The organism is Methyloversatilis discipulorum (assembly GCF_000527135.1).
Classification (GTDB): Bacteria; Pseudomonadota; Gammaproteobacteria; order Burkholderiales; family Rhodocyclaceae; genus Methyloversatilis; species Methyloversatilis discipulorum.
In genome coordinates this window covers 858,902-913,941 of the sequence record NZ_AZUP01000001.1, presented here as the reverse complement: position 1 = coordinate 913,941, position 55,040 = coordinate 858,902, and the positions used below count along the sequence as shown (strand labels likewise).

Annotated in this window: 58 protein-coding genes (1 of these 58 cut by a window edge); 37 read left to right on the top strand and 21 right to left on the bottom strand. The window is 65.3% G+C overall.

The genetic code is table 11. The features are described 5' to 3' along the window. A protein-coding gene (locus METFAM1_RS0104100; RefSeq protein WP_024300447.1) for a DUF1501 domain-containing protein crosses the window boundary here: on the top strand, positions 1 to 597 show its 3' portion. 441 nt of this gene lie to the left of the window's left edge; 597 of the gene's 1,038 nt are visible here — the last part of the coding sequence; its start codon lies beyond the left edge, outside the window; it ends in the stop codon at positions 595 to 597. 8 nt (positions 598 to 605) lie between these two features. Here the strand turns inward: METFAM1_RS0104100 and METFAM1_RS0104095 are convergent, their stop codons facing one another. Then, complete coding sequence (locus METFAM1_RS0104095) at positions 606 to 2,174, bottom strand: response regulator (protein WP_019918300.1); 1,569 nt, start codon at positions 2,172 to 2,174, stop codon at positions 606 to 608. Between the two features lie 135 nt (positions 2,175 to 2,309). Here METFAM1_RS0104095 and tsaB point away from each other — a divergent pair, with 135 nt between their 5' ends. The 4 genes from tsaB to METFAM1_RS0104075 are packed head-to-tail and all read left to right on the top strand — an operon-like array spanning position 2,310 to position 4,882. After that, positions 2,310 to 3,005 (top strand): tRNA (adenosine(37)-N6)-threonylcarbamoyltransferase complex dimerization subunit type 1 TsaB, encoded by a 696-nt coding sequence (gene tsaB / locus METFAM1_RS0104090; protein ID WP_019918299.1) that lies wholly within the window; start codon positions 2,310 to 2,312, stop codon positions 3,003 to 3,005. Positions 3,006 to 3,052: 47 nt separating this feature from the next. Beyond that, a complete protein-coding gene (gene rimI, locus METFAM1_RS0104085) occupies positions 3,053 to 3,493 on the top strand; it encodes a ribosomal protein S18-alanine N-acetyltransferase (RefSeq protein ID WP_019918298.1) in 441 nt (146 codons plus the stop codon). Between the two features lie 10 nt (positions 3,494 to 3,503). Continuing rightward, positions 3,504 to 4,274: a uracil-DNA glycosylase gene (locus METFAM1_RS0104080; RefSeq protein ID WP_019918297.1), complete on the top strand. Its 771-nt coding sequence runs from the start codon at positions 3,504 to 3,506 to the stop codon at positions 4,272 to 4,274. Positions 4,275 to 4,330: 56 nt separating this feature from the next. Further along, on the top strand, positions 4,331 to 4,882 hold the full coding sequence (locus tag METFAM1_RS0104075) for an RT0821/Lpp0805 family surface protein (RefSeq protein WP_019918296.1): 552 nt from the start codon (positions 4,331 to 4,333) through the stop codon (positions 4,880 to 4,882). 61 nt (positions 4,883 to 4,943) lie between these two features. Here METFAM1_RS0104075 and lplT read toward each other — a convergent pair whose 3' ends face one another. Continuing rightward, on the bottom strand, positions 4,944 to 6,209 hold the full coding sequence (gene lplT / locus METFAM1_RS0104070; protein ID WP_019918295.1) for a lysophospholipid transporter LplT: 1,266 nt from the start codon (positions 6,207 to 6,209) through the stop codon (positions 4,944 to 4,946). Between the two features lie 246 nt (positions 6,210 to 6,455). Between lplT and METFAM1_RS0104065 the strand changes: the two genes are divergently transcribed. Genes METFAM1_RS0104065 through radA form a run of 3 tightly spaced genes read left to right on the top strand, consistent with a single transcriptional unit; the run spans position 6,456 to position 9,929 of the window. Beyond that, positions 6,456 to 7,355 carry a LysR family transcriptional regulator gene (locus METFAM1_RS0104065; protein WP_024300445.1) on the top strand — a complete coding sequence of 300 codons (900 nt, stop codon included), beginning with the start codon at positions 6,456 to 6,458 and terminating at the stop codon, positions 7,353 to 7,355. A 46-nt stretch (positions 7,356 to 7,401) separates the two neighbouring features. After that, entirely contained in the window at positions 7,402 to 8,562 is a 1,161-nt protein-coding gene (alr, locus tag METFAM1_RS0104060; RefSeq protein WP_019918293.1) for an alanine racemase, read from the top strand. A gap of 5 nt (positions 8,563 to 8,567) precedes the next feature. Beyond that, positions 8,568 to 9,929, top strand: a complete 1,362-nt coding sequence (radA, locus tag METFAM1_RS0104055) for a DNA repair protein RadA (RefSeq protein ID WP_019918292.1) — start codon at positions 8,568 to 8,570, stop codon at positions 9,927 to 9,929. A gap of 260 nt (positions 9,930 to 10,189) precedes the next feature. On the opposite strand, the gene METFAM1_RS0104050 is transcribed toward radA, so the two are convergent. The 3 genes from METFAM1_RS0104050 to METFAM1_RS0104040 all read right to left on the bottom strand — a co-directional run bounded on the left by METFAM1_RS0104050 (position 10,190) and on the right by METFAM1_RS0104040 (position 13,753). Then, positions 10,190 to 11,083, bottom strand: coding sequence for a nitrate- and nitrite sensing domain-containing protein (locus METFAM1_RS0104050; protein WP_019918291.1), 894 nt, complete (start codon positions 11,081 to 11,083; stop codon positions 10,190 to 10,192). After that, positions 11,077 to 12,276 carry a methyl-accepting chemotaxis protein gene (locus METFAM1_RS0104045; RefSeq protein ID WP_019918289.1) on the bottom strand — a complete coding sequence of 400 codons (1,200 nt, stop codon included), beginning with the start codon at positions 12,274 to 12,276 and terminating at the stop codon, positions 11,077 to 11,079. Before METFAM1_RS0104045 ends, METFAM1_RS0104050 begins: the two co-directional genes overlap by 7 nt. Positions 12,277 to 12,445: 169 nt before the next feature. Continuing rightward, positions 12,446 to 13,753 (bottom strand): DUF3422 family protein, encoded by a 1,308-nt coding sequence (locus METFAM1_RS0104040; protein WP_019918288.1) that lies wholly within the window; start codon positions 13,751 to 13,753, stop codon positions 12,446 to 12,448. 180 nt (positions 13,754 to 13,933) lie between these two features. Here METFAM1_RS0104040 and METFAM1_RS0104035 point away from each other — a divergent pair, with 180 nt between their 5' ends. The 13 genes from METFAM1_RS0104035 to METFAM1_RS0103980 all read left to right on the top strand — a co-directional run bounded on the left by METFAM1_RS0104035 (position 13,934) and on the right by METFAM1_RS0103980 (position 27,277). Beyond that, the gene (locus METFAM1_RS0104035) at positions 13,934 to 14,584 is read left to right on the top strand and encodes a GspH/FimT family pseudopilin (RefSeq protein ID WP_019918287.1); all 651 of its coding nucleotides are present in this window, start codon (positions 13,934 to 13,936) and stop codon (positions 14,582 to 14,584) included. After that, positions 14,581 to 15,036: a type IV pilus modification protein PilV gene (pilV, locus tag METFAM1_RS0104030; protein WP_029644294.1), complete on the top strand. Its 456-nt coding sequence runs from the start codon at positions 14,581 to 14,583 to the stop codon at positions 15,034 to 15,036. The genes METFAM1_RS0104035 and pilV (METFAM1_RS0104030) overlap by 4 nt, the downstream gene beginning before the upstream one ends. Continuing rightward, a complete protein-coding gene (locus tag METFAM1_RS0104025) occupies positions 15,033 to 16,109 on the top strand; it encodes a prepilin-type N-terminal cleavage/methylation domain-containing protein (RefSeq protein ID WP_019918285.1) in 1,077 nt (358 codons plus the stop codon). Before pilV (METFAM1_RS0104030) ends, METFAM1_RS0104025 begins: the two co-directional genes overlap by 4 nt. Continuing rightward, entirely contained in the window at positions 16,106 to 16,723 is a 618-nt protein-coding gene (locus tag METFAM1_RS0104020; RefSeq protein ID WP_024300442.1) for a pilus assembly PilX family protein, read from the top strand. Before METFAM1_RS0104025 ends, METFAM1_RS0104020 begins: the two co-directional genes overlap by 4 nt. 20 nt (positions 16,724 to 16,743) lie before the next feature. Further along, entirely contained in the window at positions 16,744 to 19,131 is a 2,388-nt protein-coding gene (locus METFAM1_RS21310; protein ID WP_269745869.1) for a pilus assembly protein, read from the top strand. Next, positions 19,014 to 20,375: a pilus assembly protein gene (locus METFAM1_RS21305; RefSeq protein WP_269745880.1), complete on the top strand. Its 1,362-nt coding sequence runs from the start codon at positions 19,014 to 19,016 to the stop codon at positions 20,373 to 20,375. The genes METFAM1_RS21310 and METFAM1_RS21305 overlap by 118 nt, the downstream gene beginning before the upstream one ends. 16 nt (positions 20,376 to 20,391) lie before the next feature. Next, entirely contained in the window at positions 20,392 to 20,850 is a 459-nt protein-coding gene (locus METFAM1_RS0104010; protein WP_019918282.1) for a type IV pilin protein, read from the top strand. 108 nt (positions 20,851 to 20,958) lie between these two features. Further along, positions 20,959 to 21,579, top strand: coding sequence for a GspH/FimT family pseudopilin (locus tag METFAM1_RS0104005; RefSeq protein ID WP_019918281.1), 621 nt, complete (start codon positions 20,959 to 20,961; stop codon positions 21,577 to 21,579). Continuing rightward, on the top strand, positions 21,579 to 22,025 hold the full coding sequence (pilV, locus tag METFAM1_RS0104000; protein WP_024300441.1) for a type IV pilus modification protein PilV: 447 nt from the start codon (positions 21,579 to 21,581) through the stop codon (positions 22,023 to 22,025). Before METFAM1_RS0104005 ends, pilV (METFAM1_RS0104000) begins: the two co-directional genes overlap by 1 nt. Further along, a complete protein-coding gene (locus METFAM1_RS0103995; RefSeq protein WP_019918278.1) occupies positions 22,022 to 23,014 on the top strand; it encodes a prepilin-type N-terminal cleavage/methylation domain-containing protein in 993 nt (330 codons plus the stop codon). The genes pilV (METFAM1_RS0104000) and METFAM1_RS0103995 overlap by 4 nt, the downstream gene beginning before the upstream one ends. Beyond that, positions 23,011 to 23,550 carry a pilus assembly PilX family protein gene (locus METFAM1_RS0103990; RefSeq protein WP_019918277.1) on the top strand — a complete coding sequence of 180 codons (540 nt, stop codon included), beginning with the start codon at positions 23,011 to 23,013 and terminating at the stop codon, positions 23,548 to 23,550. Before METFAM1_RS0103995 ends, METFAM1_RS0103990 begins: the two co-directional genes overlap by 4 nt. 2 nt (positions 23,551 to 23,552) lie before the next feature. Then, entirely contained in the window at positions 23,553 to 26,939 is a 3,387-nt protein-coding gene (locus METFAM1_RS0103985) for a pilus assembly protein (protein ID WP_036271643.1), read from the top strand. Between the two features lie 32 nt (positions 26,940 to 26,971). After that, a complete protein-coding gene (locus METFAM1_RS0103980) occupies positions 26,972 to 27,277 on the top strand; it encodes a hypothetical protein (protein WP_019918275.1) in 306 nt (101 codons plus the stop codon). A 216-nt stretch (positions 27,278 to 27,493) separates the two neighbouring features. Here METFAM1_RS0103980 and METFAM1_RS0103975 read toward each other — a convergent pair whose 3' ends face one another. Together METFAM1_RS0103975 and METFAM1_RS0103970 are read right to left on the bottom strand one after the other, a co-directional pair. Further along, positions 27,494 to 27,865: a YidH family protein gene (locus METFAM1_RS0103975; RefSeq protein WP_019918274.1), complete on the bottom strand. Its 372-nt coding sequence runs from the start codon at positions 27,863 to 27,865 to the stop codon at positions 27,494 to 27,496. 2 nt (positions 27,866 to 27,867) lie between these two features. Beyond that, positions 27,868 to 28,626, bottom strand: a complete 759-nt coding sequence (locus METFAM1_RS0103970; protein WP_019918273.1) for a 2OG-Fe dioxygenase family protein — start codon at positions 28,624 to 28,626, stop codon at positions 27,868 to 27,870. A 109-nt stretch (positions 28,627 to 28,735) separates the two neighbouring features. Between METFAM1_RS0103970 and hyi the strand changes: the two genes are divergently transcribed. Beyond that, positions 28,736 to 29,506, top strand: coding sequence for a hydroxypyruvate isomerase (hyi, locus tag METFAM1_RS0103965; RefSeq protein WP_019918272.1), 771 nt, complete (start codon positions 28,736 to 28,738; stop codon positions 29,504 to 29,506). Positions 29,507 to 29,509: 3 nt separating this feature from the next. Here hyi and METFAM1_RS0103960 read toward each other — a convergent pair whose 3' ends face one another. From METFAM1_RS0103960 to METFAM1_RS0103940, 5 genes are read right to left on the bottom strand one after another with little or no spacing between them, the layout of a single operon-like run. Next, positions 29,510 to 30,295 (bottom strand): molybdate ABC transporter substrate-binding protein, encoded by a 786-nt coding sequence (locus tag METFAM1_RS0103960; protein ID WP_232419646.1) that lies wholly within the window; start codon positions 30,293 to 30,295, stop codon positions 29,510 to 29,512. 2 nt (positions 30,296 to 30,297) lie between these two features. Beyond that, positions 30,298 to 31,128: an ABC transporter substrate-binding protein gene (locus METFAM1_RS0103955; RefSeq protein ID WP_019918270.1), complete on the bottom strand. Its 831-nt coding sequence runs from the start codon at positions 31,126 to 31,128 to the stop codon at positions 30,298 to 30,300. Continuing rightward, positions 31,119 to 31,826 (bottom strand): ATP-binding cassette domain-containing protein, encoded by a 708-nt coding sequence (locus METFAM1_RS0103950; RefSeq protein WP_019918269.1) that lies wholly within the window; start codon positions 31,824 to 31,826, stop codon positions 31,119 to 31,121. The genes METFAM1_RS0103955 and METFAM1_RS0103950 overlap by 10 nt, the downstream gene beginning before the upstream one ends. Then, positions 31,819 to 32,523 carry an ABC transporter permease gene (locus METFAM1_RS0103945; protein WP_019918268.1) on the bottom strand — a complete coding sequence of 235 codons (705 nt, stop codon included), beginning with the start codon at positions 32,521 to 32,523 and terminating at the stop codon, positions 31,819 to 31,821. Before METFAM1_RS0103945 ends, METFAM1_RS0103950 begins: the two co-directional genes overlap by 8 nt. Then, positions 32,520 to 33,056, bottom strand: a complete 537-nt coding sequence (locus tag METFAM1_RS0103940; RefSeq protein WP_019918266.1) for a hypothetical protein — start codon at positions 33,054 to 33,056, stop codon at positions 32,520 to 32,522. Before METFAM1_RS0103940 ends, METFAM1_RS0103945 begins: the two co-directional genes overlap by 4 nt. A 163-nt stretch (positions 33,057 to 33,219) precedes the next feature. Here METFAM1_RS0103940 and METFAM1_RS0103935 point away from each other — a divergent pair, with 163 nt between their 5' ends. The 3 genes from METFAM1_RS0103935 (at position 33,220) to METFAM1_RS0103925 (ending at position 37,213) form a co-directional block, all read left to right on the top strand. Continuing rightward, complete coding sequence (locus METFAM1_RS0103935) at positions 33,220 to 34,317, top strand: substrate-binding domain-containing protein (RefSeq protein WP_019918264.1); 1,098 nt, start codon at positions 33,220 to 33,222, stop codon at positions 34,315 to 34,317. 59 nt (positions 34,318 to 34,376) lie between these two features. Then, the gene (locus METFAM1_RS0103930; protein ID WP_019918263.1) at positions 34,377 to 35,549 is read left to right on the top strand and encodes a DUF2863 family protein; all 1,173 of its coding nucleotides are present in this window, start codon (positions 34,377 to 34,379) and stop codon (positions 35,547 to 35,549) included. A 62-nt stretch (positions 35,550 to 35,611) separates the two neighbouring features. Continuing rightward, complete coding sequence (locus METFAM1_RS0103925) at positions 35,612 to 37,213, top strand: peptide chain release factor 3 (protein WP_019918262.1); 1,602 nt, start codon at positions 35,612 to 35,614, stop codon at positions 37,211 to 37,213. A gap of 251 nt (positions 37,214 to 37,464) precedes the next feature. On the opposite strand, the gene METFAM1_RS0103920 is transcribed toward METFAM1_RS0103925, so the two are convergent. Genes METFAM1_RS0103920 through METFAM1_RS0103895 form a run of 6 tightly spaced genes read right to left on the bottom strand, consistent with a single transcriptional unit; the run spans position 37,465 to position 43,352 of the window. After that, positions 37,465 to 37,797, bottom strand: coding sequence for a Na+/H+ antiporter subunit G (locus METFAM1_RS0103920; RefSeq protein WP_019918261.1), 333 nt, complete (start codon positions 37,795 to 37,797; stop codon positions 37,465 to 37,467). Positions 37,798 to 37,806: 9 nt separating this feature from the next. Then, positions 37,807 to 38,076 (bottom strand): K+/H+ antiporter subunit F, encoded by a 270-nt coding sequence (locus METFAM1_RS0103915; RefSeq protein ID WP_024300439.1) that lies wholly within the window; start codon positions 38,074 to 38,076, stop codon positions 37,807 to 37,809. Next, positions 38,073 to 38,582, bottom strand: coding sequence for a Na+/H+ antiporter subunit E (locus METFAM1_RS0103910; RefSeq protein WP_019918259.1), 510 nt, complete (start codon positions 38,580 to 38,582; stop codon positions 38,073 to 38,075). Before METFAM1_RS0103910 ends, METFAM1_RS0103915 begins: the two co-directional genes overlap by 4 nt. Then, positions 38,582 to 40,189: a monovalent cation/H+ antiporter subunit D gene (locus tag METFAM1_RS0103905; protein ID WP_019918258.1), complete on the bottom strand. Its 1,608-nt coding sequence runs from the start codon at positions 40,187 to 40,189 to the stop codon at positions 38,582 to 38,584. The genes METFAM1_RS0103910 and METFAM1_RS0103905 overlap by 1 nt, the downstream gene beginning before the upstream one ends. After that, positions 40,186 to 40,539: a Na+/H+ antiporter subunit C gene (locus tag METFAM1_RS0103900; protein WP_019918257.1), complete on the bottom strand. Its 354-nt coding sequence runs from the start codon at positions 40,537 to 40,539 to the stop codon at positions 40,186 to 40,188. The genes METFAM1_RS0103905 and METFAM1_RS0103900 overlap by 4 nt, the downstream gene beginning before the upstream one ends. After that, positions 40,536 to 43,352, bottom strand: coding sequence for a monovalent cation/H+ antiporter subunit A (locus METFAM1_RS0103895; protein WP_024300437.1), 2,817 nt, complete (start codon positions 43,350 to 43,352; stop codon positions 40,536 to 40,538). The genes METFAM1_RS0103900 and METFAM1_RS0103895 overlap by 4 nt, the downstream gene beginning before the upstream one ends. Before the next feature lie 173 nt (positions 43,353 to 43,525). Here METFAM1_RS0103895 and METFAM1_RS0103890 point away from each other — a divergent pair, with 173 nt between their 5' ends. From METFAM1_RS0103890 to METFAM1_RS0103875, 4 genes are all read left to right on the top strand, one after another. Next, positions 43,526 to 44,749 (top strand): tyrosine-type recombinase/integrase, encoded by a 1,224-nt coding sequence (locus METFAM1_RS0103890; protein ID WP_019918255.1) that lies wholly within the window; start codon positions 43,526 to 43,528, stop codon positions 44,747 to 44,749. A gap of 135 nt (positions 44,750 to 44,884) precedes the next feature. Beyond that, entirely contained in the window at positions 44,885 to 45,175 is a 291-nt protein-coding gene (bufA2, locus tag METFAM1_RS0103885) for a BufA2 family periplasmic bufferin-type metallophore (RefSeq protein WP_019918254.1), read from the top strand. 55 nt (positions 45,176 to 45,230) lie between these two features. Next, a complete protein-coding gene (bufB, locus tag METFAM1_RS0103880) occupies positions 45,231 to 46,079 on the top strand; it encodes an MNIO family bufferin maturase (RefSeq protein WP_019918253.1) in 849 nt (282 codons plus the stop codon). Continuing rightward, a complete protein-coding gene (locus METFAM1_RS0103875) occupies positions 46,076 to 46,837 on the top strand; it encodes an HvfC/BufC N-terminal domain-containing protein (protein ID WP_019918252.1) in 762 nt (253 codons plus the stop codon). The genes bufB and METFAM1_RS0103875 overlap by 4 nt, the downstream gene beginning before the upstream one ends. Position 46,838: 1 nt before the next feature. Here METFAM1_RS0103875 and METFAM1_RS0103870 read toward each other — a convergent pair whose 3' ends face one another. Continuing rightward, positions 46,839 to 47,804 (bottom strand): NAD(P)H-dependent flavin oxidoreductase, encoded by a 966-nt coding sequence (locus METFAM1_RS0103870; protein ID WP_019918251.1) that lies wholly within the window; start codon positions 47,802 to 47,804, stop codon positions 46,839 to 46,841. 388 nt (positions 47,805 to 48,192) lie between these two features. Here METFAM1_RS0103870 and METFAM1_RS20760 point away from each other — a divergent pair, with 388 nt between their 5' ends. From METFAM1_RS20760 to METFAM1_RS0103845, 8 genes are all read left to right on the top strand, one after another. Continuing rightward, entirely contained in the window at positions 48,193 to 49,284 is a 1,092-nt protein-coding gene (locus tag METFAM1_RS20760) for a PEP-CTERM sorting domain-containing protein (RefSeq protein WP_157256662.1), read from the top strand. 157 nt (positions 49,285 to 49,441) lie between these two features. Continuing rightward, positions 49,442 to 51,223 (top strand): AAA family ATPase, encoded by a 1,782-nt coding sequence (locus tag METFAM1_RS20505; protein WP_081627190.1) that lies wholly within the window; start codon positions 49,442 to 49,444, stop codon positions 51,221 to 51,223. A 162-nt stretch (positions 51,224 to 51,385) separates the two neighbouring features. Beyond that, positions 51,386 to 51,814, top strand: coding sequence for a VOC family protein (locus tag METFAM1_RS0103860; RefSeq protein WP_019918249.1), 429 nt, complete (start codon positions 51,386 to 51,388; stop codon positions 51,812 to 51,814). Between the two features lie 161 nt (positions 51,815 to 51,975). Beyond that, on the top strand, positions 51,976 to 52,272 hold the full coding sequence (locus METFAM1_RS20755; protein WP_157256661.1) for a DUF7684 family protein: 297 nt from the start codon (positions 51,976 to 51,978) through the stop codon (positions 52,270 to 52,272). Positions 52,273 to 52,321: 49 nt separating this feature from the next. After that, positions 52,322 to 52,570, top strand: a complete 249-nt coding sequence (locus METFAM1_RS20500; protein WP_081627189.1) for a hypothetical protein — start codon at positions 52,322 to 52,324, stop codon at positions 52,568 to 52,570. A gap of 143 nt (positions 52,571 to 52,713) precedes the next feature. Next, the gene (locus METFAM1_RS0103855; protein WP_019918248.1) at positions 52,714 to 53,163 is read left to right on the top strand and encodes a YciI family protein; all 450 of its coding nucleotides are present in this window, start codon (positions 52,714 to 52,716) and stop codon (positions 53,161 to 53,163) included. A gap of 45 nt (positions 53,164 to 53,208) precedes the next feature. Continuing rightward, the gene (locus METFAM1_RS0103850) at positions 53,209 to 53,694 is read left to right on the top strand and encodes a VOC family protein (RefSeq protein ID WP_019918247.1); all 486 of its coding nucleotides are present in this window, start codon (positions 53,209 to 53,211) and stop codon (positions 53,692 to 53,694) included. 81 nt (positions 53,695 to 53,775) lie between these two features. After that, on the top strand, positions 53,776 to 53,988 hold the full coding sequence (locus METFAM1_RS0103845; protein ID WP_019918245.1) for a hypothetical protein: 213 nt from the start codon (positions 53,776 to 53,778) through the stop codon (positions 53,986 to 53,988). 354 nt (positions 53,989 to 54,342) lie between these two features. On the opposite strand, the gene METFAM1_RS0103840 is transcribed toward METFAM1_RS0103845, so the two are convergent. After that, positions 54,343 to 54,672 carry a type II toxin-antitoxin system RelE/ParE family toxin gene (locus METFAM1_RS0103840; protein WP_019918244.1) on the bottom strand — a complete coding sequence of 110 codons (330 nt, stop codon included), beginning with the start codon at positions 54,670 to 54,672 and terminating at the stop codon, positions 54,343 to 54,345. Continuing rightward, positions 54,669 to 54,920: a type II toxin-antitoxin system ParD family antitoxin gene (locus tag METFAM1_RS0103835; RefSeq protein ID WP_019918243.1), complete on the bottom strand. Its 252-nt coding sequence runs from the start codon at positions 54,918 to 54,920 to the stop codon at positions 54,669 to 54,671. The genes METFAM1_RS0103840 and METFAM1_RS0103835 overlap by 4 nt, the downstream gene beginning before the upstream one ends. Positions 54,921 to 55,040 lie beyond the last annotated feature (120 nt).

Sequence of the window (55,040 nt, the reverse complement as noted above, 5' to 3'; positions counted from 1 at the left end):
CAGGCCTTGACGGTGTCATCCGACCTGCCGGGGCCTGTCCACGGCTTGCCGCGCTGTCGCCGACTGGCCGACGAGTATCCGGAGAGTGTTGCCGGGCGCTTCGGCTTTCCGCAGGACGTGCTCGGATGCGCGCTGGCGCAGGCCTGCACCGAACTGCTGTCCGGCTCTGATGCCGCTGTGGTGCGGGTGGCGCTCGATGGCTTCGATACGCACGAGAACCAGCCTTCGGCCCATGCCCCTTTGCTGGCGTCGCTCGCCGCGTCGATGGTCGCCCTGCGCAGCGCGCTGACTGCCATGGGGCGCTGGCGCGATTCGCTGGTCCTCACGCGCAGCGAGTTCGGGCGACTGGCGCACGAAAATCTGAGCGCGGGCACCGACCACGGCAATGCCGGCATCCAGCTCCTCACCGGCGGTCGCGTCGTCGGCGGGCTGCATGGCCGCGCATTGAGCTTCGATGCGCTCGATGCGCGCGGCGCCTTCGTGCCGGCGGTCGACTTCAGGTCGGTCTATGCATCGATCTCGCGCGACTGGCTCGGTGTAAGCCCGGTTGCCGCCTTGGCGGCAACACCGTCGCTGCACGGATTGCTGCACGCCTGAGGCGCTGATCAGACGGCGCGAGCGGTGGGCTTGTGCCGGTCGTAGCCGTGCTTCTGCGCGACGCGGTTGTACTGAATGTGCGCGTCGATCACGCGGCGCTCGCGCGGGGCGAGCGTGAACACGTCGATCAGGATATTGCGCGCGTCCTCGGCCAAAGCGTCGTCCCAGTGCGGGTCGAGCTGCCTGATCAGTTCGGCTAGTCGAGCCAGTTCGGCGTCGACGTGGTCGAGGTCTGGGCCGGCTGCGCTTTCCTCGGCCAGATTTGCCGCAGCCGCCTGCGCGCGCTCGCGGGCCGAGCGCGCGTTCTGGCGTTTCAGGCGGTTCGACACCGCACCGCCAGCGGCTTCGATCTTGTCGACCAGGCCGGCTGCAGCTTCCTCGTTGTTGGTGGCGAAACAGGCTTCGGCCAGTTCGCTGGTCGCCAGCGTGTCCGGTTTGCTGAGGCGCGCGTGCGTCTGCAGCGCACGGTTGATCGCCTCGCGCGCGCCGCCCTCGTCGCCTCGCTGCGACAGCATGCGCGCCTCGACCACGTCCGACAGCACAGCCGCCGTATCGCTGCCGCCGAGCAGACCGCGCATCGTTTCGAAGCGGGCATTCAGTTCTTCCGCCGCGTCGGGCAGTTCGATCAGGCTCTTGATCAAGGTCAGATGGTCTTCGGCACTGGCCAGTGAGGTCCCTTCGGTACGGTCGACGACGCGGCGCATCACGCTGGCCGCACGTGCGACGTCCCCCGATTCGAGACAGATTTCGCCGATGCTGCGCAGCCGGCGCAGGTTGTCCGGAGCGATCGAGTCAGCGCGCTCATAATAGGTACGCGCTTCCTCGAGTTCGCCGTTGCGTTCGTGCAGTTCGCCGAGGAAGTCATACACGCCCATGAACTCGGGAAATTCCTCGTTGATTTCGGCGGCGTGGCGTGCGGCTTCCGCAACGTCGCCACGTTCGCGCAATACCATCGCGTAGCCGATGCGCGCCCAGGGCACGGTGTTGCGGGCCATGACCGCCTTATAGATCTCGGTGGCCTCGTCGAGGCGCCCGAGCGCGATCAGCGCCTCGGCCCGGATGCGCAGCGCGTCCATCGAATAGCGCGGCTGACTGGCGAGCACCTTGTCGCACTCGTCTATGAGCGCTTCCAGATTGCGTGCCGCCATCTGTTCATAGATTGCCTTCAGCGCATGCTTCTTCTCGACCGCCTTGACCAGACGCTCAGCCAGCTGTCCGGACGTAAAGGGCTTGAGCAGGTAGTCGTCGGGCGCGAACTCGGCGGCGGCGACGACGCGTTTGCGGACGCGCTCTCCGGTCACGATCATGAAGACCGAAGACAGCGGCAGGATGTTGTTCAGGCGCAGCTCCTCGAGCACCCGCAGCCCGTCCTGCTTCTCCCCGAAGTTGTAGTCGCACAGCACGACGTCGGGTGTATTGGCCGAGCATTGCCGCAGAAGATCGGCCGAGCTGCCGGCCATGCCTACGTGTTTGACGCCGGCCTGCGACAGCTGCGTGCGCACCCAGGTACGCACGACCTGATTCGCGTCGGCGATGACCACGCGCATCTTGTCGAGGACTTCGGTCGGCAGGAACATGAGGTGTGACGGACTCCGGACTCTAGGGCACAGTCCGGTGTAACGGCGGTGCCCATATCGAACTTGAAGTATCCGCCCGCGCGGCGGGCAACAGAAGCCCCTACAATTCGCCTTTGCCCCCATTTGCTGCACTGCATGAAGCTGCTTGCTCTCGAAACGTCCGCTGAAAAGGCCTCCGTCGCACTGCGCGTGGGCGATCGCCTGCTGTCGAGGGAGGGAGGAACACCGGGCACGCATGCGCAGTTCATCCTCGGCTGGGTCGGCGAGTTACTTGAGGAAGCTGGACTGACGCTGAACCAGCTCGATGCGATCGCGTTCAGCGCCGGCCCCGGCAGCTTCACCGGCCTGCGGCTGGCCGTGTCGGTGGCGCAGGGACTGGCGCTTGGTGCCGGGCTGCCGCTGGTGCCGGTGCCGACGCTCGATGCGCTCGCGCTGGGACGTGGCGACGGGCTGCATCTGTGTTGCGTCGATGCGCGAATGAGCGAGGTCTATAGCGTTGCCTGCGAGGTGCGGGGCGGGCAGGTCGAAGCGCGCACCGACATCCGGGTCGGACCGCCCGACAGCTTGCCTCCACCGCCGGACGGCCCGGCGCACTGGCACGGCTGCGGCAGCGGCTTCGGGCTGGCGCCGGTTGCGCAACTGGCGTGGACGGCGGAGCTTGCGTCGATCGATGCCGCTGCAGCGGTGCACGCGCGCGACATCGCCCGTCTCGGGGCGCTCCGGCTGGCGGCCGGACTGTCCATCGACGCGGCGCTGGCGGCGCCGCTCTATGTGCGCGACAAGGTGGCGCAGACCACGGCCGAACGACTGGCCGCGGGAGGCCGCGCTTGATGGCGGCGGCGGGCGTTAGCTTCGGTACGGTCACGTCGTTTGCGCCGATGCGCGACGAGGATCTCGACGAGGTGGCGCGCATCGAGCGCACGCTGTTCGATTTCCCGTGGACGCGCGTGAATTTCGCCGACTCGCTGAGTGCCGGTTACTGCTGCCGCGTGATGTGGCAGGGGCGTTCGATGGCCGGCTACGCGGTCATGATGTGCGTGCTCGACGAGGCACACCTGCTGAACATCAGCGTGGCGCGCGAGTATCAGTGCCGCGGGCTCGGGCGGCGACTGCTCGCTCACCTCGGTCGCGAGGCGATGAGCCACGGCGCGGCGCGCATGTTTCTCGAAGTCAGGCCGTCCAACGCAGCGGCCCGTGCCTTGTACGATCAGACCGGCTTCCAGCCGATAGGGCGACGGCCACGCTATTACCCGGCGCTGGACGGTCGGGAGGATGCCATCGTGATGAGTGCAGAACTGGACGATACATGGATGCAATGAGGTCATCGCGATGAACCGCCGCGATTCGATGCTGCGCGAAATGGGCATCGCACCGCTGTGGCGCGACCGTACTTCGCCACCGCCGCAGGCCGGGCCGGACATCCGTGCCAGCGAGCAGGCGCCGGTCGAGCCGCCTGCCGCCGCGCCGGTGCGGGCCGACAGTGCACCGCTGCGGCCTGTCGCGCCGGTAGTGACGACGGTTGCTGCGCCGCCCGCCACAGTGTCGGTCGAAGGACTGGGTTGGGACGAACTGGAAGAGCGCATCCGCGCGTGTCAGGCCTGCCGGCTGAGTGAGCGCCGCACGCAGGCGGTGCCCGGCGTCGGCGACCGCGAAGCGGACTGGCTGTTCGTCGGCGAAGGGCCGGGCGCGGAAGAGGACGCGCGCGGCGAGCCGTTCGTCGGCCAGGCCGGCAAGCTGCTCGATGCGATGCTGGCCTCGCTCGGGCTGGCGCGAGGCCAGAACGTCTACATCGCCAACGCGGTGAAATGCCGTCCGCCGGGCAATCGCACGCCCGAGGCGGACGAGATCGCGACCTGTCACCCCTATCTGGATCGCCAGATCGAACTGATCCGGCCGCGCATCATCGTCGCGCTGGGCCGGCCTGCAGCGCAGACGCTGCTCGGCGGTGAAATCAAGATCGCGGCGGCGCGCGGCCGCCTGTTCGAGCGCAAGGGCGTGCCGGTGGTGGTGACCTACCATCCCGCCTATCTGCTGCGTAACCCGCAGGACAAGGCCAAGGCGTGGGAAGACCTGTGTTTTGCGCGTGCCAGCGTCGTCTGACAGCATCGGGATCCGGCCGGCGCTAGCATCGCGCCACTTTCATCCGGAGTCGGTACGTGCACACCCTCAGAACCGTCGCAATCGCCCTCAGCCTGACCGCGTTCGCGGCTCCCGTTCTCTCCGGTCCGCAGGCCCACGCGCCGGCGCACGGCTGGCGCAAGCAGAACGACCCGCACTACGTCGGCTACACCGGCTACAAGTGGAATGACGACTACGGCATCCGCTCCGGGCGCTGCAACCGGGAGGCGGTCGGCGCGGCGCTCGGTGGCACGATGGGCGGACTGGTCGGTTCTGCGGTTCCGGACCGTGACAGCCGTCTCGTTGCCATCGTGCTGGGCACCACGATAGGCGCGCTGATCGGCGCCCGTATCGGACGTGACCTTGATGAGGCGGACCGCGCCTGCATCGGTCACGCATTGGAACTGGCCGACAACGGCAAGCCGGTGAGCTGGCGGTCAGAGGGGGTCAGCTACACGCTGACGCCGGGCAAGGCGAGCGGGGAAGGGTGCCGCAGCTACATGCTGCGCGGCGAGGCAAACGGTCGCGGCGATAGCTCGAACGGAACCGCCTGTCGTCGTGACGACGGCGCCTGGGTACCGCGCGGCTAGGGTCTGTTGGACTGCAAACGCGGTTCGCGATTCAATGGCAGAGACCCTAGACTGCAGGCGGTCAGTGGATCGCGCCGTCGTCGAGCTGCGCCACATCGTCGTGCCGGCGCTGATTCGCGTGGTGCCATTTGCGCACCGCGTACATCGTCGCCGCGACGAAAGCGCCGAACAGGATCATGACAATGTAGACCGACAGGCCGGCCGCCAGCAGGGCGGCGTAGAGGCCGGTCATGATCAGGATGGACAGATTTTCGTTGAAGTTCTGTACGGCGATTGAATTGCCGGCCCCCATCAGCATGTGACCGCGGTGCTGCAGCAGCGCATTCATCGGCACTACGAAGAAACCCGCACAGGCGCCGATCAGCACCAGCAGCGGTACCGCCAGCCACAGGTTGCTCACCAGCACCATCAGCGGCACCAGCACGCCCATCGCGATACCGAGCGGAATCACCCGCACCGAGGCGCGCAAGGAAATACGGCGCGCCGCCATGACCGCACCGATGGCAATCCCCACCGCCACCACGCCCTGCAGCTTGGAGGCCTGGGACAGACCCATGCCGAGTGCGCGGTCGGCCCAGTCGATCACGATGAACTGCAGCGTGGCGCCCGCGCCCCAGAACAGCGTGGTGACCGCCAGCGAAATCTGCCCCAGCTTGTCCCGCCACAGACCGTTGAAACAGCGGCCGAAGTCGGCCAGAAGAACGAGGGGACTGGCGTGCAGCGGCTTCATCGGCACGCCGGTATCCGGAATGTAGAGGTTGAAGAATGCTGCAAGTGCGTACAGTCCACCGACGATGATCAGACTGACCTCGACCGTGGTGTCCAGACCGGTGTCGATCAGCGGCAGATCGATGGCAAGCAGGCGCGCGCTCAGCGACGGGTCGATCAGCAGGCCGCCCAACAGCACGCCGAGGATGATGGCGCCGACCGTCAGACCTTCGATCCACCCGTTGGCGACGACCAGCAGTCGGTGCGGCAGGTACTCGGTCAGAATGCCGTACTTCGCCGGCGAATAGGCGGCCGCGCCCAGCCCGACGACGGCGTAGGCGAACAGCGGGTGCACCCAACCGAACATCAGCGCACAGCCGCCCACCTTGATCATGTTGCTGATGAACATGACCCGCCGCTTGGGCATTGAGTCGGCGAAGGCGCCGACGAAAGCGGCCAGCGCCACATAGGAAATCGTGAAGAAGAGCTTGAGCAGCGGAATCTGCCAGCCTGGGGCCTGCATGTCCTTCAGCAGATAGATGGCAACGACCAGAAGGGCATTGTCGGCGAGCGCGGAAAAGAACTGCGCCGCCATGATGATGTAGAAGCCGAAAGGCATCGAACGTCTGCAGCCGGATCAGGCCGCCGGCCGGGCGAAAAAAGTGCGCCTTTATACCATGAACCCCTTGACGCCCTTGCCGCCCCCGCGCCTCGTGTCACAAAGCGTATCCTGTCGCGCCGCAACACGATTTCGGCATCCGCAGCGCTGCTGTCGCATCGCGTCCACTGACGCATTTTGGTTTACCCGCCAACCCCGACTTGGTCTATAACCACGAGGGCAGGCGACACTTATACAGAGGGAAAAATGCCCGATAGAAGGCTGGAAGTCTTTCACGCAGCAGCAAGCCAGATGTCGTTCACGCGCGCGGCGGAACTGCTGCAGATGACCCAGCCTGCGGTCACTTTCCAGATCAAGCAGCTGGAGGAGCATTTCGGCACCCGGCTGTTCGAGCGCGCCCACGGCCGCGTCTCGCTGACGCCGGAGGGCGTCAAGGTGAAGGACTACGCCGACCGTATCCTCGACCTGTTCGCCAGTCTCGAGAACGAGCTGCAGGCGATGGCCACCGATCTGCGTGGCCATCTGTTGATCGGCGCCACGCCGACCGTCGCCGAATACCATCTGCCGCCGGTGCTGGCGGAATTCCGCATCGCCCATCCGAACGTGGTGCCGCGCCTGACCGTCGACAACCCGGACGTGATCGAGGACATGGTGGATCAGCGCGTGCTCGACATCGGCATCGTCGAAGGCCTCGGGCGCGGCGGCTCGCAGGTGATGGTCGAGCCTTGTGCCGAGGACGAGCTGGTGGTGGTCTGTTCGCCCGATTTTCCGCTCGCCAAGCTGAAGGAAGTGACGCCCGAGCACCTGCTGCTGCACCCCTGTGCCGGGCGCGACGCCGGCAGCGTGCGCGCGCTGCTGGAGAACTACCTGTCGCGCGGCGGCGTCGATCCGGCCAAGCTGCCGCTGGCTTTCGAGCTCGACCGCCTGTCCTCGGTCAAGGGCGTACTGGAGAGGGGGCTGGCCTACGCCATCCTGTCGCAGGCTGCCATCCGCCACGAAACCAGCCTCGGACTGCTGGTGGCGGTGCCGCTGCGCCCGCGGCTGGTACGGCACATGACGCTGCTGTACCCGTCGGAACGCTTCCGTACATATATGGCGAAACAGTTCGGCGAGTTCGCCGCGACCCGGCTGTCGCAGCGCCGATAGTACAATCCGGGGCTTCGCAGCTCGCAGTTCCCGCCGAACGCCCCTCATGTCGCGCCCGCACTTCACCGAACCTTTTCCGCTTTTCCGTCCCATCCACGCCTGCATCGATTTCGATGCGCTGCGCCACAACTACCTCCGTACACGCGAACTCGCCGGCGGCGCCAAGATGTGGGCGGTGATCAAGGCCAACGCCTACGGTCACGGCATCATGCGTATTGCGCGCGGCCTGGCAACGCTGGCGGACGGCTTCGCGCTGCTCGACCTCGAGGACGCCGTCCGCCTGCGCGAGGCGGGCATCACCCAGCCCATCCTGCTGCTCGAAGGCTTTTTCGGCGCCAAGGACCTGCCGGAGATCGCCGCGCGCAGGCTGTCCACCGTGGTGCACACGCTGGAGCAACTCGACTGGCTCGAATCGGCGCAACTGCCGGCCGGCGCGCGCATTCCGCTCTTCCTCAAGGTGAACACGGGCATGAACCGGCTCGGCATCACGCCGGCCCAGGTGCCGGCCGCACTTGCGCGCCTGCGCGCCTGGCCGCACGCGGGACAGATCGGCCTGATGACTCATTTTGCCGACGCCGACGGCGAGCGCGGTGTCGATGCCCAGTTCGCGCGTTTCGCGCCGCTGGCCGCCCAGTTCGACGGCCCTGTGTCGATGGCGAATTCCGCCGCCTTGCTGCGCTTCCCGCAGACGCACGCCGACTGGGTGCGCCCCGGCATCCTGCTCTACGGCGCCAGCCCGGCCACGGCCCACGCCACGGCTGCCGACATCGGCCTGAAGCCGGTCATGCGTTTCGAGGCGCGGGTCATCGCGGTGCAGCAGCTGCAACCGGGCGACCGCGTCGGTTACGGCGGCATGTTCACCGCCGAGCGTTCGATGCGCGTCGGCACCGTCGCCTGCGGCTACGCTGACGGCTACCCGCGTCACGCGCCGAGCGGCACGCCGGTGGCGGTCGACGGTGTGCGCAGCCGGCTGGTCGGCCGCGTATCGATGGACATGATCGCCGTCGACCTGACCGACATCCCGCAAGCCGGCCTCGGCAGCGTGGTCGAACTGTGGGGCGAGCATGTATCGCTGGACGAAGTGGCGCTGCGTGCCGGTACGGTCAATTACGAGCTGGTCTGCGCTTTGGCACTGCGCGTGCCGGCGGTCGAGATCGGTACGGCCGAACTGACCGAGCCGCAGCCGACCGTCGCGCTCGCCCGCTGACCCCGATGGCAAAGCCGAAAACCAGTTACGTCTGTAGTGAATGCGGTGCGGTCAGCCCGAAGTGGGCCGGCCAGTGCGCCGACTGCAAGGCCTGGAATTCACTGGTCGAAACGGTGCCGGAGCAGGGCACCGGTGCGCACCGCTTCGCCTCGCTCGCCGGCACCGCAAAGGTACAGGCGCTGGCCGACATCCGGCCACGCGAAGAGCCGCGGCTGCCTACCGGGCTCGACGAATTCGACCGCGTGCTCGGCGGCGGTCTGGTGCCGGGCGGCGTGGTGCTGATCGGCGGCGACCCGGGCATCGGCAAATCGACGCTGTTGCTGCAGGCGTTGGCCCAGCTCGCGCCGCGCGTGCCGGCGCTTTACGTGACCGGCGAGGAATCGGGCGAACAGGTGGCGCTGCGCGCGCAGCGGCTGGCGCTCGACCCGGCCGGCATGCAGCTGCTGGCCGAAATCAATCTTGAGAAGATCGGCGCCGCGCTGAACGACACGCGCCCACGGGTGGTGGTGATCGACTCGATCCAGACCGTCTATTCCGAACAGCTCACGTCGGCGCCGGGCTCGGTCGCCCAGGTGCGCGAATGCGCAGCCCAGCTCACGCGGGCGGCCAAGCAGGCCGGGCACAGCCTCATCCTGGTTGGTCACGTGACCAAGGAAGGCACGCTGGCCGGTCCGCGCGTGCTCGAACACATCGTCGATACGGTGCTCTATTTCGAAGGCGAAACCGGATCGAGCTTTCGTCTGGTGCGGGCTTTCAAGAACCGCTACGGCGCGGTCAATGAACTCGGCGTGTTCGCGATGACCGAACGCGGGCTGCGCGGCGTGTCGAATCCGTCGGCGCTGTTCCTGTCGCAGCACGCGCAGCCGGTCCCCGGCTCCTGCGTACTGGTGACGCAGGAAGGTACGCGACCGCTGCTGGTCGAGATACAGGCGCTGGTCGACAGTGCGCACGGCAATCCGCGCCGGCTCACCGTCGGTCTCGACAGCGCGCGCCTCGCCATGCTGCTGGCGGTGCTGCACCGGCACGCAGGCGTGACCTGCGCTGACCAGGACGTGTTCGTCAACGCGGTGGGCGGCGTCAAGATCGGCGAACCGGCAGGCGACCTGGCGGTGCTGCTGGCCATCGTGTCGTCGCTGAAGAACCGCCCGCTGCCCGCCAAGCTGATCGCCTTCGGCGAGGTCGGTCTGGCCGGCGAGATACGGCCCGCGCCGCGCGGTCAGGAACGTCTGCGCGAGGCAGCCAAGCTCGGCTTCACCCATGCGCTCATTCCGCGCGCCAATGCACCGAAGCAGGCGATCGAGGGGCTGACGGTAATTCCCGTGGAACGTCTGGAGGAAGCATTTGCGCGGCTGCGCGAGCTGGATTGACGAGAGTGCGGAAAGCGGTCTCCTGACCGCGACAGAAGCCTGAAGCCGAGCCGGCGGCCGGCGTCAGCCGCGTCGCGGCCAAGGGCGCTCCCACGAGAGGCACTCGCCGGTTGCTGTCCGAGCCGGGGTTCTGTGGAGGGGTCTTCTGACCCCGACAGCGGCGGTGGCCTGGCCAGGGCTTCGTTCCGAAAGGCGGGCCTGATCAGCGATGGAGGGAGGCGCTCCCGGCACCTCCGCCGTCTCTTCTGGCGCAGAAACGCTCAGTGAGCCGCCATGGTGGCGTGCAGCAGCGGAGTCGGCGTTTCCAGTTCTCGCCGCAGTTCGACGCCGCATTCATCGATCCAGGCGTACACGCTGTCGATGGCGCGCGTCGCTTCGGCGAACCAGGCCTGAGCGGTGATGCCGCCTGTCTCGCCCAGCAGATTGCGACGCAGCGTCGTCATCATGCTGCTTACATTGCGGCCGGCCTCGATCGCGGCGTGACTGCCATCGGCAGCGGCCAGCGCCTGCCGGACCAGTGCATCGATGCGTGCAGCAAGAAACATCAGACGTACGCGTGCGACAGGGGCGCATTGCCCACGTGACGCGACGCCGGTGCCGATGGCGCGGCTCTGCCCCAGGTATTCGGCCAATGCCGGAAGACTGGCGACGTGATTGCGCACGCGGCCCGCGTCGACGCGACCGGCGGCGCCCAGTTCGACCCGGCTCTCGCCCAGCGCGTCCAGCCACTCCAGCGCACGCGAAACCAGTTGGCCGTGGCGGCTCAGGCTCTGTTCGGGCAGCAGCCCGCCATTGCCTAAGAGTTCAATAAGCTCGCGCCACTGGAAGCGGAACACCATCAGTTCGTTGTGGGTGAGGCAGGCGCGCGGCATCGCCTCTTCGGCGCTTACAGTGCCGTCGAGTGCCGCGATGCAGCGATCGATCTCCTGCTGCCGTTGCCGCATCGGCGAGGCGAAGCTGGCGTCACCGGCCAGCCATGCGACGCTCATGCCGCGATGCTGTTGCAGCGTGCGCACGAGCTGCAAAAGCATCGCGCAGTCGTCGAGCGCGCGCAGCGCCGTATGCGCCGTCAGCGAGGCCGTTCTGCGGCGGTGCCAGAACAGCAGCGCCAAAGCCGCGCCCAGCGCGGTGGAGAGAAAGAGCGCGTTCAGCATGTCGGCTCGAAGCGGTAGGTTTTGAGCGTATCGCCGAGCTGTCCGGCCATCTGTTCGAGATAGCCAGACAGTTCCTGGTTGTCATGCACCAGATGCTCGTTACGTTCGGCGAGGTCCGCGACCTGCTCCACGTCGCGCGCCAGCGCTTCGGCGGCGCGGCTCTGCTCGGTACTGGCCTGGGCGATTTCGGTCACCGCGTGCAGTGTGGTTTCGATCTGTGCAGCGATATGTTGCAGGCCGGCGAGCACCGAGGCCGTGTCGGCTGCACCGCGCGCGACTTCGTCACCCGCCGCATGCAGTGCCTGACTGACCGCCGACACTTCGCCCTGCAGCCGTTCGATCAGCGCCTGAACCTCGTCGGTGGCCTGCCGGGTCAGGCCGGCCAGCTTGCCCACTTCGTCGGCCACCACCGCGAAACCGCGCCCGGTCTCACCGGCGCGCGCTGCCTCGATCGCTGCATTGAGTGCCAGCAGATTGGTCTTTTCGGCGATCGACGCGATCGTGCCGACGATGCCGCCGATATCGATCGAGCAGGCGTCGAGCCGGGTCATGCGCTCACCGGCCGCCTGCATGTCGGCCGCGATGTCGTTCATGCGCAGCTCCAGCTTTCTGCCGGTGCGCATGCCGTCGCCGGCCGCCTCATGCGCGGCGCGCGCCATTGCGGCGGCGTCGCCCGCCTGTTCGGAACTGAGGGCGAGGCTGGTCGACAGCTGCTCCAGCGTGGCAGCTGACCCGACGGTCACCTCCCTTTGCGAGCGCACGCCGCTGTCGCCGGCCTGCGCGTTGGCGCTGCTCTCGCGCGCCGAGTGCTCCAGCTCGCGCACCGCACGAGACAGTCGAGTCATCAGCCGGACGAAGGCGCGCGCCATGCTGTTCATGCTCTCCAGCAGCGCCGGTGCGTCGATGCCGCCGGGCTGCAGCCGGGCGGTCAGATCACCGCTTTCGAGCGCCATGGCGAAGCGGGTCAGCGTCTGTTGCGCGCGCGCCTCACGTCGTCGCTGCAGTGTCAGGCAGAAGGTGCTTGCCGCGAGAGGCAGCAGCGAAGAACTCGCCGCCCAGCCGGGCAGGCTGGCGAGCCAACCGGCGGCAAAGGCGAGCACGACAGCCAGCGCGCCATGCAGCGAGGTCGATAGAGGGAGGCGCAGACTTGCGGTCGCCGGCGTGATCGGGTCGGGGAGCGAGAGCGTATTCATGCCCACTCTGATGCAAGAGACAGGCCAACCGCCTGCTTCCGCGTTCCTGAGCGGGAAAGGCCATGCCGACCGCTGCAACACGCACATCATCGGTGCGCGAGCGCACCGATGCCGAGCGCATCGGGCTTGCGTCCGGATCAGTCACGGTCCGTCGCCGGCGGGCGGTCGCTCAGTGCGCGCCTTCTTCCGCCGCAAGCTTGCGGCGCATGCGTCGCAGGCCGAGCGCGACAAGACCGGCGATAAGCGGAATCGAGATCGCGGTGATGGCCTCCGGACTCAGCGGCAACACGTGTTTGATGCCCTTCGCCAGGTACTGCACCAGTTGCGAGGCGTAATAGGTGATGGCGACGATGGACAGCCCCTCGACCGTTTCCTGCAGACGCAACTGCAGTCGCGCGCGCCGGTTCATCTGCGCCAGCAGTTCCTGGTTCTGTCGCTGCAGTTCGATGTCGACCCGGGTGCGCAGCAGTTGCGAATTGCGCGCGACGCGGCCGGACAGATCGTCCTGGCGGCGGGCGATCGCCTCACAGGTGGAGATCGCCGGCGCGAGCCGGCGGTCCATGAATTCGCCTATGGTCGGGAAGCCCTCGATGCGCTGTTCGCGCAGTTCGGCGATGCGGCTGCGCACCAGTCGGTAATAGGCCTGGGCGGCGCCGAAGCGGAAGGTAGTGCGGGCGACCGAGTGCTCGACCTCGGCGGCGAGGCGCGTCAGGTGCGACAGCACGCTGCGCTCGTCCTCGGCGCTGGACGCGCTGCCCATGCCGTCCATCAGATTGGCCAGTTCGCCCTCGGCGCGACCGAGCAGGCGACCGACGTCCTTGGCCACCGGAAAGGCGAGCAGGGCGATGATGCGGTAGGTCTCGATCTCCAGCAGTCGCTGCACGGTACGCCCGGCCTGGCGCGGCGTCAGCCGCTCGTCGAGCACGGTGTAGCGCGACCAGCCGTCGGTCAGCATGAAGTCGGTGAACACCCAGGCGGCGCCATCCGACACCTGGGCGCCGACCGCCTGCCGGCCGCTGGCGATCAGCCTGTCCATCACGCTGCGTGGCGGCAACTCGGTGGTGGAGCGCAATTCGATATGGGTGGCCACCATCAGCGATCCGGGCAGGCCGTCGAACCAGTGGGCGGGTACGGACGCCAGCGCGCCGCGGGCGCAGTCCTCGCCTGCCGTCGGCGTGCGGAAGAAGGCGTAGCTGGAGAATTCGTTGTGGCGCTCCCACTTCAGCTTGAAGTCACCGAGGTCGAGCTGCAGATGACCACCCTCGGCCTGCGGCAGCGGGCGCGCGTAGGCGTCGGCCAACGCCTGCAGGTGACGAAGTTCGTCGTCCTCGCGCACGCCGTCGTGCATCAGCGCCACGTAGGACACCAGCTGCGGATGCGCGACCGGCACCGGCGGTCGGGCGTGCAGTTCGTTGTTCAGCTTGTAGCGCAGCGGATGTTCGGTCAGCTTGCCTGCGGCGAGTTCGGGCGTCGTCATGAGGAGGGAGCGTGTGATGTCCGGTGCGCATTGTGCAGCAGAGCAGGGCGCCGCGGGCGCGTGACGCATTTCACGCAAGCGGTCGGCGCGGCGCCGTTCGGGCGACGACTTCTGCCGTTCGTCATCGCCGGGTCGAGATTGCGGCGACGCTGATTTAACCTCAAGTCACAAATTCTCCGCATGGACTTGCAGCTCATGATTCCTGCCAGGTCAGCCCAGCATGGCTTCACCTTGATCGAACTGATGATCGTGGTGGCGCTGCTTGCGATCATCTCGGCCTTTGCGTTGCCGGCCTTCCAGAGCTTCGTCGCGTCGAGCCGACTGACGTCGGAGGCGAACGAGCTGCTCGCCGGACTGAATCTCGCGCGCTCGGAGGCGGTGCGCACGCAATGCTCAGCGCGGCTTTGTCGTGCCACGTTTGCCAGCGATGGCACGGCGAGTTGCGTGAATACGAATGACAGACAGCCGTGGGAGGGGTGGGTGGTACTTGTCGGCATAACCACCTCGACAGGAGCTTGTGATTCGGAGATGCGCTTGCGCGCGCAGATGGCACCATCCAACCTGAACATCCTTTCGAGCGCTGATTTGGCAGCCTCCGGCAATAGCATCGTGTTTCGTCCCGACGGCTTGGCCAGACCTCTTTCCGCGCCTACTGCCCTCCAAAACGCCCAGATAGACATCTGCGACAGCAGTGGAACGCTTACGTCGAATAACGTGCGCCGGGTGACACTGCGATCGGGTACTCGTACGGCAGTCGAACGTGCAAGTGATACGACCTGCGGGACGGCTGCCGCTGCTGAAGAAGCAGAAGCGACGGAGGAGGGCGCATGATCTGTTCAATCAAAGCGTCTCGGCAGAGCGGCGTATCGTTGATCGAAGTGCTGGTTGCGCTGTTCGTGCTTGCCTTCGGAATGCTTGGCATCGCCGGCATGCAGACCATGGCGATGAAGGCCAACCAAAGCGCCTTCGAGCGCAACGCGGCCGTGATATCTGCGGGTTCAATCGTCGAACGCATACGCAGTAATCAGGCGTGGGCGCGGGACGGTAGCTACAACCGTGCGCTTCCGACGGGCGCGTGCACGGTACCCGAGGGAAATGACCGGGTGTCTCTGGATATCCGGAGTTGGCTCGGCGAGCTGTCTGCAAACCTGGGCGAAGGCGCGTGCGGCGGCATCAACTGTGCGGGCAGCCCGGTGTTCTGCCGCATTTCCGTGCGCTGGGATGACAGCCGTGTCCGTGGCGGTGCCGCAGCGCAGGTATTCGAAGTGGATGTACGTATATGAGTCGGCACGCAAACAGAGAGGTGGGTGTCTCGCTCGTCGAGGTGATGATCGCGCTGGCGCTGGGCCTTATCTTATCGGTCGGTGCGCTCTCTCTCATGCTTGGCAACCGGCAGGCCTACAGCACTACAGAATCACTCGCCCGCGTGCAGGAAGCGACGCGTATCACCTTCGACTTGATGTCGCGCGACCTTCGTGCAGCTGGCATTAACGCGTGTAGCGGTGGCGTCCGCGTGATGAATCTGCTACGAAATCCGGACAACTTGTGGTGGTTGAACTGGAATGACGGTCTGCGCGGCTACGACGGTAATGAGGCATCGTCAGCGGTGACTACGGGTCTTGCCGAAGGGCAGCGAGTCGATGGTACGGACATGATCGAGGTGATGCATGGAGCGACGACCGCATTGCCGGTGAAGGTTCATAACATCGGTGGCGCTCCGACAACGCTTGCCGGCGTGAATGTTCCGGCTCGCTCCATTGCGCTGGAAAGGCCGAACGGACGGCCGCACGGTTTCGTCGCGGGTGATCTGCTCGTGATATGTGATTACGAGGACACCACGATCTTCCAGGCCAGTAGCGTCGACGCCAGCGCAAATTCCGTCGCACATGCCGCCGAGACAGGGGTGCCGGGTAACTGCTCGGATGCCATGGGAGTGCGCCCCAGCTGCACGCCTGCGGTTACACGGATATTCCAGCCGGGGGCGCAGTTGATGCGCTTTGAACCTGTGGCTTGGTATGTCGGCAACAATGGCCGCACGGGGACCACAAACAGCCCGACGTCGCTTTACCGTATCAGCATCCGCTCTGACGGAGCCGGAAACGCGGTAGTGCAGACGGAGGAGGTGGTCGAAGGCGTACGTGACATGCAAATGCGCTACATGTATGACAGTGACAGCCTTTATCGGTTTGCATCGGGCACCGGTACCGAGAGGGTTGAAGACTGGCGTTTGGTCACCGGCATCGAGATACAACTGACGATCGAGTCGCCCGAGGCGGGTACGACGACTGACGCTGCGCGCCCGAGACTCACCCGCACGCTCACACACGTGGTTAATCTGAGGAATCGCGTGCCATGAAATGTCCAGTCCCATTCAGTTCGCGGCAGAGAGGTGCAACACTCCTGATCGCGCTGGTCATGCTGATCGTGATGACATTGCTCGGGCTGGCCAGCATACGCAGCTCGAGCATGCAGGAGCGCATGGGTGCCAACCTGTATGACCGCAGCCTTGCGTTCCAGGCTGTTGAGTCCGCGTTGCGCGAGGCAGAGGCGAGGATTTCTGCCGGCACCGTAGTGACCAACAGCAATGGTTTCTACTGTCCCCCCAACGGCATACCGCCGAGCTGCGCGGCCCCTGGGCCATCTGCAACCGAGTCCGCGCCCGAGACGGAGGGCGAGACGCCGACCACCCCGACGGTCAGCTATATCGAGCGCTGGAAGGATTCAAGTACGCAGTGGGCAGCCGCCACGACCTGGTGGGGCAGCGTCGATGACGACATGAAGGCACGGCTGGGCGGAGCCAACCGACGCCCCGAGTACATCATCGAATACATGGGTCAATCGGAGGACGGCACGGGCTGCGGTCGGTCAGGAAGCACCAGCTGCCGCGGTCCGCGCTATCGCGTCACTGCCCGCATGCCGCCCGTAGAAGGCCTGCCCAACGTGGTTCTTCAAACAAGTTACCGGCCCTGAACCCTACCGGAGTACGCATCATGACCGCCGTTTTTTTCCGTTCCTGCGGGCGCCCCGGGATGCTGAGCGCAGCCTTGGTGGCCGCCTTTGCCGCGTCGTCGCCCGCGAAGGCGCAAACCGACATCTCGAACCAGCCGTTGGTACTGAACGTTACGGCCGCACCGAACGTCATGATGATTCTCGACAACTCAGGGTCGATGCTTTACGAGACGCTGCCGGACTACTTCCGCGACATCTGGGATTTCGAGCTGGCGATACGCAACAGCGGCAGCACCAGCGTGTACATGCCGGATTACGACGACCTGAATATTTTCAATCTGGCGCTCCGGTCCTCGTCGCTGAACCGCATCTACTACAACCCCAATGTCACCTACCGTACCTGGACGAACGCGGACGGAACCGCCTATGCCCAATCCTCGCCGACGGCCGCTCCGATACGCCCCGGCTCCACGACGACGATTGATCTGACGACGGAGAAGACCCACACCTTCCGCTGGCGGACGAACACGACGGTCACGACTTTCTCCGCAAGTTCAACGGCGGTGCCGCGCACTTTCTCGTGCCCGGACGGGCCTGATGGCAACACGCAACCGGACGACACCTGCGCCCAGACCTACGCGCCGATGACCTTCTTTGTCCATAAGGGCACGGGATCGATTTACGAGCGGGCCAATTACTATCGTTATCGCATCGTCGGCGCTGCCGCCACTCGCAAGGACATGGCGGATGGCACCGAAACAGCCGTGACGAGCTTCAACTGGGCGGGTGGCGTCACGCGCACGCTGGACCAGGAAAAGCAGAACTTTGCCAACTGGTATACGTACAACCGCAGCCGTATCAATGCAGCAAAGAGTGGCGTGAGCTACGCCTTTTCGACGCTGGGGCAGAATTACCGGGTGGGCTTCCGCACCATCAACGGCACGACGGGATGGCTGGATATTCCGACCGACGGCACCTTCTCGGACACGAATCGCAGCAACTTCTTCACCAGCCTGTTCGATGCGGTCGCCGACGGCAACACACCGCTGCGCGTATCGCTGTGGAACGCGGGAGCTTACTTTTCGACCTCGGCGCCCTGGGGGCCGAACGTGGGTGGGGCGCCGCTGAGCTGCCGCCAGAGTTTTTCCATCCTGACCACCGATGGCTATTACAACGACAACAGTACGATCTACGCCACCGCTGGCAATGCCGACGGCACCAAGGGGCGGCCCTATGCCGATACGCAGTCGGTCACGCTCGCAGACATCGCGATGTACTACTACGACACGGATCTGCAGCCCGACATTGAGAACAATGTTCCGACCACCCCGGAGGACGGCAACAGCAAGCAGCACATGAACACCTTCGGTGTGTCCTTCGGTCTCACCGGTTCGCTGAACACGGCAACCGATCTGCCACGCCTGACCTCCGGCGAAATTTCCTGGCCGAGCATTTCGACGGATGCGGGGAAGCTCGACGACCTTTGGCACGCGACGATCAACGGACGAGGCAAGTTCGTCAACGCGGGCGATCCACAGGAATTTGCGGACGGCCTCAAGGGCGCGCTGGATACCATCGTCGCGCGGACGGCGTCGTCCTCTAATCTGGGTGTATCGGCTACGCAGTTGCGTCAGGGTAGCCGGGTCTTTCAAGCTCGATTCACCAGCGAAATCTGGACCGGTGACGTGTGGTCCTTCCTGATTGACAGCAACGGCGATATTTCGACTAACCCGGAGTGGCGAGCCGGCGATCAGGTGCCTGCCCCTGCCAGTCGCAACATATATACGCGCAATGGAAGCACTGCCGTGCCCTTCGTGTGGAGCGAACTGAGTACGGATCAAAAGGCGGCGCTTGGCAACAGCAGCGCCGTGCTCGACTACCTGCGTGGGGTGCGTAGCGGAGAATCGAGCGAGGGTGGCACCTTCCGTAACCGGTCCTCGCTGATCGGCGACATCGTTCACTCATCGCCTATATACGTGGGGGAACCGGAGGATTTCGCCTACGAGCGCTTTGCGTGGACGGGGGCGTCGAGCTATCAGACTTACCGTACCCTCAGCGCAACTCGCACGCCCATGCTTTACGTCGCTGCCAACGACGGCATGCTGCACGGCTTCGTTGCCAGCACCGGTGTCGAGCGCTTCGCCTACGTGCCCTCCTCGTCACTGGCCCAGATGTATCAACTCACCAGCCCCAACTACACTCACCAGTTCATCAACGATGGAGCACTGACCGTAGCGGAGGTGTACGACGCGGGAAGCGTGGGGGCTTGGCGCACCGATCCACCGGCCGAGGAGGGCGCCAACTCTATGCGCTGGATGTCAGCGACCCCACCGTCCCGACAACGAACGCTGCAAGCCGTAGGGTCATGTGGGAGTTTTCGGATGCCGACTTCGGCAAGTTCACGGGCAAGCCGGTTGTTGCCCGCATGAACAACGACGAGTGGGCGGTACTGGTGGGCAATGGCTACAACAGCAACGAGTACAAGGGCTTCCTGTTTGTTGTGAATGCGATCACCGGTGCACTCATCAGGAAGATCGATACCGGAGCGTGCCCGGAGACCGACGATCCTTGCGTCAGCAATGGCCTGGGCGAAGTCACTCCATGGGACGAAGACAACGATGGAGATGTCGATTACATCTACGGCGGCGACCTGCGGGGGAATCTGTGGCGTTTCGATGTCTCGTCCAGCACAACGGCAGACTGGAAAGTGTCCTTCGGAACGCCCACGTCGCCGCTGCCCTTGTTCAGGGCGCGGGATGCGTCGGGCACGCCGCAACCGATCACCTCGAAGGTCGAGCTCCTGCTCGATCCGTCCACCAGTACCCGCTGGGTGTCCTTCGGCACCGGCAAGTTCCTCGGTAACGATGACCGCACGAGCAACGCTGTGCAGACCTGGTACGGCCTTTACGACAGCTACTCGAACGTCGCCACGACACCGGTGAGCGGCCGTTCGGATCTGGCCCAGCGGGTCGTTCTCGTCGAAACCCGGCAGACGTCAGAGTCTGAAACAGAGAATGCCAACGGCGAAACCGAGACGACGACAACGAGCTTTGACGTGCGAGTGATCTCCGCGCCCGGAGATACCGTAGGGGGCGCCGAGGTCACGGACGCCGACGGCAATTACACTCGCAAAGGCTGGTATCTCGATCTGGTTCCGCCGAGCGGCACCGCGGCAGGCGAGCGCATCATTTTCGGCGTGCAGACTTTCGGTGGGGCACTTTTTGCAACCAGTGCAATTCCTGCCGACGATCCCTGCAGTCCGGGCGGATCCGGCTGGTTCATGGCGATCAACCCCTACACCGGCGGGCGGTTCGACTCCGAACTGATTGCAGGTCGTGATCAGGTGACCGTGACTGTCGGTGAATCGACCGTCAATTACTACGTCAGCGCTCTTCGCATCGACGGCATGCCATCTAGCCCAATTTTCGTGCGCGACGGCAGTTCGGGATCTGGGGGTAGCAGTGGAGGCAATCAAAGCGGGGGCTCCGGCGTCGGCACCTCAGACGCGCTGATCAACACATCGGATCTCGGAGCTGGCGGTAGCGGTACGGGTGGTACAGGGGGTCAAGAGACAGGAGTAGAACGCAAGTGCTCCGGCGGGATTGTGTGTCCCCGTCTCTACCTGCCCGACCGCTTCGGCCGGATTTCCTGGCGCGAACTGATCGCCGACTGACACGGAATACACACAGATGAACACTGCCAACAACACTCGCCTGCAGCGCGGATTCACGCTGATCGAACTGATGATCGTGGTGGCGATCATCGGCATCCTCGCGGCGATCGCCTATCCGAACTACACGCAGTACGTGATCGACAGCCGGCGCGCGACGGCCGCCGCCTGCCTGTCCGAACAGGCGCAGGCGCTCGAACGCTTTTTCACCACCACGCTGTCCTACGTCGGCGGCGGTACCAACCTGAACACGCGGCAGTGCGTCACCGATCTGGCCGGCTTCTACACCTTCGCGTCCGACATCGACGACGACACGCCGCGCGCATTCGCTATCACTGCGACGCCCCTCAACGCCCAGTTGAACAACGACAGCAAGTGCGGGTGCGTGCTGACGCTGAACCAGACGGGCACCAAGGGCGCGTCCGGTTCGGCTGCGCGCTGTTCGACCGCGGCCGGTGTGACCGCCTGCTGGAAGTGAGTGGCAGACACCGAAATTGACACGGAACGGCGTGCCGCCGGCGAGGGGACGCTCAAGCTGCAAGGTGGGCAGGCCGTATACGACTGATCGTCCCTCACCTCGTCGCACATGTCCGGCCCCAATCCACAGGCGGGTTTCACGCTGCTGGAACTGATGATCACGGTCGCCATCCTGGCCGTGATCGCTGCGTTCGCGGTGCCGTCCTTCCAGTCTCTGATCATGCTCAACCGTCTGGCCAGCGAAGCGAACGAACTGGTCGCCGCACTCGGGCAGACGCGCACCGAAGCGATACGCGTGAACCGGCGCGTCATCCTCTGCCGCGCCGCGATCGACGGCGGCACGGTCGCCGCGGCCACCGGCTGCGTGGCCGGCGGCGGGCGCTGGGCCGGCTGGATGGTATTCGTCGATGCCGACGGCAGCGGCACCTACAACCCGAACGCGGCGAGCAATCCGGACGAGGTGCTCATCCGCACGCACGTCTTTCACGGCAACCTTCTTCAGACCGTGTCCGGCAATGCGCTTGCCGGCGCCGGTAACCGCATCGTGTTCCGACCCGACGGCCTCGCGCGCGCGCCCGGCCAGACCCTGCTGCAGACGGCCACGCTGCGGCTGTGCGAGGCATCGGCGACGATGCAGCAGAACGCGCGCGACGTCAGGCTGGGCGGTGGCAGCCGCGTCAGCGTGGCGCGCGCCACCTCGGCCGCCTGTGCCGCGCCGGAGGACGTCTGATGCGCGCGCCTGCGGGGCAGTCCGGCATGTCGCTGATCGAGGTGCTGGTCGCCATTTTCGTGCTGGCCATCGGCATGCTCGGCATGGCCGCGCTGCAGATGGCCTCGCTGCGTTCCAATCAGAGTTCCTACGAACGCAGCGCGGCCGTCATGGCAGCCTACACGATGATCGACCGCCTACGCGCCGACGTCACGGCGGCGCGCGCCGGCAGCTACAACCTCGCGCTCGACGACGACTGCGCATCACCGGGCGGCTCCACGTTCCCGGAGACCCAGCTTGCCGCCTGGCTGGCCGATCTGCAGACCAGCATGGGGCCGTCCGCCTGTGGCGGCGTGACCTGCAGCGCAGGGGCCGCCGCCAGCTGTGTCATCAGCGTGCGCTGGGACGACAGCCGGGCGCAGGGCGGCCTGAGCAACCAGACCTTCAGCATCGAGGCACGGCTGTGAGTACGCGAGGGCAGGGCGGCAGCACGCTGATCGAGCTGATGATCGCACTCACGCTCGGGCTGTTCATCATCGGCGCCGCCATCGCGCTGATGCTGAGCAACCGCCAGACCTACGACACGACCGAGGGCCTGTCGCGCATCCAGGAATCGACGCGTACCGCCTTCGAGCTGCTGGCCCGCGACATCCGCGAGGCCGGTCTCAATTCCTGCGGCGGCGCGCTGCAGTTCGTCAATGTGCTGACCAATCCGTCGTCGCTATGGTGGACGCAGTGGAACGGCGGCGTGCGCGGCTACGGCGGCAGCGACGCCTTCGCCGGCGCGACCTTCGGTTCGGGCGTCGGTCAGCGCGTGGCCGGCACCGCGGCGCTGCACATCATGCGCAGTGGCAGCCAGCCGCAGACGGTGGCCGCTCACGATACCGCCAGCCAGGTGCTGACGCTGAGTCCACGCAACAGCGCGCTGGCGGCCGGCGATCTGGCCATCGTCTGCAATTTCAGTCAGGCCAGCCTGTTCCAGGTTTCGGCGGCCGACGACAGCACGGTGTCGCATGGCACCGGCGGCACGCCCGGCAACTGCTCGCGCGGCCTCGGCTTCGCCAACCCGCCCGACTGCAGCCAGACCGGCCAGACCTACCGCTTCGAGGCGAACGCCGTGGTGATGCGGCTGGAGTCGCTGGCCTGGTATGTCGGCAACACCGGCCGCACCTCGACGACGACGCGCTCGCTCTACCGCGTGGCGCCGCAGAACGACGCCGGTACGTTGTCGCTGGTGACCGAGGAGGTGCTCGACGGCGTGATCGACCTGCAGCTCGACTACCTGATCGAAGGCGGCAGCGCCTACGTTGCCGCATCGGCGGTGACCGACTGGAACGCGGTGACCGGTGTGCGCATGCGTCTGACGATAGAGGAACCGGATCGCCCGGCGGTGGTGACCGACCGCGTGCGGCGCACCATGACGCACGTCGTCACGCTCAGGAACCGGATGTCATGACCGCGCATCCGGCTCATGCACAGCGCGGCGTCACCCTGGTGGTGGCTCTGATGCTGCTGATCGCCATCACGCTGCTCGGCCTGGCCAGCATGCGGGGCACCGGCATGCAGGAACGCATGAGCGCCAACCTGTACGACCGCGCGATCGCCTTCCAGGCGGCCGAATCGGCCCTGCGCGAGGCCGAGGCGCTGCTCGCCACCGGCACCGCCGGACCGTTCGATGGCACGGTCAGCGGCCTCTATCCGAAGCCGGCGCCGGGCGAGGACGATTTCGCCAATCGCTGGGAGTCGACTGCCACCGTCTGGGCCAGCGCCTCGGTGTGGTGGGACGGCGCCGACGCCGACACGCGCGCCAAGGCCGCTGGCGCGCCGCAGTACATCATCGAGGATCTCGGCATCTGGCCGTCCACGCCCGACTGCGATACGGTCACCACCATCGCCGCCGACTGCCTGAAACCGCGCTACCGCATCACCGCGCGCAGCGCACCGGTAACGGGCCGACCGTCGGTGCTGCTGCAGACCACTTACCGGCCATGACCATGCATCCGCTTCCCGCCCTCCATCGATTCCTCGCAGCGCTGCTGCTGGCCTTCCTGGCCGAGCAGCCGCTGCGCGCCGCGGTCGACATTGCCGACGCGCCCATCATGGTGGGCAGTTCGGTGGCGCCCAACCTGATGTTCCTGCTCGACGATTCCGGCTCGATGCAGTGGGAGGTGATGCCGGACGAAAACCTCTATTCCGCCTACTACCTGTTCCCGCCTCCATCGCGGCTCTATGGCGGCAACAACTATACGTCGCAGGTGCCGACCTTCCAGGACAACAACATTCACAACTTCTTCGCGCGCTCGCCGGACAACAACGCGGTGTTCTACAACCCGCAGACGAGCTACAAGCCCTGGATACGCCATACCGGCGTGAGCTTCGGCGACGTATCGCCGACGGCGGCACCCTACAACCCGTCCGACACCTCGCGCGGCACGCTCGATCTGACGGCCTCGCAGACGCAGTCAGCCTTCTGGTTCAACAACACCACGAGCACCAACCAGAACTCCGCGAGCTATGCCTGCGGTCCCCCGTGCGACCAGACCTTCCGGCCGATCACCTTCTACATCTATCGCGGCAGCGGTTCGCGCGTCAGTGCAGCCAACTACACGAAGTACCAGATCCGCGGCACGCGGGCCTACAAGCGTGATCCGGTCACCGCAGCGGAGGTCGAGATCACCAGCTTCAGCTGGCCCAATGGCGTCACCCGCACGGTCGCGCAGGAAACGCAGAACTTCGCCAACTGGTTCAGCTACTACCGCAGCCGCATCCTCGCCGCGCGCGCCGGCGCGTCAATCGCCTTCGGCCAGCTCGGCACCAACTACCGGGTCGGTTTCCGCACCATCAACGGCCAGGGCCAGCTGCTGATTCCGATCAACGGAACCTTCACCGGCACGAATCGCGAAACCTGGTTCCAGCGCCTGTTCGAAACCGATATCGGCACCAGCGGCACGCCACTGCGCACGGCGCTGAACTGGGCCGGCAACTACTTCGAGAACACGACCGGAAACAACGATCCGTGGAAGGACGCCGCCTACCCGCAGCCGCTGGCCTGCCGCCAGTCCTTCACCATCCTGACCACCGACGGCTACTGGAGCGACAACTTTTCGCTGCCGGCCGGCAGCCAGAACGCCGACGGCAGCGAGCCGCTGCCCTACCGCGACTCGCACAGCAACACGCTGGCCGACGTCGCCATGTACTACTACAAGCGCGATCTGCGCACCGGCATCGCCAACAACGTGCCGACCAGCACCCGCGATCCGGCGGACTGGCAGCACATGGTGACCTTCGGCCTGTCGCTGGGCACCAGCGGCACGCTGGACCCGGCCACCGATCTGCCGGCGCTGACCGCCGGCACCAAGAGCTGGCCGAATCCGGCACTCAGTTCGCCGGCGAAGCTGGACGATCTCTGGCACGCCGGCCTGAACGGCCGCGGCGGCTTCGTGAATGCGTCCAACCCGACGCAGTTCATCGACGGCCTGTCGGCCATGCTGACCGACATCGGCGAGCGGGTGGCGTCCAGCGGCACGGTAGCGGCGACCAGCACATCGGTCACGTCGAACACGCTGCTGTTCCAGGCGCGTTTCGTCGGCGGCGACTGGACCGGCGACCTGTGGGCCACCCGCATCCTGAGCGACGGCACGCTGGCGACCACGCCAAGCTGGAAGGCGTCCGAACACCTGCCGACGCCGGCCAACCGTTCCATCTACACCTGGTCGGGCAGCGCCGGCATTCCCTTCCAGTGGGCGAACCTGACCGCCCCACAGCGAACCACGCTGGGCTCGTCGGCCGTGCTCGACTATCTTCGCGGCGTGACCTCCGGCGAGGCACGCAATGGCGGCACCTACCGCAACCGGAAGTCGGTGCTGGGCGACATCGTCAATTCGGCGCCGCTCTATGTCGGCGCGGTGACCGACCTGCGGCTCGACCGCTTCAGCTGGATTGGCGCCAGCACCTATCAGGACCACCGCGCAGCGGTCGCCTCGCGCCGTGAAATGGTCTATGTCGCGGCCAACGACGGCATGCTGCACGCCTTCGATGCACGCACCGGTGACGAGCGTTTCGCTTACGTGCCCAGCGGCGCGCTGGCGACGATGAAAACGCTGTCCAGCGCCGATTACGCGCACAAGTACATCAACGACGGCTCGGCCGTCGTGGCGGAGGTGTATTTCGGCGGCGCCTGGCGCACCGTGCTGGTCGGCACCCAGGGCCGCGGCGGCAAGAGCGTGTACGCGCTCGACATCACCAATCCGGACAGCTTCGCCGCGAACAAGGTGCTGTGGGAATACACGCACACCAGCCTCGGCCAGACCACCGGTACACCGGTCATCACCCGGCTCAACGACGGCAACTGGGCGGTCATCGTCGGCAATGGCTACAACAGCGCCAACGAGCGCGCCGAGCTTTTCGTGCTCAACATTTCCAATGGCGCGCTGCTCGCCCGCATCGACACGCTGCGCGGCTCCGGCACCGCGCCGAACGGTCTGGCGGCAGTGGAGGGCGTCGATGTCGATCGTGACGGCGATACCGATCTGGTCTACGGCGGCGACCTGCTCGGCAATCTGTGGAAATTCGACCTGAGCAACGCTGCGCCGGCGCAGTGGCGCGTTGCCTATGGCACCGCGACCGCACCGGAGCCGCTGTTCACCGCACGCAGCGCGAGCAACGCGGTGCAGCCGATCACCGGCGGCGTGAGCGTCGGGTTCAATCCGGCCGACCGTAAGCTGTGGGTGTTCTTCGGCACCGGCCGCTACCTGTCGACCGGCGATCTGTCGACCACGGCCACCCAGACCTGGTACGGAGTGAACGACACCGGCAGCACCATCGGCGGCCGCGGCAATCTGGCGCAGCGGATCATTCTGGAAGAGGGCGCGACGGGGCAGGGCGACCGCTATCGCGTCATTTCCAAGCCCGGCGATACGACGGGCGGCAGCACGATGACCAACAAGCGCGGTTGGTACATCGATCTGACCTCGCCGACCGCCGGTGCCGAAGGAGAACGCATGGTTTTCGCACCGGTGCTGGGTGCAAGCACGCTGTTCGCCAGCACCCTCATCCCGAGTGACGATCCCTGCGAGCCGGGCGGCCGCGGCTGGGTACTGGGTGTGAATCCATTCACCGGCGGTCGTCAGGATTTCGACGTGTTCGACTTCAACCGCGACGGCGGCGTCGATGCCGGCGACCAGGTCAATCAGGCCAATGGCGACGGCACTAACCGCAAGGTGGTCGGCAGTGGTTACAGCACGGACAGCCTGCCGGGCAGTCCGCTGCAACTGGGCAAGCAGCAGATCGTCGGCGGTTCGGACGGCAATGCACAGTCACGCCGGGTGTCGGACGGCCAGCGTTCCGGGCGCGTATCGTGGAAAGAGATATTGAGGGACTGATCGTGAAAGCTCTGATCGCAGCACTGTTGTGCTTGGCCACCACCGGAGGCGCGTATGCCGCCGAACCCTTGTCGCCGGTCGCCAATCCTTCGCTGTACGAATCGCGCGGCACGGTTGGCGGTGTCGATAGCGCATCGGGTACGCTGATGATAGGCGGCAAGCGATACAAGGCGAACGCCAACACCGTCATCTTCATCGACGACGGTCGCGGCAACGTGCGCAAGGCGCTGAAGCTCGCTGACATTCCGCCCAATGTGCCGGTCAGCTTTTCGGCTGGCGAAGACGGACAGGTCACGCAGATCTACGTAGGCGGCGGAATCCAGCCGTTCCGGCCGTAGTCGCGCGGCCGGAAAGACCGGGCCGGAACAGCGATCGGTCGGGGTCGGACGGCGGTTGTGGATGTTTCAGATGAATCGGACGCACTGACACGCCCAATATCAGTGGTTCTGAAAATTACTGTTTTCAGAACTTTAATCAAGGGATGAGATTACGATCTCAACACCTTGAACCGAAATGATTCGCCGCCCGCTCCTCTGACGTCCAAAAGCGAAAATTCAGGACGAAGTGAACAGGTGCGCGATCAGTGCAACGCCGATCGCCGCGACCGCGAGCGAAGTCCACGACGCGAGTCCGCTCATGTAGCCGTCAGGAATTTCCACCGGCTTCAGCGTCGCCAGCACGCGCCGGTACTGCACGACCGCCAGCGTTACTGAAATCGAGCCCAGTGCGATCAGCGCGACGCCTATCCAGAACGACAAGCCGTGCGGCGCACCGTTGAGCGTCTTCTGATTGCCCAGCATCGCGACGAACAGTGCGAAGCGTTCGATGGCGAAACCGAAGGCCATCAGTGCCAGCGCCGTACGCGACCACGCGAGCAAGGTGCGCTCGGCGGCGAAGAAGACGCGCGGATCGTTCAGGTCCGACATGCTCAGCCTTGCGCCGCCGGACGCCGGCGGTAGGTCACGACCAGCACGTCGCGCCAGGCCGGCTTCGACGGATCGAGCGGATGGATGGGCGTCACACCGTGCAGCGCCCGCTGGTCATTGACCAGCGCCGCGTCGCACGGCGCCGTGAGCGTGAAACTGTCCAGACGCCTGCCTTCGGGCGAGAAGATTTCCGTGGTGCCGCTCTCAACGTTCTCCCGCCGGACCATCATGACCAGCACGAAATCGACGCCATCGCGATGCACGCCTTCCGGCGTCGGCTTGCCCTCGCCTTCGGCGCGCGCCTCGATGCGGAACTGATGTACCTCGATATGCGCGTCGTGACCGGGGTGCAGGCGCTGGAACACCGACAGCCCGAACTGCGCCACCGTCTGCATGGTCGAGCCGCCGAGTACCTGCGGCCGCACCGGTTCGAAGTGGCGCTCGACGCCGCCATTCAGCGTGTTGTAGTCCAGGCTCTGGTAATGCGGCTGATGCGGTTCGAACTGGATGCGCAATCCGTCGGCCGGCGCGCTGAGCACCGCATAGCGGCGGCGACGGTAGCGGCCACCGTCCGCCATATAGGTATCGGTTTCCAGATCGCCCCAGCTGGCGGCGAATACGTCCCAGTCAGCACGCCAGCCGGAACGCAGGCTGGACAGCGCATCGCGTACCTGTGCCGACGGCAGGAAGCAGAAATCGTGGGCCGCGACGTTCTCGGCGAGCGCGCGGGCAAAAGTGCCGGTATTCAGGGAGGGGGACATCTGTGACAGAACGACGAAAACCGCGAAAGCAGGGACGATACTCCCCTGCCCCCGGCAACGCACGCGCCGACCCGATTTAGAATCGTTGCCCCGCCGGAGATCCCGTCACATGCCCCGCTTCTGCGCCAACCTGTCACTGCTGTTCACCGAACACCCCTTCGCCGAGCGCTGGGCCGCCGCCGCGCGCGCCGGTTTTCGCGGCGTCGAATGCCATTTTCCGTACGCCGAACCGCCCGCCGTGCTGGCCGAGGAATTGCGGAGTAATGGCCTGGAGCAGGTGCTGTTCAATCTGCCGCCGGGCGACTGGGCCGCGGGCGAACGCGGCATCGCCTGCCTGCCCGAACGCGTCGCCGAATTCGAGGACGGTGTCGGCCGCGCCATCGACTACGCCCGCGCGCTTGGCTGTCGGCGCATCAACTGCCTGGCCGGCATCGCTCCGGCCGGCGCCAAACGCAGCGAGCTGATGGCAGTAATGGAGCGCAATCTGCGCTTCGCGGCGCGCGCGCTGGCGCGGGAAAACATCGAGCTGCTGGTCGAGCCGATCAACGACCGCGACATGCCGGGCTTCCTGCTGAACCGCTCGGCCGAAACGTTGGCGCTGATCGAGCGCGTCGGCGAGCCCAACGTGAAGCTGCAGTACGACGTCTATCACATGCAGATCATGGAAGGCGATCTCGCCCGCACGCTGCAGCGCGAACTGGCGCGCATCGGCCACGTGCAGATCGCCGACAACCCGGGCCGTCACGAACCGGGCAGCGGCGAGATCAACTACCCCTTCCTGTTCGACTGGCTGGACCGCATCGGCTACACCGGCTGGGTCAGCGCGGAATACGTCCCGGCCGGCGATACGGTCGCCGGCCTGGGCTGGATGCCACGCTGAAGGTCAGGGCAGCGAGAAGCCGTCGGCCGCCAGCACCTTGCGCGCAGGGTCCGACTGCAGGAAGCGGGCGAAACGCTCGCCCTCGCTGCCCGGCGCCGACAGCACGACCAGTCCGTAGTCCGCGCCGACCGCCAGGTCCGGCGGCAGTGCCACTTCCTGCAGCGCCGGCACTTCGCGCCGTGCCAGCCGCGTGTTGGTGCAGTAGGTGACGAAGAGGTCGGCCTGGCCGTCGTCCACCACCCAGGCGTAGACGTTGCGCCCCGCTGGCGGCTTCGCCGAATCTGCGGCACCAGTGAGCTGCCTGCCGCGCGCCGCCAGCGCCCGGCCGATGCCCGGTCGGAGTGCGTCGGCGCGCTGGAACATCTGCACCGCGTAGTCGCCTGCCGGGTCGGCCTTGGGCGTCGATACACCGAGCTTCAGATCGCGAGCCAACATGGCGTCGAGCGCGCTCTCCGGGGTGACCGTCAGGCCCGGTCGCACCAGCAGGCACAGCTCGTTACGCGCGAAGCGTTCGACCTTGGCTGCCTTGCCGGCATCGACGAAAGTCTGCGGGTGCGTCATGTTGGCCGACGCGAACACGTCGGCCTTGGCACCGGCCGCGATCTTCTCGCGCAGTACGCCGCTCGGCCCGAATTCGAAGCGGGGCGCTGCCCCGCCCTGCTCCACATACATCTTGCCCAGCTGGGTGAACACCGACTTCAGGCTGCCGGCCGCATGCACCGACGCACCGTCGGCCTGCGCCACGCCGGCCAGCAGCGAAGTGCAGGCCGCCACGATGAGCGCGCGCATGATCACTTGGCCGCGTTCGGGAAGAACAGCTGCTGGCCGTCGATCTTGTAGTCGGCGATCGCCTTCTGGCCTTCGGCCGACACCACCCAGTCGATGAAGGCCTGACCGTCGGCCTTCTTCACGTGCGGGTGCTTGTCCGGATTGACCAGGATGACGCCGTACTGGTTGAACAGACGCTTGTCGCCCTCGACCGAAATGGTCAGGTCGGCGCGGTTCTTGAACGACAGCCAGGTGCCGCGGTCGGCCAGGATGTAGGCGTTCATCGACGCCGCGGTATTCAGCGCCGGGCCCATGCCGGAGCCGGTGTCTCGGTACCAGGCGCCCTTGGTTGCGTCGAGGTCCACGCCGGCTGCCTTCCACAGGCGCAGTTCGGCAGCGTGCGTGCCGCTCTTGTCGCCGCGCGACACGAAGGGGGCCTGCGCTGCCTGGATGGCCTTCAGCGCCTCGGTGATGTCCTTGCCACCAGCCACCTTGGCCGGATCCGACTTCGGGCCGACCAGGATGAAGTCGTTGTACATGACCTCCTGACGCTTCACACCATAGCCCTCGGCGATGAATTTCTCCTCCGCCACCTTGTCATGGACGAATACCACGTCGGCATCACCGCGGCGTGCCATGTCCAGCGCCTGACCGGTGCCCAGCGCGACAACGCGCACCTCGATGCCGGTCTTGGCCTGGAAGATGGGCAGCAGGTGCTTGAACAGACCCGACTGCTCGGTCGAGGTGGTCGACGACACCGTGATGAAGCGGTCGGCCGCGTGGGTGAACGGGGCCGCCAGCGTGAGGGCGGCAACCGCGGCGGTGGCGATGAATGAACGGCGGATCAGGTCCATGAAAGCTCTCCTCTGAGGTAATGCCCGGCTTCAGCCGAGCGTGGTGCGGCAAAGAAGTCGGCCACCGGCGTGTGTTCAGTGATGCGGCCGGTGTCGACGAAAACGATGTCGTCGGCCAGGCGACGAGCCTGGCCAAGGTGATGGGTGACCATGACGATGGAGCAGCCGTCGTCGGCGATGACGCGGATGATGCGTTCCACCTCGGCCGCGGCACCGGGGTCGAGACTGGCGGTCGGCTCGTCGAGGAAGAGCACGCGCGGGCGCAGCGCCCAGGCGCGGGCCAGCGCCACCCGCTGCTGCTCACCGCCGGACAGCACCCGCGCCGGGCGGTTGGCCAGCGCGGCGAGGCCGACGCGCTCCAGCACGTCGAGCGCGCGCGTGCGACGCTCGGCGGCCGGCACACCGGCCAGGTAGAGCGCGTAGCTCACGTTGTCGAGCACGCTGCGGCGGAGCATGACCGGGCGCTGGAACACCATCGCCTGCACCGGCGTGCCGCTGCCGCCGTTCCACAGGATGCGGCCGGCGGTCGGTTCGATCAGTCCGTGCATCAGGCGCATCAGCACGCTCTTGCCCGCACCGTTGGGGCCGAGTATCAGCGTGCGCCGCCCCGCTTCGATGCGCAGCGACACGTCGCGGATCAGCGAGCGGTCGTCGGCGTCGTAGCGCAGCGATTCAAGCGCGAGTAGTGCGTCAGCCATGGCGTCGCACCGCCCATTCGCGCACCACGTGCGCCAGCGCGTTCAGTATCAGCACGATGGAAATCAGGATGAAGCCCAGCGCCAGCGCCAGCGGCAGGTCGCCCTTGCTGGTTTCGAGGGCGATGCTGGTGGTCATGACACGGGTGACGCCGTCGATGTTGCCGCCGACGATCATGACCGCGCCGACCTCCGCCACCGCCCGCCCCAGACCGGCCAGCACCGCGGTGGACAGCGAGAAGCGGGTATCGACCAGCAGGGTCAGCGCGGCGCGCGGCGTTGACGCGCCGAGCGAGCGCAGCTGTTCCTCGTAGTCGCGCCAGGCGTCGGCGACGATCTGCCGCGACAGCGCCGCGATGATGGGCGTGATCAGTACGACCTGCGCAATCACCATCGCGGTCGGCGTGAACAGCAGGCCGAAGGAACCGAGCGGGCCGGCGCGCGACAGCAGCAGATAGACCAGCAGGCCGATCACCACCGGCGGCAGACCCATCATGCCGTTCAGGATGACGGTCAGCGGCTTGCGGCCCGGAAATCGGCCGACCGCCACGGCAGCGCCGATCGGCAGGCCCAGACAGGCGGCGAGGAAAACGGCGGTCAGGCTCACCTGCAGGCTGAGCGCGACGATGTGCAGCAGATTGGCGTCGGCGGCGACGATCAGACTGCCGGCGGTGGCGAAGCTTTCGCTCATCGTGCTCATGGCGCCGGCTCCGCGATGATCAGCAGGTCCAGCCCCGGTGTGGCCACGGCGCTCATTTCCAGCGTGTAGCGCTGGCCCGCATCGAGCCGGTAGATCAGTTCCTTCTGCACGCCCTCGCCGCGCAGACAGCGCAGCGGGCGCATGTAAACAGGCAGCGGCAGTCCGTCCGCCGACAGCACCTCGATCCAGGCGCGCTCGCTGCTCATGACGCGGTAGGTGCCGGCCGACGGTACCGTGAAGGCCACCATGCCGGCGTGGCCGGCGGTACGCCGGCCCGGTGCCCGCAGCGCCACCTCGCCTTCCGGCTGCAGGCGGACGCTCACCCGCCGCGCGTACGCGATCACCGGCACCGACCCGGCATTGCGCGCCGCCTCGACCGACGGGCCTGCCACGGTCCACGCCGATCTCAGCTCGGCCACGACGCGCGGTGCCTCGGTGCAGGCCTCGTCTTGCGCTGCGGCGGCGAACGCCGTCAGCGAACACAGGGCTGCGACGTACAGGCGGCAGAACCGGCGCAGTCCGGAAGTGGACATCCTATTCATCACGCGGCGTCCCTGCCCCGCACGACGGACTGCGCCGCGCTCGACGGATACGCTGCACCGCAACGAAAGGGCGCCGCCACAAGGAATGGCATCAATCGGCATCGGAAAACACATAAGATGCGGGAAGCTATCGCACTGATGTGTTGTGTCCTATATGTCCGAGTTTGCACAAAGCAGTCCGCGCCTGCGCGTCGAGTGGGATTTCGGTCCTGACGCGCCGGTCGGCATCGACCGGCTGCTGGCACTGCTGGCCGCCATCGAAACCAGCGGTTCGATCGCCGGTGCGGCGCGCGCAACCGGTCTGTCGTATCGCAACGCCTGGGGGCTGATCAACGCCTGGCAGGCCTGGTTCGGCCAGCCCTTGATCGCCACCGCGCGCGCGCATGGTTCGACGCTGGAGGCCTTCGCCCGCCAGTTGCTGGAGGTCGACCGCGGCGCCCGGCAGTCGCTGGCGCGCGCGCTCGACGGCGCCAGCCAGCCGATGCGCGCGCTGTCGCTGCAGCCGGCCGAGCACGGTGGTGCCGCACTGCGTTTTGCCGCCAGCCACGAACCGCTGCTGAACGACCTGATCCGTCAGTTGCGCAGCGAGCGGTCCGACGCCGCCGCGGTCACGCTGAGCACGCACGGCAGCCTCGAATCGCTGCTCGCGCTGGCTGCCCGCCGCTGCGAAATCGCCGGCTTCCACTGCCCGGTCGGCGAACTGGGGCGCGACATCTGGGCGCTTTACCGCGCGCAGCACGGCCTGCCACGGCTGCGCCTGATCGGCTTCGCGCGTCGGCGGCAGGGCCTCATCCTGGCGCGCGGCAATCCGAAGAAAGTGAGCGGCCTGGCCGACCTGTCGCGCACCGACCTGCGCTTCGTGCACCGCCAGCCAGGCGCCGGCACGCGGCTCGCGTTCGACCTGCTGGCGCGCCGCGCCGGGCTGGATACGCGCGCGCTGAACGAGGGCGACGAAGAGCACACGCACGCCGCGGTGGCGGCGCTGATCGCCAGCGACGAAGCCGACGCCGGCCTCGGGCTGGAAGCCTTCGCCCATCGCCTCGGTCTGGACTTCATCCCGCTGTTCGAAGAGATGTACTTCCTGGCGATGCGCGACGCGCCGACCTCGCGCGACACGGTGCACTCGCTGTCCACGCTGCTGCAACAGCCGGACTGGCGTGCGCGCGGCGACGGGCTGAGTGGCTACTCGCTGGCCGAAGCCGGGGTCGAGTACGACCTCGCGGGCGCCGAGCGCCTGCTGTTTGGCGGCTGATATCCGCGGCGCCCACGCCGGCCCTTGGTAGAATCGCGCCTCAGTTACCGGACCCTTACATGAAACGCACCCGATTCGCCCGCCGCGGCGGCCTTACCCAGGACGCCGCCCTGCTCACCCGGCTGGCCACCGGCCTGGCGCTGTCGGCCAGCCGCATCGAAGACCGCTACTGGGAAGTGCGGCTGACCGAACAGGTGAGCCGGCTGCTGGCCGACCGCAACGAAGACGCGCTGAACGCGGCACTCGACCACCTGTGGCGCGAGGACGCGCCGGCCTACGACGAACTGGCCGATTTCATCGAAGCGGGCAGCGAGTGCGGTCTGCCGGGCGACGCCAACAAGGACTGGGACGCCGTCGTGTTCGCCGCCCCCCTGCTCGCCTGGTCGCGTTTCTCCATTCCGGCCGGGCCGATTGCCGCTACGCTGCTGGCCAGCCTCAAGGTGCAGCTGTGTGCGCACGCCTTCGGCGCCCACACCAAGGTGGCGCTGGCCGACTATCTGTTCAGCCCCGACCAGTTGCCGCGCGGCTACGTCGAGACGCGCGATCTGGCGGACGACCTGGGTGAAGCGGTGCTCGCCGGGAATGATCTGAAGCTGGAAGCGGATGCGATGGCGCAGACCACCACCTTCCTGTCCGACACCCGCTACCTGATCGGCATCGCCATCGTGCCGCGCGGTCAGGCGCTGTTCCGCTGGCAGGAAGACGACGGCCAGCGCGAACACGTGGTGAAGCAATGGCAGGCCCAGGGCGGTGCGGTCATCGGCACGCTGATGCAGGGCTGTGCCTTCGAACTGCTGCCGCCCAACGCCTACCACTCGGCCTGCCGCGAAGCAGACCGCGCATCGCGCGCCTATTCGCTGCGCGCCTCGGTCGCCTTCCTCGAACAGACACTGGCGGTGCCGGCGAGCGGCCTGCGCGCCATCATCGCGCCCTTCTACGACAAGCAGCTCGAGGAGTACCGCGTCGCCTTCACCACCACCGACTCCAGCGATGTCGTGCATGGCGTCGTGTGGGCGCTGCTCGGTGCCGAGGACGAAGAGACCGACACCGTTGGCGAGATCGAAGGCGTGCTGCGCGAATGCGGTCTGACCGACACGCTGGTGCTCGACCATCGCATGCCGATGGAGTTCTGCGACGACTGCGGCGCGCCGATGTACCCGGATCCGGACGGCCAGCCGGTGCATGCCGAACTGCCCGAATCGTCGGACCAGCCGCCCGCTCACCTGCACTGACACGTCATCCTGTTTCCGCGGCCGCGCCTCGCGCGGCCGTTTTCATTTGCTGAAGAACGCTCATGTCGCTTGAAAAAGAAGTCGCCCGCCGGCGCACCTTTGCCATCATTTCCCACCCGGACGCGGGCAAGACCACGCTGACCGAAAAGCTGCTGCTGTTCGCAGGCGCGATCCAGATCGCCGGCAGCGTGAAGGCGCGCAAGGCCGCCCGTCACGCCACCTCGGACTGGATGGAAATCGAAAAGCAGCGCGGCATTTCGGTCGCCAGCTCGGTGATGCAGATGGAGTACCGCGACTGCGTCGTGAACCTGCTCGACACGCCGGGCCACAAGGACTTCTCGGAAGACACCTACCGCGTGCTGACCGCGGTCGACGCCGCGCTGATGGTGATCGACGCCGCCAACGGTGTCGAAGCGCAGACGCTGCGCCTGCTCGAAGTCTGCCGCGCGCGCAACACGCCCATCATCACCTTCATCAACAAGATGGACCGCGAAGTGCGCGCGCCGCTCGACCTGATCGACGAACTCGAACGCACGCTGGGCATGGACGTCGCGCCCTTCACCTGGCCGCTCGGCATGGGCAAGGATTTCGCCGGCGTCTATGAACTGCGCGAAGACCGCATGCGCGTGTTCCGCGCCGGCGAGGACCGCATTTCCGGCGACGAGGAAGTGCTGCTCGGCCTGGACAATCCGGAAATCGCAGGCCGCTATCCGATGCAGTTCGAAACCGCGCACGCCGAGATCGACCTCGTGCGCGACGCCGCACCGCCCTTCGACGAAGCCGAATTCCTCGCCGGCCGGCAGACGCCGGTGTTCTTCGGTTCGGCGATCAACAACTTCGGCGTCAAGGAAGTGCTGGACGCGCTGGTCGACCTCGCCCCGCCACCGGGCGGTCGCCCTGCGATACAGCGCCGGGTCGAGCCGACCGAAGAGAAGTTCTCCGGCGTGGTGTTCAAGATCCAGGCGAACATGGACCCGTCGCACCGCGACCGCGTGGCCTTCCTGCGCGTCTGCTCAGGCCACTTCGAGCGCGGCATGCGCATGAAGGTGAGCCGCAACGGCAAGGACATCCGGCCCAACAACGTGGTCACCTTCCTGTCGCAGCGGCGCGAGCTGCTGGAAGAGGCCTACGCCGGCGACATCATCGGCATTCCCAACCACGGCACGCTGCAGTTGGGCGACACGCTGACCGAGGGCGAAACCCTGCAATTCACCGGCCTGCCCTTCTTCGCGCCTGAATTGTTCCAGGGCGTCGAGGTTAAAGATCCATTGAAAACCAAACAGTTGCGCGCAGGTCTTGAGCAACTGGGTGAAGAGGGTGCCATCCAGGTATTCCGTCCGCTGGCGGGCGGCACGCTGCTGCTGGGCGCGGTCGGCCAGCTGCAGTTCGAAGTGGTGATTCACCGCCTGAAGACCGAGTACGGCTGCGACGCCCGTCTCGAAGGCACGCGTTACACCATGGCGCGCTGGGTCACCTGCGACGACGAGCGCGAACTGAAGCGCTTCATCGACGCCAACGCCCACCGCATCGCCTACGACGCCGTGAACGCGCCCGCCTTCCTCGCCACCATGCGCGCCGAGCTCAAGGTGGCCGAAGAGAAGTGGGAAAAGATCAAGTTCCACGCCATGCGCGAGCATGCGGGGCTGATGTTCGCCAGCCACTGAGATACCGCTTCAGCGGCCGCTCGGGATTGCTTGTTGTGGGAGCGGCCTTGGCCGCGACGCGGCTGATGAGGGCCGCTGTCGGGGTCAGAAGACCCCTCCCACAAAACCCCGGCCCAGGCTACGGCCGCGAGTCGGGCGCCCGTCCTTGTGGGAGCGGCCTTGGCCGCGACAGGGCCGATGCACGCCGCAAGCTTCGATACCGGCCGCTGTCAGGGTCAGAAGCCCCCCCTACAGAACCTCCGCTCCAACGCTCAGTCCTTCTTCTGCGGATGCCCCGCCTTCGACGGCAGCTTGAGGTGCAGCGCTGCCTTGGCCATCAGGTTGGCCGACACCGGCGCGGTGACGAACAGGAAGAGCGTGATCAGCAATTCGTGGGTGCCGAAGCGGCCGTTGGCGGCGCTGTAGATCATGCTGGCGATCAGCACGCCGCCGACGCCCAGCGTGGTCGCCTTGGTTGGCGCGTGCAGGCGCTGGAAGAAGTCCTTGAAGCGCAGCATGCCGACGGCGCCGACCAGCGCGAAGAAGGCGCCGATCAGCAGCATGGCGACGACGATGATTTCGACCACGGGATGCAGGTTGTCCATCGCTCCTCCTTACTCGATCACGTCGCCGCGCGTCAGGTAGCGCGACAGGCCGACGGTGCCGACGAAGCCGAGCATGGCGACGATGAGCGCGGCTTCGAACAGCAGATCAGTGTGCTGACGCATGCCCAGCACGATGACCAGTGCGACAACGTTTACATAGAGGGTGTCGAGCGCCAGGATGCGATCGACCACTTCCGGACCGCGCAGCACCCGCCAGCCGCAGATCAGCATGGCGATCACGATGGCGCCGACGGTGATGTCCAGGGCCATATCTATCATTCGAAAATCTCCCGCAGCGGTGCTTCGTAGCGCGCCTTCATGTCGCGCGCGGCGGCCACCGGATCGTCGCAGTCGAGCGCATGAACGAGGATTTCGCGCCGACGCTCGTCGATGATGCAGGACACGGTGCCCGGCGTCATCGTGATGATGGAGGCGAACAACGCCACGCCATTCGGATGCTGAATGTCCAGCGGCACCGGCACCCAGGCCGGCTGCGGCACCCGAGTCGGACTCAGTGCCAGCCTGGCGACCGTGATGTTGGACATGATGATGTCCCACACGACGATCCCGACCAGCCGCAGCACGGTTGCGGCGGACTTCAGTGTGACGCCGGGCCCGATGAAGCCGCTGACCAGCCGCGGAATCACCAGCCCGAGCACGATGGCGGTCAGCACGTTGCCCGGGTCGATGGCCTGCTGCAGCGTGAGCCAGCCGGCGGCCACCATGGCCGACATGATCGGGTGCCCGAACCAGCGCTTGCCGTGGGCGGCTTCAGTGGTCGCCATCAGTGAGCTCCTTCGCTTGCCGGACGCGGAAACACATAGGGTTGCGTGGTCTGCGCGCCGGCGGCCCCAAGTACCGCTTCCTGATAGGCGCGGCGATCGACCAGCTGCACCGCCGCGGCATCGGTGTAGCGCTTCAGCGGTGCGGCGAGCACGCTCATCAGCACGCCGGCGCCGATCAGCGACACGGTGGCGAGCACCAGCCGCGGGCTGGCGCCGGCCGCGGTGCCGCTGTCGTTCGTTTCAGCGCGCACGCTCCAGAACAGCACGCTGCCGGCGCGCGCCAGACCGATCAGCGTCAGGAAGCCGACCAGCAGCACCACGGTCCACACCCAGGTCTGCGCCTCGTGTCCGCTCGACGCCTGCAGCACCATCAGCTTGCCGATGAAGCCCGGCAGCGGCGGCAGACCGGCGGCCGATGCAGCGGCGAGCAGCATCAGCAGACCGAGCAGCGCCGGCTGCGCCACCGCGGGTCCTGCTTCGAGCCGGTCAGCGGCATCGCCCCGTTGTGCCGACACCAGTTCGACCAGCAGGAAAAGCGCCGCGATGATGAGCGTGCTGTGCGCCATGTAGTACAGCGCCGCCGACCAGGCGGCCTCGCTGAACAGACCCAGCGCGGCCAGTATCGTGCCGACCGAGGCGACCGTCATGTAGGCCACCATGCGCGGCAGCGTGTGCGCGGCCAGCATGCCGAACACAGCCAGCACGCTGGTACCCAGCGCCAGCGGCAGCAGCCAGGGCTCGACCGTCAGTGCCGACGCGCCGGCGTCGGCGCCGAAGATGACGCCATGCACGCGCAGGATGCTGTAGACGCCGACCTTGGTCATCACCGCGAACAGTGCAGCGACCGGTGCGCTGGCCGCGGCATAGGTCGAGGGCAGCCACAGGTGCAGCGGCAGGATGGCCGCCTTGACGCCGAACACGACGAGCAGGATGAGCGCCGCCGCCTTCAGCACCACCGCGTCGTCACCGCTCACCAGCGGCACGCGCTGCGCGAGGTCGGCCATGTTCAGCGTGCCGACAGTGGCGTAGATCAGCGACACGCCGATCAGGAACAACGCGGAGGCCGCCAGATTGATCGCCACGTACTGCACGCCGACGCGGAAGCGCTCGCGTCCCTGGCCGTGCAGCAGCAGCACGTAGGAGGCGATCAGCAGCACCTCGAAGAACACGAACAGATTGAACAGGTCGCCGGTCACGAAGGCGCCGTTCAGGCCCATCAGCTGGAACTGGAACAGCGCGTGGAAATGCCGGCCGTGGCTGTCCCAGCCGCCGCTGGCGTAGAACAGCACCGGCAGCGCCACCGCCTGCGTCAGCACCAGCATCAGCGCCGACAGCCGGTCGATCACCAGCACGATGCCGAAGGGCGCCGGCCAGTCGCCGACGCGGTACACGCGCAGCACGCCGTCGTCCGCTTCCATCGCCAGCTTGAGCGCGAACATCAGTCCGAGCGCCACCGACACCAGCGCGATGCGACGCAGCCGCGGCAATGAATCGCGGTCGCCGATCAGCAGCATCAGCATGGCGGTGAAACTGGGCAGCAGTACCGGCAGCACCGCGAGGTGCTGGCGGAACAGCTGCATCATCACATCGGCGAAACTCATGTTCATGCTCCGGGCTCCCGGCCGTCGACGTGGTCGGTGCCCGATTCGGCACGGCTGCGCAGCGCCAGTTCGATCACGAAGCCGGTGGTGGCGAAGCCGATCACGATGGCGGTGAGCACCAGCGCCTGCGGCAGCGGGTCGGCCTGTACGTCGCCCTGCCCCAGGATCGGCGGCGCCGCGCTCCACAGACGACCCATGACGAAGATGAAAATATTCACCGCGTAACCGAGCAACGTCAGGCCCAGCACGACCGGGAAGCTGCGCCCGCGCAGCATCAGGTAGACGCCGCAGGCGGTGACCCAGCCGATGCCGCTGGCCACCAGGAACTCCATGCTGATGTTCGCGAAAAGACTCATCCGTGCTGCTCCTTGCTCGCCGCACCCAGTACCGACAGCGTCAGCATGGTGGCGCCGACGACGGTGATGTAGACCCCGAGATCGAAAGCCGCCGCACTGGCCAGCGGCAGTTCGCCCAGCAGCGGCAGCGCCGGGTGACCGTGCGCGCTGGTCAGGAAGGGGCGACCGAACCAGAAGGCGCCGATGCCGGTCAGTCCGGCGATCGCCAGGCCGGTGCCGATCCAGCGCGAGAAACGACGGCCGGCAGCGCCGTGCAGCAGCGCCTCGGCGCGCGCCTGACCGAGCGCCATGTACTGCATCACCAGCGCGACGGCGGTGATCAGCCCGGCGATGAAACCGCCGCCCGGCACGTTGTGGCCGCGCCAGAAAATGTAGGCCGACACCAGCAGCGCCAGCGGCAGCACCACGCGCGCGGCGACGCGCAACAGCAGCGGCTGTTCCTCGAAGGCCCAGCGACGGCCGTCCGGGTCGGCGTCGGGCCGGCGTGTGCGGAAGCCGTCGAGCAGCGCCAGCACGCCGATGCCGGCGATGCCGAGCACGGTGATTTCGCCGAAGGTGTCGTAGCCGCGGAAGTCGACCAGGATGACGTTCACCACATTGGTGCCGCCGCCCTCGCTCAGCGACTTGTCGAGGAAGAACCACGAGATCGAGTCGTGCGTGCGCGTAAGCATCAGCCAGGTCAGACCGGCCACGCCGCCGCCGGCGAACACGGCGAGCAGCGCGTCGCGGCCGCGGCGCAGCGTGCCCGACTCGAAGGGCGTGCGCTGCGGCAGCAGGGCCAGACCCATCAGCAGCAGCACCGTCGACACCACTTCGACCGACAGCTGGGTCAGCGCGAGGTCGGGCGCTGACAGGCCGACGAAGGTGAAGGCGGTGACCAGACCGACGACGCCGGTCAGCACCAGCGCCTGGAAGCGGTTGTGGTGGGTCAGCACCAGCATGGTCGCGCTCGCCAGCAGCAGCACCCACACGGCGAGCGCCAGCGGCGAGGCCGGCATCAGTTCGCGCGGGCCGGTGCCGGGCAGCGTGTCGGCCGCCCAGAACGGTGCGGCCGCCAGCACGATGGCGAAGGCCACCATCAGCGCCAGCGAACGCTGCAGCGAACCGTTCTCGAAGCGTGCCGTGAGACGACCGGCAAAGCCGAACAGACCATCGATCAGGCAGGTGAAGGTGGCCTTGCCGGAGATGGCCCGCGGCGTGTAGCCGTGCAGCCGGAACACGCGCTGCAGCGCGACGTACAGCGCGGCGCCGACCACCACCGCGATGCCGCTCATCAGCAGCGGCAGGTTGAAGCCGTGCCAGATCGCGAGGTGATAGTCCGGCGTGTCGCCACCGAGCAGCGCGCGCGCCGCCACCTCGACCAGCGGGCCGTAGGTGAGTGCCGGAATCACGCCCACCACGACGCACAGCACCGCCAGCAGCGCCACCGGCGCCAGCATGCCGAACGGCGGATCGTGCGGGTGCGCGTCGGCCGGCAGATCCTTGGGCGAGCCGTTGAAGAAGGTGTCATGCACCAGGCGCAGCGAGTAGGCCATCGAGCAGACGCCGGCGAAGGTGGCGACCACCGGCACCGCCGCGCCCCAGAACATCGTCGCCTCGACCGCCTCGTGGAAGAACATTTCCTTCGACAGGAAACCGTTGAACAGCGGAATGCCAGCCATCGCCGCCGCTGCCGTCATGGCGAAGGTGGCGGTCCACGGCATCAGCCGGAGCAGCCCGCCCAGCCGGCGCATGTCGCGCGTGCCGCACTCGTGGTCGACGATGCCCGCGCTCATGAACAGCGCCGCCTTGAAGGTGGCGTGGTTGAGGATGTGGAACACCGCCGCCACCGCCGACAGCGGCGAATTCAGGCCGATCAGGAAGGTGATGAAGCCGAGGTGGCTCACCGTCGAATACGCCAGCAGGCCTTTCAGGTCGTGCTTGAAGATGGCCACCCAGGCGGCGAAGGCCACCGTGGCCAGACCGAAGCTGGCGACGATGCCCTCGAACAGCTCGGTGCCGCCGACCGCCGGGTAGAGACGCGCCAGCAGGAAGATGCCGGCCTTGACCATGGTGGCCGAATGCAGGTAGGCGGACACCGGCGTCGGTGCGGCCATCGCCTCCGGCAGCCAGAAATGGAAAGGCACTTGCGCGCTCTTGGTGAAGCAGCCGACCAGTATCAGCACCAGCATGACCGGGTACAGCGGGTCGGCCTTGATCACGTCGCCACTGAGCAGGATGTCGCTCAGTTCGTAACTGCCGGCGATCTGGCCGAGCAACACGAAGCCGGCCAGCATCACCAGACCGCCGCCGCCGGTCACCGCCAGCGCCATCCGCGCACCGGCCCTCGCCTCTTCCTTGTGGCTCCAGTAGCCGACCAGCAGGAAGGACGAAACGCTGGTGAGCTCCCAGAACACGACCAGCAGCATGATGTTGTCCGACATGACGATGCCCAGCATCGCCGCCATGAACAGCATGAGCAGGGTGTAGAACTTGCCGGCGGGGTCTGAATCGGCGAGGTAGAAGTGCGCGTACAGCACGATCAGCGAACCGATGCCGGTGATCAGCAGCGCGAACATCAGCGCCAGGCCGTCGAGCCGCCAGCCTATCGACAGGCCGAGCGAGGGCACCCAGTCGGTGTGCGCAACCAGCGTCTGGCCGGCGAACACCTGAGGCGCCAGCGACAGCAGCATGCCGAGCGCGGTCAGCGTGACGGCGCCGGCGACCAGCGCGGTCAGCAGACGACGCGCGGGCGAGTTGTCGCGACCGAAGGCAAAACAGAGCAGCGTGCCGGCCACGAGGGGCAACAGCACTATCGTTGCGAGTGGATTCATGGAGGCTGCCGGGCTGTGGCTGGCTGAAACCGGCCGAAGGATACATTGTTTGCCGCCGCCGGGCCGACCGCGCGGGCGGCGCATCAGGCGCGCAAGCATCGCAGCATTTGCTGACGCCGACCTGACCGGCGATGCTGTCGCGAGGTTCCCGTCGGCAGGTAAGATCGCCCTCCATGACGACCGCCGCACTCCCGATTCCCCTGCGTCCGCTCGACGAGATAACCGTGCCGGAAGCGCTCGACGGCCACGACGGCGTGAACCGCGCCGACCGCGCGCGGCTGCAGATCGGCGCGCAGACCGACATCGAGGCGATCCGCTGCTTCCTCGTCGAGTACGACCGCTCGCCCGGCACTCACCGCATCTACCAGCGCGAATGCGAGCGGCTGCTGCTGTGGTCGCTGATCGAGTGCGGCCGGCCGCTGTCCAGCCTGAACCGGCAGGACTTCGAAGGCTATCTGCACTTTCTCGCCGACCCGCAGCCGGCCGCGCTGTGGTGCGGCCCCAAGGTGCAGCGCGTGCGCGCCGAGTGGCGGCCATTCGTCGGGCCGTTGTCGGAATCGGCGGTGCTCACCGCGATCGCCGCCATCAACTCGCTGATGAGCTATCTGGTCGACGCCGGCTACCTCGCCGGCAACCCGCTGGGGCTGATCCGCCAGCGGCGGCGCAAGCTGTCGCTGGAAAAGAACGGCCCGGCGCACGTGATCGCGCAGACCGAGGAAATGCAGAAGGTCGAGCGCTTCCTCGACGCCGAAATGTGGCAGGCAGTCACCCAGGCCATCGAGGCGATGCCGCGCGACACCGACGGCGAGCGCGACGAATACGAGCGCGCCCGCTTCATCGCCGCCCTGCTCTACATGCTGGCGCCGCGCGCCGGCGAGCTGGAATCGCACCGCATGAACAGCTTCCGCGAAGAGCGCGGCCGCTGGTGGTGGCATGTGGTCGGCAAGGGTGGCAAGCAGGCCAAGGTGCCGGTGGCCGATGACATGGTCCACGCGCTGGTGCGCTACCGCAAACACCTCGGCCTGAGCGCCATGCCCAAGCGCACCGACCTGACGCCGCTGCTGGTGTCGATCAAGGACCGCAGCCCGATCACCGCGCGCCGGCTGAACCAGATCCTGAAGAAGATCTTCTACGCCGCCGCCGAACTGCTGCCGGAAATCTCGGAGCACAAGCGCGAGAAGCTGCGCGCCGCCTCCGCCCACTGGGGCCGGCACACCGGCATCACCGCCAAGCTCGACAGCGGCATGAACGAGCGCTACGTGCAGAAGGACGCCCGCCACACCGACGCCCGCACCACGCAGCGCTACATCCACGAAGAGGAAGAGCGCTGGCACGACGAAGCGCAGAAGCAGCAGCTGCCCTGGGCGTCGCCAGAAAAAGTTTCTCCGTCGAAGTAAGGAAGCGCAGGCCACCCGGGTCTAGTGGCGGGAGAGCGTAGTGCGCAGTGATCCGGACACCGGCGGCTGTTCTCGCGAAACAGGTGGCGGGGCACCGCCCCGCCCTGCCCGCACACCATCTTCAGGAGAACATTCATGTCCAAGTCCCATTTCGGCGCCTCGATCGCCGCCGCTGCCGCCGCCTTCGCCCTGTCGGGTGCCGTGTTCGCCGCCGACATGCCGGCCGGCAGCAAGGGCGCCGCTGTCGCCGCTGGCGACAAGGTGCATTGCTACGGTCTGCATGCCTGCAAGGGCAACAGCGACTGCGCAACCGCCGAACACAGCTGCAAGGGTCAGAACGCCTGCAAGGGTCACGGCTTCAAGGCCACCACCGCCAAGGAATGCCTGGGCCAGGGCGGCACCATCGGCGATCTGGCCGCCAAGTAACACTTTCGCGCCGACACGCGGCCCGGGCCCGCCTGGGCCGGGCCGCGCACTGCCGATGACCACACTCACCACCCCCTCGCCCGGCTTCGGTCTGGGCCTGCGTCCCGCCCACTACACGGCGCTGCTGGAAACGCGCGCGCCGCTGGACTGGCTGGAAATCATTTCCGAAAACTTCATGGTCGCCGGCGGCAAGCCGATGGCCATGCTCGATCGCCTGCGCGCCGACTACCCGATGGCCATGCACGGCGTGGCGCTGTCGATCGGCTCGACCGACGCGCTCGACCGCGACTACCTGAAGAAGCTGAAAGCGCTGGCAGACCGCGTCGATCCGCTGTGGATATCCGACCACTTCTGCTGGACCGGCGTCGGCGGCCACAACGCGCTCGACCTGCTGCCGCTGCCCTATACCGAAGAGGCGGTGCGCCTGCTGGTGAGCCGCATCGGCGAGGTGCAGCACGAACTCGGCCGCCGGCTGGTGCTGGAAAACGTGTCCAGCTATCTCGGCTACGCGCTGTCCGACATGACGGAGTGGGATTTCATCCGCACCGTCGCCGACGAAGCCGACTGCCTGCTGCTGCTCGACGTGAACAACGTCTATGTCAGCAGTGTCAATCACGGCTTCGACCCGGTGAGCTATCTCGCCGGGCTGCCCGCCGCGCGCGTGCAGCAGATCCATCTGGCCGGCCACTCGACGCACGACGACCATCTGGTCGATACGCACGATCAGCCGGTGTGCGAAGAGGTGTGGGCGCTTTATGACATCGCCTGCGGCATGTTCGGCGAGGTCGCGACGATGATAGAGCGCGACGACAACATCCCCGACCTGCACGAGCTGCTGAACGAACTCGCCCGCGCCCGCCGCATCGCCACCCGCGCGCAGACCTTCGAGCAGGTGGCCGCATGAGTACGCTGGCCGGACTGCAGCGGCAGTTCATGCGCTATCTGCACGGCGAGCCCAACGGCTTCGTCGACACGCTGGCCGCGGCCGATGGCCTTGCGCCGGCCGCACGCGCTCACATCTACCTGAACGCCTACCGCGTGCGCCTGCTCGACACGTTGAAGGACAGTTTCGACAAAACCTGGGCCTGGCTCGGCGACGAGGCTTTCGAGCAGGCCGGACTGCGCTACATCGAGGCGCACCCGCCGACGCAGTTCAGCCTGCGCCCCTACGGCGACGGCCTTGCCGACGCGCTGCAGAGCGCCTGGCCGGCAGACCCGGAAGTGGCCGAACTGGCCCGCCTCGACTGGGCATTGCGCGACGCCTTCGACGGCGCCGACGCGCAGCCGCTCGACGGTATGGCAATCGCGACCTTCAGCGAAGAGGACTGGGCGACCGTCGTATTCCGCCTGCACCCGACCGCGCAGATGCTGCGCATGCAGCGCAACACGCTGGACCTGTGGCACGCGATGGACCGCGGCGACACGCCGCCAGCCGTCGTCGATCTGGCGCAGCCGATGACGGTACTGGTCTGGCGCAAAGGTGTGCAGCCGCATTTCCGATCCGTCGACGCGGCAGAGGCCGGCATGCTCGCCGCCATGCAAAGCGGGATGCCCTTCGCCGCCGCCTGCGAAACGATCGAGTCGGACGACGCGCAGGCCCTGATCGGCAGCTGGCTCGCGCGCTGGCTGGAGGACGGCCTGCTCTGCGCCGACCGGCGCTGACTCAGCTCGCCTTCTCGGCCGCGCCCTTCAGCGCAGCGCGGCATTCATCGACCATGCGCGCGATCAGTTCGGCGCAGCTCGGCACGTCGCGGATCAGCCCGATCACCTGACCGGCGGTGATCACACCACCATCGACCTCGCCCTGCGCCAGCGCCGCCGCACCGCGCGCGCCGCTGACCAGCGGGCGGATGTCGTCGAAGGTGCAGCCGCGGCTTTCCGCCTCGACCACCGCGTCCGACACCGCGTTGCGGAACACCCGCGCCGTGTTGTGCAGGCTGCGCAGGATGAGCCGCGTGTCGCGCTCGCTCGCATTCACCAGCGCCTGCTTGATGCTGTCGTGGATGGGCGCCTCCTTCGTCACGCAGAAGCGCGTGCCCATATTGACGCCCTCGGCGCCCAGCGCCAGCGCCGCCGCCATGCCGCGGCCGTCGCCGATGCCGCCCGACGCGATGACCGGAATGTCCAGCGCCTGCGCCGCGATCGGAATCAGCACCAGGCCCGGCACATCGTCCTCACCCGGATGCCCGGCGCATTCGAAGCCGTCGATGCTCACGATATCCACGCCCTTCTTCTGCGCCGACAGCGCATGCCGCACCGCCACGCACTTGTGGATGATCGTCGCGCCGCGCGCCTTGGCCTTGGCGATGAAAGCCTCCGGATTGTTGCCCGCCGTTTCGATGATGCGGATGCCCGCATCGAGCATCGCGTCGAGATAGGCTTCGTAAGGCGGCGGCTTGATCGCCGGCAGGATGGTCAGATTCACGCCGAAAGGCTGGTCCGTCATGTCGCGACAGCGCGCGATCTCCGCCACTAGCGCCTCCGGCGTCGGCTGCGTCAGCGCCGTCAGAATGCCCAGCCCACCGGCATTCGATACCGCCGAAGCCAGCTCCGCCCGCCCCACCCACATCATCCCGCCCTGCACGATGGGGTAGCGGATGCCCAGAAGTTCGGTGATGCGCGTTTTCATGCCTTGTGTCCGGTGACGGGGAACAGGGGGTGATGATGCGCCAGCGGGTGGGAGACAGGGCGTTTCAAACGGTGTAGTTGGGAAAACGGCCGATATGTCGTCCGGACATGCGCACGGTATAGTTGCGTGAAGATGGCATGGATCGAATAGCGGCGAGGGGATGTCCAGTTTCGTGCTGCCGTTCGTACCCGTATGAATCGACGAGCGAATGAAGAGCGTTGAATCGCCTGAGAAATCGGCGTCCGGTTTATCTGCTTATCCGGACGGATTCCGTCTTATACGACGAAACTGTCGCCTATAGCGCAAGCATGAGAGAGTAGGAGCAAGGAATATCAAGGTGTTTAATGTTGCGTTTAAATAACCCGCCGACCTCTGTAAAGGAGCAGTCATGACCACTCAAAATGCCACAAATGCACGCATTTTTCAGAGAATATTTTCAATATCCTTTGTTTTATTAATTACCTCAACAGAGGCTTTGGCGGGAGACCTTGAAATATATGCAGAGTCCGCGTACTCCACACAGCTTCCATGGAGCCCTCAAGTTATACCAATGTTTGAAAACTCAAGGTTGTATGACACAGCGTCCGTTGTTTCAGGGGAACCGAGGCCAACCCTAACTTCACCAGATCAATCACAAGTTGAGATCGGCAATGAATTCACTACGTCAGCTTGGGCCTCAGCCTCCCCTGGAGTACTAAAAGCCAGCGCAGCCATTAAGGCTGACCCCGGTGTGGTCGGGTCATCGCCGTCATTCTTTGGTGCAACAGTCTTGAGTGGAGCATACTTTGGAGATTCATTGACTTATTCACAAGGAGGCTCAAGAAATTTCCGCTTAAAGATCAGTTTTGCAGTCCCGCACACCTTTAGTGATTCTGCCAGAACTATTGTATTTCTGCCGGCTGCCGATGATGGAGACCCCAGTACACCAACCCCTTACAGGGCCTATGCCGAAGATTTCACAACAGGCCTATACCTCAACTACGAATCCTCATTTATTGATCGAGACCTGACGAATAGGCAAGGCATTTCTCTGGAGTACAAGCACGTCAAAGCCACGTGCGGAACATGTGCAGCCGAAAACTACAATGAATTTCCTGAAGGCAAAATTACGATTTACGTGCCGTTCATTGAGGGGCTGCCATTCTCATACGGAGTGTCGATGACTGCCTACGTCGGAATATACAGGGATAAATTCGGATATGACATGATATCCGCGCCTAGTCTTGAAATTAGCGGCTCGGGTGCGGCGGTTTTCGCTGATCGCTCACTCTATTTCGATTCTGCCGCAATAATTGATGATGCAGGCAACGAGTATGGCCTAGATGGATTGAACAGTTCTCTTGGGATTAATTACAGCCAATCAAGCCTTGTCCCTGAGCCATCGACTTATGCCATGGTTTTAGCTGGCCTTTTCATGATGCTTGGCCGCAATATCGCAAAGGGCGGCAGTCCGCATAGGCTCCAATCAATCAAGGCCTGACCGCGCATTGCACACGGACGTCGCTGCGGCCGACGAACCTTAGCAAAATAGGGGGCAGACCACGTTTTCCGTAATTCGAATCTCTGCGGGGTTATATAATCGTGGCCTGACCCCTATTTCGCTTCTTGATGCTAGCTCAAGGTTGCGAATTTAAACCATGACCATTCTCATTCCAAATCTGGCAATTGCGGGTTATCGAAGTTTTGGCAAGCAACCGCAATACTTCGATCGTTTTGCGAAGGTGAACATCTTTATCGGGCAAAATAATGCAGGGAAGTCAAATGTCTTGCGCTTCCTTCACGAGATCTATTCGCACGTAACTGCTAGAGAGCCGTTAAAGATAGACTTGCTGGCGAAGCATTTGCCGGACCAGCCACCAACCCTTCTCGGAATCGGTGAAGAACTTGACTGTACAAACCCGGAAAAGCCTCGACTGAAAGAAGACCACAGGCTAATTGCCAGCATGCCGAATATATATCAGAGGCCGCTTTTGGGGGCTTTACTCGGAAAGCTATTCTACGAGAAGTCTCTAATTGATCAGACCAATCTGTGCTGGACACTCTTGACAATACCTGATCGCAAAGATCTACAGGAGTCTTGGTCACAAGCGGCGAAATCTCTGTCGGATCAAGAGATAAAGCAAGCATGGGTCATGCTAACGGGAATGAGCGGTGGTGACCGGAAAGGAAGTTGGGAGCCAAACGTTCTTCAAAGAATGCCGGCTTCTTCGGCACCCATTAAAACACAGCTGATTCCTGCCATTCGACAGATCGGCTCAAAGGGCAGCACTTCAGATGCATTCGACGGCACGGGGATAATCGAACGAGTTGCGAAACTTCAAAACCCTGATGTCCATAACCAAATCAGTCGCCAACGATTCCTCGGGATAAGAGATTTTTTGCGCGACGTTATAAATCGACCAGACGCAACGATCGAGGTTCCCTATGAGAGAGACACGATTTTAGTGCATATGGATGGCAAGGTACTTCCTATTGAATCGCTAGGGTCAGGTATTCACGAAGTCATAATCTTGGCATCGGCTGCAACTGTTCTTCAGGATTACGTTGTTTGTATAGAAGAGCCTGAACTGCATCTAAATCCAATTCTGCAGAAGAAATTACTCCGTTATCTTGCCCGAAATACACAAAACCAGTACTTTATCACCACGCACTCTGCGGCGTTAATGGACACGCCTGGCGCCGAGGTCTATCACATAAAGCTAATAGACGGAGCTTCTGTTGTTGAACGCGCAAGCAGTAGCGAACACCGTTCAGCGGTCTGCGAGGACTTGGGCTACCACCCATCGGATCTTCTTCAAGCAAACTGCGTGATTTGGGTAGAAGGACCCTCTGATCGAATTTATCTAAATTGGTGGCTCCGCAATGTTGATGCTGATCTGGTAGAAGGCATTCACTATAGCGTCATGTTCTATGGCGGTCGCTTGGCAGCGCATCTTACACAAGCACCCACCAGTACGGAGATCAATGATTTTATATCGCTTCGCCGCCTAAATCGGAGGGGAGTAATGATTATTGACAGTGATCGCGAGAAGCCACACTCGCCCATAAACGCAACCAAACGGCGTCTCCAAGAAGAGTTTGATTTGGGACCAGGTCACGCATGGATAACGGAAGGGCGGGAGATCGAAAACTACCTACAGCCCTCCCAGGTTACAAGTGCAATAGCTGCGATTCACTCGAAGGCAGACCAAATTACCAACATCGGTAAGTATGCCAATTTGCTGCGGATAAGGTCAGCAAGGGGAAAGGAGACGGTGGCATCGAAGGTCGAAGTTGCGAAATATGTTTCCGAACACTTTGATCCTGACTTTAGTGTGCTCGATTTGCGGAGGAGAGTCGCTGCCCTGCGTAAGTTCATCTTAGATTCGAATCCAAAGGTAGGACCTGTCACTGCAAATATTTCTACACCCGCCATTTAATCCACCCCCTCAAAGAGTCTGCGTAGGTAAAGAACAATAGGGGACAGACCCCGTTTCCCATTCACAGAGCTCGGTTTGATATTCGACATTCCATGTCAATGAAGTCGACCGCCGCTCAAAACTCGAGATTTCATCGTTCATCGCCACACCCCGGAGCCCACCTTGGAAACGCAAGAACTGCATCGCGGTCGCCTCGTTGACCACATCCAGCTGGTCGTCAGCGATCTGGCCGCCAGCAAGGCCTTCTATGAGGCTGTTTTCGGCGCCCTGAACATTCCCATTGGCGGCTCGGCGGATGACTACTTCTGGGCGGACGAGCTGTTCGTGTCGACGGCGACGAGCGTTGCGGCGCAAGGCAAGGTCACCGGTCGCTGTCACCTGGCGTTCCAGGCGCAGGACCGGGCGATGGTGGATGCGTTCTACGCGGCGGCGCTGGCGAGTGGCGGCAAGGACAACGGCGCGCCGGGAGAGCGGCCCTATCACCCCGGTTACTACGCGGCCTTCGTTCTCGACCCCGACGGCAACAACATCGAGGCGGTGTACCACGGCGAAGCGACCCGATCGTCGGCTTCCGTCCGTATTACGTTCTAGTGGTGCGTCGCGATCCCTCATCCACACATAACAAGCTCAATTAGAAAATTCCGTCTGACTTTCCGTACGCTCTGACTGGCGGCCATATTGATCTTCCGCGCCGCGGCTCTTCGGAATTGTTGGCGGGGTCAGTCCCCACTTCTCAGTTCCGTGAGGTGTAAATGTCCTTCTCGAAGAAGATCGTATTGCATTGCCCGAACGGCATACCCGCTTCTATGACTGAACTTGCGGCGCAGCTTGTGAAAGACGGCGTCAAGTTCGTCGCTGTGGTCGGTCCGGCTTGCCGCGAGATCGAGAATATGGTGGACGATGCGTCAATTTCTGCGGGTTCTCCAGATCAGAACTTTGTTCTTACATCTTCACATCTGGGTGAGTCAATCGAAGAGGCTATCGAATTTGCAGAACGACTAACTGGAGAATACGAGGGTCCAGTTCAGTTAGTGGAGGTAGTGCAATGATTGTTCCGATTAGCGCCCTGTTTTACGACGCGATTGCCCATGCGAACTGATGGATAAAAGCCCCAAGATCACGTTCGTTGTGGCGAGCGATGTGCACCATCGCGACGGAATTGGCATCGAAATATATCTGGATGGTGCGTTGGCATTGGAGATATTTCGCGACGATGCTCGTAAATCCAGAGAGGTTTCTCTGTACAAGAGAGATGTGCCATTAATCGTCATCGAGGAATCGATAGAAATTTTCAAGCGAGAAATCCCATGGGCGTTCATTGAAGATCACGAATCAAGCCCGAATTGAGGTATGTGTTCTTGTCTTGAAATTGGGCCGTGCGAGGACGTTTCCTCTTGTCTGCGCGACGCTGCTGTCCGAACGCCGTGTCGATCCAACAGCCCATCGTTCGTCGTACCCATCCCTACCCCACTCTGAATGGAGAACAGGCGATGCGATTCATCATCACGGCGCAGTCCGATCCGGCGAACCGGAGCGCCGAGCAGACCGAGGAGTTCGATGCCGAACTGTTCAAGGCCTACATGCGCTTCAACGAAGAGATGCACACCGCCGGCGTGCTGGTGGCGTCAGAGGGTCTGAATCCGGCGGCGCAAGGCGCGCGGATTGCTGTTGCGGACGGCAAACGCTACGTCGTCGATGGTCCGTTCGCGGAGTCCAAGGAGCTTGTCGGCGGCTTCTACATCATCGAGGTCGCGTCTCTCGATGAAGCCATCGGTTGGGCGCTGCGCGCGCCCTGCGGCCTCGGCACGGACGACATTCTGGAAGTGCGCCAGCTGACCGGTTCGGACGACCTGCCGGCTGATCTTCTTCAGCTCATCGAGGAAGCGGCGCCGAGCTGGAGTGCCGATATCTGGCAGTCGCGCAGCCGCGAGGCGCGCTGAAGCGCTTCGATCCGTCCGGCATCTTCGCCTTCGAGGAGAACCATCATGGTCACGCCAGCAAAGAACACCGTCTGTCTGTGGTTCAACGGCGGCGCCGAAGAAGCGGCGCGCTTCTACGCCGCCACCTTTCCTGATTCCTTCGTCGGCAACGTGTATCGCGCGCCGGCTGACTATCCGTCCGGCAAGGCCGGCGATGTGCTGACGGTGGAGTTCACGGTGATGGGCATCCCCTGCCTCGGGCTGAACGGCGGGCCGGCGTTTCCGCAGACCGAGGCCTTCTCGTTCCAGGTGGCGACGGCGGATCAGGCGGAAACCGATAGGCTGTGGCACGCCATCGTCAGCAACGGCGGTCAGGAGAGCGCCTGCGGCTGGTGCCGGGACCGCTGGGGCCTGTCGTGGCAGATCACGCCGGTGGCGCTGATGAACGCCATCGCCCACCCCGACCCGGCGACGGCGAAGCGGGCGTTCGAGGCGATGATGGGCATGACCAAGATAGACATCGCGGCGATCGAGGCGGCGGTGCGCGGCTGAACCGCAGGTCGCGTTTAGTGCGTCGCAGGACGGCGTCGTTCAGAGGCAGCACAAGGTCACATCAACCCCGGGAGGACAAGAATGAAATGGATGCTGGTGGTCATCGTGATGAACGCGCCGGTCAAGACCGATCTGGTCTACGGCAGCCTTGCCGAATGCCTGTCGGCGGAAGCGCAGATGCGGCAGGAGTGGGCCGATCACTACGGGCAGGCGAAGAAGGCCGGTGCGCCGGCTGAAACCCTGGGGCTGCTGAGTTCGCAGGTGACCAAGGGGACCTGCGTTCCGGCGAAGTGAGGGGTGTGGCGGGTTTTGCGGACGGCGGCACGGCGGGTTGGTGATGGTGAGGTTTTTGCGGCCGTGTCGGGGTCAGAAGACCCCTCCCACAAAGGGCAGCGCGCCGGATCCACCACCTGAGCCTGGGCCGGGGTTCTGTGGGAGGGGTCTTCTGACCCCGACAGCGGCGGTGAGCAGAATGGCGGCGCCGGGTCCCGGCCCAGTCGCGGCCAGGGCCGCTCCCACAGTAAGTGCGCCTGCTTGGCGGCCGGGGCCGGAGTTTTCCCACAGAAGGGCAGCCCAGGATCAGGTCGCCGGTCGGGTGCACCGCCCCTGTGGGAGGGGTCTTCTGACCCCGACAGCGGCGGCGTGCGTTCAGATGCTGTCGGGGTCCTGCATCCAGGCCGGTATGTCGCGCTGCTGTTGCAGCACGCGCCACACGTCGATGTGGTCATGACGCTCCAGGTAGAACACTAGGTAGGGATAGCGCGTCAGCGGCCAGACCCTCAGGCCGGGGAGATCGAGTTCGTGCGCGTAGCGCGGTGAGCCGATGGCGGGATTGCGGCTGATGTGGGCATAGGCCTGCTCCAGCGCATCGATGAAGCCCAGCGCCACCGCCTTGGTGGCTTCGTCGAGGTAATGGGCGACAGCGTCGTCCACATCCTTGTTGGCCAGCTCGCGCGGTACGACAGGCTTGTGCTTCACGCCTTGGGTGTCGTTCCGGCGGCCTTGCGCACCTTGTCCCGCAGACCTTCGAAGTAGTTGCCGTCGGCCACGGCTGCGGGAGGAGACTCGGCGCCGGAAATCAGCAGGCTGCGCAGTTGCAGGCGATCTTGATCCTTGCGGATCAGCTCTCGCACGTACTCGCTGCTCGTACCGTAGCCGCGCTGAGTGACCTGCTCATCGACGAAGGCTTTCAGCGTGTCGGGGAGGGAAATGTTCATCGTGCCCATGGAATGAGTGTGGGTGCTTTGCCAAAAATTGGCAAGGTGTGCGCGGGGCCGGTGCAGAGGGTTGTGGAAGCGAGCTTGCTCGCGATTGCAGCGGCTATCGAAGCCGGTGGATTGCAGAGG

Coding starts and splice junctions, on each gene's coding strand:
- pilV (WP_029644294.1), top strand. CDS start 14,581: ATGATCTGTTCAATCAAAGCGTCTCGGCAGAGCGGCGTATCGTTGATC.
- METFAM1_RS0103960 (WP_232419646.1), bottom strand. CDS start 30,295: ATGCGCGCGCTCATCGTGGCGGCCTGCACTTCGCTGCTGGCCGGCGTG.
- METFAM1_RS0104010 (WP_019918282.1), top strand. CDS start 20,392: ATGAACACTGCCAACAACACTCGCCTGCAGCGCGGATTCACGCTGATC.
- METFAM1_RS0104065 (WP_024300445.1), top strand. CDS start 6,456: ATGCCCGATAGAAGGCTGGAAGTCTTTCACGCAGCAGCAAGCCAGATG.
- bufB (WP_019918253.1), top strand. CDS start 45,231: ATGACCACACTCACCACCCCCTCGCCCGGCTTCGGTCTGGGCCTGCGT.
- METFAM1_RS0103970 (WP_019918273.1), bottom strand. CDS start 28,626: ATGTCCCCCTCCCTGAATACCGGCACTTTTGCCCGCGCGCTCGCCGAG.
- METFAM1_RS0104020 (WP_024300442.1), top strand. CDS start 16,106: ATGAAATGTCCAGTCCCATTCAGTTCGCGGCAGAGAGGTGCAACACTC.
- METFAM1_RS0103935 (WP_019918264.1), top strand. CDS start 33,220: ATGTCCGAGTTTGCACAAAGCAGTCCGCGCCTGCGCGTCGAGTGGGAT.
- METFAM1_RS0104095 (WP_019918300.1), bottom strand. CDS start 2,174: ATGTTCCTGCCGACCGAAGTCCTCGACAAGATGCGCGTGGTCATCGCC.
- METFAM1_RS0103940 (WP_019918266.1), bottom strand. CDS start 33,056: ATGTCCACTTCCGGACTGCGCCGGTTCTGCCGCCTGTACGTCGCAGCC.
- METFAM1_RS0104040 (WP_019918288.1), bottom strand. CDS start 13,753: ATGACGACGCCCGAACTCGCCGCAGGCAAGCTGACCGAACATCCGCTG.
- bufA2 (WP_019918254.1), top strand. CDS start 44,885: ATGTCCAAGTCCCATTTCGGCGCCTCGATCGCCGCCGCTGCCGCCGCC.
- METFAM1_RS0103845 (WP_019918245.1), top strand. CDS start 53,776: ATGAAATGGATGCTGGTGGTCATCGTGATGAACGCGCCGGTCAAGACC.
- tsaB (WP_019918299.1), top strand. CDS start 2,310: ATGAAGCTGCTTGCTCTCGAAACGTCCGCTGAAAAGGCCTCCGTCGCA.
- METFAM1_RS0103870 (WP_019918251.1), bottom strand. CDS start 47,804: ATGAAAACGCGCATCACCGAACTTCTGGGCATCCGCTACCCCATCGTG.
- METFAM1_RS0103920 (WP_019918261.1), bottom strand. CDS start 37,797: ATGGACAACCTGCATCCCGTGGTCGAAATCATCGTCGTCGCCATGCTG.
- pilV (WP_024300441.1), top strand. CDS start 21,579: ATGCGCGCGCCTGCGGGGCAGTCCGGCATGTCGCTGATCGAGGTGCTG.
- METFAM1_RS20760 (WP_157256662.1), top strand. CDS start 48,193: ATGACCACTCAAAATGCCACAAATGCACGCATTTTTCAGAGAATATTT.
- METFAM1_RS0104050 (WP_019918291.1), bottom strand. CDS start 11,083: ATGCTGAACGCGCTCTTTCTCTCCACCGCGCTGGGCGCGGCTTTGGCG.
- METFAM1_RS0104035 (WP_019918287.1), top strand. CDS start 13,934: ATGGACTTGCAGCTCATGATTCCTGCCAGGTCAGCCCAGCATGGCTTC.
- lplT (WP_019918295.1), bottom strand. CDS start 6,209: ATGCCTTTCGGCTTCTACATCATCATGGCGGCGCAGTTCTTTTCCGCG.
- METFAM1_RS0104080 (WP_019918297.1), top strand. CDS start 3,504: ATGAACCGCCGCGATTCGATGCTGCGCGAAATGGGCATCGCACCGCTG.
- METFAM1_RS0103895 (WP_024300437.1), bottom strand. CDS start 43,352: ATGAATCCACTCGCAACGATAGTGCTGTTGCCCCTCGTGGCCGGCACG.
- METFAM1_RS0103850 (WP_019918247.1), top strand. CDS start 53,209: ATGGTCACGCCAGCAAAGAACACCGTCTGTCTGTGGTTCAACGGCGGC.
- METFAM1_RS0103915 (WP_024300439.1), bottom strand. CDS start 38,076: ATGATAGATATGGCCCTGGACATCACCGTCGGCGCCATCGTGATCGCC.
- METFAM1_RS20500 (WP_081627189.1), top strand. CDS start 52,322: ATGGATAAAAGCCCCAAGATCACGTTCGTTGTGGCGAGCGATGTGCAC.
- METFAM1_RS0104005 (WP_019918281.1), top strand. CDS start 20,959: ATGTCCGGCCCCAATCCACAGGCGGGTTTCACGCTGCTGGAACTGATG.
- METFAM1_RS0103990 (WP_019918277.1), top strand. CDS start 23,011: ATGACCGCGCATCCGGCTCATGCACAGCGCGGCGTCACCCTGGTGGTG.
- METFAM1_RS20755 (WP_157256661.1), top strand. CDS start 51,976: ATGTCCTTCTCGAAGAAGATCGTATTGCATTGCCCGAACGGCATACCC.
- METFAM1_RS0103945 (WP_019918268.1), bottom strand. CDS start 32,523: ATGAGCACGATGAGCGAAAGCTTCGCCACCGCCGGCAGTCTGATCGTC.
- METFAM1_RS0104045 (WP_019918289.1), bottom strand. CDS start 12,276: ATGAATACGCTCTCGCTCCCCGACCCGATCACGCCGGCGACCGCAAGT.
- METFAM1_RS0103925 (WP_019918262.1), top strand. CDS start 35,612: ATGTCGCTTGAAAAAGAAGTCGCCCGCCGGCGCACCTTTGCCATCATT.
- METFAM1_RS0103930 (WP_019918263.1), top strand. CDS start 34,377: ATGAAACGCACCCGATTCGCCCGCCGCGGCGGCCTTACCCAGGACGCC.
- METFAM1_RS0103900 (WP_019918257.1), bottom strand. CDS start 40,539: ATGAGTCTTTTCGCGAACATCAGCATGGAGTTCCTGGTGGCCAGCGGC.
- METFAM1_RS0103905 (WP_019918258.1), bottom strand. CDS start 40,189: ATGAACATGAGTTTCGCCGATGTGATGATGCAGCTGTTCCGCCAGCAC.
- radA (WP_019918292.1), top strand. CDS start 8,568: ATGGCAAAGCCGAAAACCAGTTACGTCTGTAGTGAATGCGGTGCGGTC.
- alr (WP_019918293.1), top strand. CDS start 7,402: ATGTCGCGCCCGCACTTCACCGAACCTTTTCCGCTTTTCCGTCCCATC.
- METFAM1_RS0103955 (WP_019918270.1), bottom strand. CDS start 31,128: ATGGACCTGATCCGCCGTTCATTCATCGCCACCGCCGCGGTTGCCGCC.
- METFAM1_RS0103985 (WP_036271643.1), top strand. CDS start 23,553: ATGCATCCGCTTCCCGCCCTCCATCGATTCCTCGCAGCGCTGCTGCTG.
- METFAM1_RS0103890 (WP_019918255.1), top strand. CDS start 43,526: ATGACGACCGCCGCACTCCCGATTCCCCTGCGTCCGCTCGACGAGATA.
- METFAM1_RS0103875 (WP_019918252.1), top strand. CDS start 46,076: ATGAGTACGCTGGCCGGACTGCAGCGGCAGTTCATGCGCTATCTGCAC.
- METFAM1_RS0103910 (WP_019918259.1), bottom strand. CDS start 38,582: ATGGCGACCACTGAAGCCGCCCACGGCAAGCGCTGGTTCGGGCACCCG.
- METFAM1_RS21310 (WP_269745869.1), top strand. CDS start 16,744: ATGACCGCCGTTTTTTTCCGTTCCTGCGGGCGCCCCGGGATGCTGAGC.
- METFAM1_RS0103835 (WP_019918243.1), bottom strand. CDS start 54,920: ATGGGCACGATGAACATTTCCCTCCCCGACACGCTGAAAGCCTTCGTC.
- METFAM1_RS0103975 (WP_019918274.1), bottom strand. CDS start 27,865: ATGTCGGACCTGAACGATCCGCGCGTCTTCTTCGCCGCCGAGCGCACC.
- rimI (WP_019918298.1), top strand. CDS start 3,053: ATGCGCGACGAGGATCTCGACGAGGTGGCGCGCATCGAGCGCACGCTG.
- METFAM1_RS0103950 (WP_019918269.1), bottom strand. CDS start 31,826: ATGGCTGACGCACTACTCGCGCTTGAATCGCTGCGCTACGACGCCGAC.
- hyi (WP_019918272.1), top strand. CDS start 28,736: ATGCCCCGCTTCTGCGCCAACCTGTCACTGCTGTTCACCGAACACCCC.
- METFAM1_RS20505 (WP_081627190.1), top strand. CDS start 49,442: ATGACCATTCTCATTCCAAATCTGGCAATTGCGGGTTATCGAAGTTTT.
- METFAM1_RS0104025 (WP_019918285.1), top strand. CDS start 15,033: ATGAGTCGGCACGCAAACAGAGAGGTGGGTGTCTCGCTCGTCGAGGTG.
- METFAM1_RS0103855 (WP_019918248.1), top strand. CDS start 52,714: ATGCGATTCATCATCACGGCGCAGTCCGATCCGGCGAACCGGAGCGCC.